The 57010-nt window shown below is 67.2% G+C and carries 51 protein-coding genes and 2 tRNA genes (1 of these 53 cut by a window edge); 20 read left to right on the top strand and 33 right to left on the bottom strand.

Going from position 1 to position 57010, the window contains the following annotated elements:
- The 4 genes from AC5P9F_RS03740 to rhlB form a co-directional block, all read right to left on the bottom strand.
- A protein-coding gene (locus AC5P9F_RS03740; RefSeq protein WP_043034539.1) for a response regulator crosses the window boundary here: on the bottom strand, positions 1-340 show its start. Its footprint begins 503 nt before the window's first position; only the first 340 of its 843 coding nucleotides appear in the window; the start codon lies at positions 338-340; its stop codon lies off the left edge, out of view.
- Positions 341-347: 7 nt separating this feature from the next.
- Positions 348-1295, bottom strand: coding sequence for a permease-like cell division protein FtsX (gene ftsX, locus AC5P9F_RS03735; RefSeq protein ID WP_005414664.1), 948 nt, complete (start codon positions 1293-1295; stop codon positions 348-350).
- A gap of 3 nt (positions 1296-1298) precedes the next feature.
- Positions 1299-1985, bottom strand: coding sequence for a cell division ATP-binding protein FtsE (gene ftsE, locus AC5P9F_RS03730; protein ID WP_005411273.1), 687 nt, complete (start codon positions 1983-1985; stop codon positions 1299-1301).
- A 177-nt stretch (positions 1986-2162) separates the two neighbouring features.
- Positions 2163-3890 (bottom strand): ATP-dependent RNA helicase RhlB, encoded by a 1728-nt coding sequence (rhlB, locus tag AC5P9F_RS03725; RefSeq protein WP_111174146.1) that lies wholly within the window; start codon positions 3888-3890, stop codon positions 2163-2165.
- 511 nt (positions 3891-4401) lie between these two features.
- Here rhlB and trxA point away from each other — a divergent pair.
- From trxA to AC5P9F_RS03710, 3 genes are all read left to right on the top strand, one after another.
- Positions 4402-4731 (top strand): thioredoxin, encoded by a 330-nt coding sequence (trxA, locus tag AC5P9F_RS03720; protein ID WP_005411275.1) that lies wholly within the window; start codon positions 4402-4404, stop codon positions 4729-4731.
- A gap of 228 nt (positions 4732-4959) precedes the next feature.
- Positions 4960-6708, top strand: a complete 1749-nt coding sequence (rho, locus tag AC5P9F_RS03715; protein WP_049395351.1) for a transcription termination factor Rho — start codon at positions 4960-4962, stop codon at positions 6706-6708.
- 209 nt (positions 6709-6917) lie between these two features.
- A complete protein-coding gene (locus tag AC5P9F_RS03710) occupies positions 6918-8492 on the top strand; it encodes a sensor domain-containing diguanylate cyclase (RefSeq protein WP_005411277.1) in 1575 nt (524 codons plus the stop codon).
- Positions 8493-8526: 34 nt separating this feature from the next.
- Here the strand turns inward: AC5P9F_RS03710 and AC5P9F_RS03705 are convergent, their stop codons facing one another.
- The 11 genes from AC5P9F_RS03705 to AC5P9F_RS03655 form a co-directional block, all read right to left on the bottom strand.
- On the bottom strand, positions 8527-9414 hold the full coding sequence (locus AC5P9F_RS03705; RefSeq protein WP_043034296.1) for an energy transducer TonB: 888 nt from the start codon (positions 9412-9414) through the stop codon (positions 8527-8529).
- A gap of 61 nt (positions 9415-9475) precedes the next feature.
- The gene (gene aceK / locus AC5P9F_RS03700) at positions 9476-11206 is read right to left on the bottom strand and encodes a bifunctional isocitrate dehydrogenase kinase/phosphatase (protein ID WP_164225654.1); all 1731 of its coding nucleotides are present in this window, start codon (positions 11204-11206) and stop codon (positions 9476-9478) included.
- A 146-nt stretch (positions 11207-11352) separates the two neighbouring features.
- Entirely contained in the window at positions 11353-11712 is a 360-nt protein-coding gene (locus tag AC5P9F_RS03695) for a hypothetical protein (protein WP_005411280.1), read from the bottom strand.
- A 53-nt stretch (positions 11713-11765) separates the two neighbouring features.
- Positions 11766-12182 (bottom strand): roadblock/LC7 domain-containing protein, encoded by a 417-nt coding sequence (locus AC5P9F_RS03690; protein ID WP_005411281.1) that lies wholly within the window; start codon positions 12180-12182, stop codon positions 11766-11768.
- Positions 12175-12723: a GTP-binding protein gene (locus tag AC5P9F_RS03685; RefSeq protein ID WP_049418054.1), complete on the bottom strand. Its 549-nt coding sequence runs from the start codon at positions 12721-12723 to the stop codon at positions 12175-12177. The genes AC5P9F_RS03690 and AC5P9F_RS03685 overlap by 8 nt, the downstream gene beginning before the upstream one ends.
- Positions 12716-13678, bottom strand: coding sequence for a hypothetical protein (locus tag AC5P9F_RS03680; RefSeq protein WP_005411283.1), 963 nt, complete (start codon positions 13676-13678; stop codon positions 12716-12718). The genes AC5P9F_RS03685 and AC5P9F_RS03680 overlap by 8 nt, the downstream gene beginning before the upstream one ends.
- Before the next feature lie 314 nt (positions 13679-13992).
- Positions 13993-16215 carry an NADP-dependent isocitrate dehydrogenase gene (locus tag AC5P9F_RS03675; RefSeq protein WP_005414674.1) on the bottom strand — a complete coding sequence of 741 codons (2223 nt, stop codon included), beginning with the start codon at positions 16213-16215 and terminating at the stop codon, positions 13993-13995.
- Positions 16216-16557: 342 nt separating this feature from the next.
- Positions 16558-17070, bottom strand: a complete 513-nt coding sequence (locus tag AC5P9F_RS03670) for a hypothetical protein (RefSeq protein ID WP_005411286.1) — start codon at positions 17068-17070, stop codon at positions 16558-16560.
- 45 nt (positions 17071-17115) lie between these two features.
- The gene (locus AC5P9F_RS03665) at positions 17116-17409 is read right to left on the bottom strand and encodes a LysM peptidoglycan-binding domain-containing protein (protein WP_005411287.1); all 294 of its coding nucleotides are present in this window, start codon (positions 17407-17409) and stop codon (positions 17116-17118) included.
- Between the two features lie 285 nt (positions 17410-17694).
- Positions 17695-18513 (bottom strand): NADPH-dependent 7-cyano-7-deazaguanine reductase QueF, encoded by an 819-nt coding sequence (gene queF / locus AC5P9F_RS03660; protein ID WP_012481425.1) that lies wholly within the window; start codon positions 18511-18513, stop codon positions 17695-17697.
- A 552-nt stretch (positions 18514-19065) separates the two neighbouring features.
- Complete coding sequence (locus AC5P9F_RS03655) at positions 19066-20385, bottom strand: M20 family metallopeptidase (RefSeq protein WP_012481426.1); 1320 nt, start codon at positions 20383-20385, stop codon at positions 19066-19068.
- 188 nt (positions 20386-20573) lie between these two features.
- Between AC5P9F_RS03655 and AC5P9F_RS03650 the strand changes: the two genes are divergently transcribed.
- From AC5P9F_RS03650 to AC5P9F_RS03610, 9 genes are all read left to right on the top strand, one after another.
- The gene (locus tag AC5P9F_RS03650) at positions 20574-21818 is read left to right on the top strand and encodes an efflux RND transporter periplasmic adaptor subunit (RefSeq protein WP_005414679.1); all 1245 of its coding nucleotides are present in this window, start codon (positions 20574-20576) and stop codon (positions 21816-21818) included.
- A 74-nt stretch (positions 21819-21892) separates the two neighbouring features.
- Positions 21893-25126, top strand: a complete 3234-nt coding sequence (locus AC5P9F_RS03645) for an efflux RND transporter permease subunit (RefSeq protein WP_154329630.1) — start codon at positions 21893-21895, stop codon at positions 25124-25126.
- A gap of 31 nt (positions 25127-25157) precedes the next feature.
- Positions 25158-28280, top strand: coding sequence for an efflux RND transporter permease subunit (locus tag AC5P9F_RS03640; protein WP_005411292.1), 3123 nt, complete (start codon positions 25158-25160; stop codon positions 28278-28280).
- Between the two features lie 168 nt (positions 28281-28448).
- Positions 28449-30626 (top strand): YccS family putative transporter, encoded by a 2178-nt coding sequence (gene yccS, locus AC5P9F_RS03635; RefSeq protein ID WP_111173671.1) that lies wholly within the window; start codon positions 28449-28451, stop codon positions 30624-30626.
- A 156-nt stretch (positions 30627-30782) separates the two neighbouring features.
- Positions 30783-31577, top strand: a complete 795-nt coding sequence (locus AC5P9F_RS03630) for an SDR family NAD(P)-dependent oxidoreductase (protein WP_012481431.1) — start codon at positions 30783-30785, stop codon at positions 31575-31577.
- 98 nt (positions 31578-31675) lie between these two features.
- Complete coding sequence (locus AC5P9F_RS03625) at positions 31676-33565, top strand: MFS transporter (RefSeq protein ID WP_099472743.1); 1890 nt, start codon at positions 31676-31678, stop codon at positions 33563-33565.
- A gap of 182 nt (positions 33566-33747) precedes the next feature.
- The gene (locus AC5P9F_RS03620) at positions 33748-34035 is read left to right on the top strand and encodes a CD225/dispanin family protein (RefSeq protein ID WP_005411297.1); all 288 of its coding nucleotides are present in this window, start codon (positions 33748-33750) and stop codon (positions 34033-34035) included.
- Between the two features lie 34 nt (positions 34036-34069).
- The gene (locus AC5P9F_RS03615) at positions 34070-34348 is read left to right on the top strand and encodes a CD225/dispanin family protein (protein WP_005411298.1); all 279 of its coding nucleotides are present in this window, start codon (positions 34070-34072) and stop codon (positions 34346-34348) included.
- 43 nt (positions 34349-34391) lie between these two features.
- Positions 34392-34817 (top strand): DUF2752 domain-containing protein, encoded by a 426-nt coding sequence (locus AC5P9F_RS03610; protein WP_005411299.1) that lies wholly within the window; start codon positions 34392-34394, stop codon positions 34815-34817.
- Positions 34818-35388: 571 nt separating this feature from the next.
- Here AC5P9F_RS03610 and ampE read toward each other — a convergent pair.
- The 5 genes from ampE to AC5P9F_RS03585 all read right to left on the bottom strand — a co-directional run bounded on the left by ampE (position 35389) and on the right by AC5P9F_RS03585 (position 39072).
- Positions 35389-36276 carry a regulatory signaling modulator protein AmpE gene (ampE, locus tag AC5P9F_RS03605; protein ID WP_005414686.1) on the bottom strand — a complete coding sequence of 296 codons (888 nt, stop codon included), beginning with the start codon at positions 36274-36276 and terminating at the stop codon, positions 35389-35391.
- 134 nt (positions 36277-36410) lie between these two features.
- Positions 36411-37316 carry an NAD(+) diphosphatase gene (gene nudC, locus AC5P9F_RS03600; RefSeq protein ID WP_005414687.1) on the bottom strand — a complete coding sequence of 302 codons (906 nt, stop codon included), beginning with the start codon at positions 37314-37316 and terminating at the stop codon, positions 36411-36413.
- Positions 37317-37435: 119 nt separating this feature from the next.
- Positions 37436-37828, bottom strand: a complete 393-nt coding sequence (erpA, locus tag AC5P9F_RS03595) for an iron-sulfur cluster insertion protein ErpA (RefSeq protein ID WP_005411302.1) — start codon at positions 37826-37828, stop codon at positions 37436-37438.
- Positions 37829-37859: 31 nt separating this feature from the next.
- Positions 37860-38324: a bactofilin family protein gene (locus AC5P9F_RS03590; RefSeq protein ID WP_005411303.1), complete on the bottom strand. Its 465-nt coding sequence runs from the start codon at positions 38322-38324 to the stop codon at positions 37860-37862.
- Positions 38325-38328: 4 nt separating this feature from the next.
- Positions 38329-39072, bottom strand: coding sequence for a DUF6776 family protein (locus AC5P9F_RS03585; protein WP_005411304.1), 744 nt, complete (start codon positions 39070-39072; stop codon positions 38329-38331).
- 179 nt (positions 39073-39251) lie between these two features.
- On the opposite strand from AC5P9F_RS03585, the gene AC5P9F_RS03580 reads away from it, so the two are divergent.
- Genes AC5P9F_RS03580 through AC5P9F_RS03570 form a run of 3 tightly spaced genes read left to right on the top strand, consistent with a single transcriptional unit; the run spans position 39252 to position 44036 of the window.
- Positions 39252-39869 carry a DUF4126 domain-containing protein gene (locus AC5P9F_RS03580; protein ID WP_495231888.1) on the top strand — a complete coding sequence of 206 codons (618 nt, stop codon included), beginning with the start codon at positions 39252-39254 and terminating at the stop codon, positions 39867-39869.
- A gap of 44 nt (positions 39870-39913) precedes the next feature.
- Positions 39914-41800, top strand: coding sequence for an EAL domain-containing protein (locus tag AC5P9F_RS03575; RefSeq protein WP_005411306.1), 1887 nt, complete (start codon positions 39914-39916; stop codon positions 41798-41800).
- A 1-nt stretch (position 41801) separates the two neighbouring features.
- Positions 41802-44036: an ATP-binding protein gene (locus tag AC5P9F_RS03570; RefSeq protein WP_111173715.1), complete on the top strand. Its 2235-nt coding sequence runs from the start codon at positions 41802-41804 to the stop codon at positions 44034-44036.
- Between the two features lies 1 nt (position 44037).
- Here the strand turns inward: AC5P9F_RS03570 and bfr are convergent, their stop codons facing one another.
- From bfr to AC5P9F_RS03555, 3 genes are all read right to left on the bottom strand, one after another.
- Positions 44038-44508, bottom strand: a complete 471-nt coding sequence (bfr, locus tag AC5P9F_RS03565; protein WP_005414691.1) for a bacterioferritin — start codon at positions 44506-44508, stop codon at positions 44038-44040.
- Positions 44509-44650: 142 nt separating this feature from the next.
- On the bottom strand, positions 44651-44860 hold the full coding sequence (locus AC5P9F_RS03560; RefSeq protein WP_005411309.1) for a (2Fe-2S)-binding protein: 210 nt from the start codon (positions 44858-44860) through the stop codon (positions 44651-44653).
- Positions 44861-44968: 108 nt separating this feature from the next.
- Complete coding sequence (locus AC5P9F_RS03555; RefSeq protein ID WP_005411310.1) at positions 44969-45589, bottom strand: RNA pyrophosphohydrolase; 621 nt, start codon at positions 45587-45589, stop codon at positions 44969-44971.
- 121 nt (positions 45590-45710) lie between these two features.
- Between AC5P9F_RS03555 and AC5P9F_RS03550 the strand changes: the two genes are divergently transcribed.
- Together AC5P9F_RS03550 and AC5P9F_RS03545 are read left to right on the top strand one after the other, a co-directional pair.
- Positions 45711-45787, top strand: a tRNA-Met gene (locus AC5P9F_RS03550).
- 55 nt (positions 45788-45842) lie between these two features.
- A tRNA-Gln gene (locus AC5P9F_RS03545) sits at positions 45843-45917 on the top strand.
- A gap of 323 nt (positions 45918-46240) precedes the next feature.
- Here the strand turns inward: AC5P9F_RS03545 and rpsI are convergent.
- Positions 46241-46633 (bottom strand): 30S ribosomal protein S9, encoded by a 393-nt coding sequence (gene rpsI / locus AC5P9F_RS03540; RefSeq protein ID WP_005411311.1) that lies wholly within the window; start codon positions 46631-46633, stop codon positions 46241-46243.
- 2 nt (positions 46634-46635) lie between these two features.
- Positions 46636-47064: a 50S ribosomal protein L13 gene (gene rplM, locus AC5P9F_RS03535; RefSeq protein ID WP_005414692.1), complete on the bottom strand. Its 429-nt coding sequence runs from the start codon at positions 47062-47064 to the stop codon at positions 46636-46638.
- Positions 47065-47262: 198 nt separating this feature from the next.
- Between rplM and coq7 the strand changes: the two genes are divergently transcribed.
- The gene (gene coq7, locus AC5P9F_RS03530; RefSeq protein WP_043034287.1) at positions 47263-47907 is read left to right on the top strand and encodes a 2-polyprenyl-3-methyl-6-methoxy-1,4-benzoquinone monooxygenase; all 645 of its coding nucleotides are present in this window, start codon (positions 47263-47265) and stop codon (positions 47905-47907) included.
- 86 nt (positions 47908-47993) lie between these two features.
- On the opposite strand, the gene AC5P9F_RS03525 is transcribed toward coq7, so the two are convergent.
- Positions 47994-48314 carry a DMT family transporter gene (locus AC5P9F_RS03525; protein WP_005411314.1) on the bottom strand — a complete coding sequence of 107 codons (321 nt, stop codon included), beginning with the start codon at positions 48312-48314 and terminating at the stop codon, positions 47994-47996.
- 170 nt (positions 48315-48484) lie between these two features.
- Entirely contained in the window at positions 48485-49279 is a 795-nt protein-coding gene (speD, locus tag AC5P9F_RS03520; protein WP_005411315.1) for an adenosylmethionine decarboxylase, read from the bottom strand.
- Between the two features lie 149 nt (positions 49280-49428).
- On the opposite strand from speD, the gene crp reads away from it, so the two are divergent.
- A complete protein-coding gene (gene crp / locus AC5P9F_RS03515) occupies positions 49429-50118 on the top strand; it encodes a cAMP-activated global transcriptional regulator CRP (protein WP_012481435.1) in 690 nt (229 codons plus the stop codon).
- A 62-nt stretch (positions 50119-50180) separates the two neighbouring features.
- Positions 50181-50942: a sulfite exporter TauE/SafE family protein gene (locus tag AC5P9F_RS03510; RefSeq protein ID WP_005411317.1), complete on the top strand. Its 762-nt coding sequence runs from the start codon at positions 50181-50183 to the stop codon at positions 50940-50942.
- 116 nt (positions 50943-51058) lie between these two features.
- Here the strand turns inward: AC5P9F_RS03510 and AC5P9F_RS03505 are convergent, their stop codons facing one another.
- From AC5P9F_RS03505 to trpE, 6 genes are all read right to left on the bottom strand, one after another.
- Positions 51059-51775 (bottom strand): haloacid dehalogenase-like hydrolase, encoded by a 717-nt coding sequence (locus AC5P9F_RS03505; protein WP_005411318.1) that lies wholly within the window; start codon positions 51773-51775, stop codon positions 51059-51061.
- Positions 51772-52566, bottom strand: coding sequence for an indole-3-glycerol phosphate synthase TrpC (gene trpC / locus AC5P9F_RS03500; protein ID WP_005414695.1), 795 nt, complete (start codon positions 52564-52566; stop codon positions 51772-51774). Before trpC ends, AC5P9F_RS03505 begins: the two co-directional genes overlap by 4 nt.
- Before the next feature lie 75 nt (positions 52567-52641).
- On the bottom strand, positions 52642-53673 hold the full coding sequence (gene trpD / locus AC5P9F_RS03495) for an anthranilate phosphoribosyltransferase (RefSeq protein WP_005414696.1): 1032 nt from the start codon (positions 53671-53673) through the stop codon (positions 52642-52644).
- 16 nt (positions 53674-53689) lie between these two features.
- On the bottom strand, positions 53690-54277 hold the full coding sequence (locus tag AC5P9F_RS03490; protein WP_099524627.1) for an anthranilate synthase component II: 588 nt from the start codon (positions 54275-54277) through the stop codon (positions 53690-53692).
- A gap of 2 nt (positions 54278-54279) precedes the next feature.
- A complete protein-coding gene (locus AC5P9F_RS03485) occupies positions 54280-55059 on the bottom strand; it encodes an SIMPL domain-containing protein (protein ID WP_099524630.1) in 780 nt (259 codons plus the stop codon).
- A gap of 66 nt (positions 55060-55125) precedes the next feature.
- Positions 55126-56601 carry an anthranilate synthase component I gene (gene trpE / locus AC5P9F_RS03480; protein ID WP_049418006.1) on the bottom strand — a complete coding sequence of 492 codons (1476 nt, stop codon included), beginning with the start codon at positions 56599-56601 and terminating at the stop codon, positions 55126-55128.
- Between the last annotated feature and the right edge of the window lie 409 nt (positions 56602-57010).

Here is a 57010-nt window from a genome sequence, read left to right as displayed (position 1 = left end):
CGGTGACGTACTCGGTGAAGCGACGCTGCTCCAGATGCTGCTGGGCATCGCCGGACACCACGATCACCGGCACGTAGGCCTGGCCGGCCGCTTCGCGGATCATCCGCGCCAGCGCCAGGCCGTCGCCATCACGCAGGGTCAGCGAGGTGGTCACCAGGTCCACCGGGCCCTGCGCCAGCGCCTGCTGCGCATCCTCGATGCTGTCGCAGCCAATCACCTCCACGCCCGGCAGGTCGCGCTGCAGGACGTCGGCGATCAGCTTGCGGACCAGCTTCGAGCCATCGACCACCATCACCCGCGTCGCGGGCCCTTCAAGGTGCTTCAGCGCTTGCGGTTGCATGCCGGTCTCAGGTGTCGGTCGGTCGGGTCTGGCGCAGGAAGTGGCCGGTGACCAGCCACGCACCCAGCCAGCCCAGCAGCAGCGTGCCGAGCAGGACCAGGCCACCGTGCAGCAGGTCCAGGCCGTGCAGCACGAACGGGCTGCCGTAGCTGCGCGAGAGTTCGGCCAGCGGCACGCGCAGCGCGGCACCGGCGGCGCCGATCAGGGCCAGCGCAACCGCGCCGGCGCCCAGGCCATACCACGCACCCAGGTACAGGAACGGGCGGCGGATGAAGCCATCACTGGCGCCGAGCAGCTGCAGCACGCCGATCTCTTCGCGGCGGGCCTGGATGTCCAGGCGCACGGTGTTGCCGACCACCAGCGCGGCACCGACGCCGAGCAGGACCGACAGCACCTGCACCAGCCGCGCGCCGAACGCCAGCCAGGCATCCAGGCGCTGGCGCCACAGTGCATCGTGCTGCACCAGGTCGGCCTCGGGCAGGCTCTCCAGCGCGCGCGCCAGGCGCGCGTCGTCCTTGCCCTGGCCGGGGGTGATCACCAGCAGCGAGGGCAGCGGGTTGTCATTGAGTGCGTCGATCGCCTCGCCGAGGCCGGCGTCGCGCAGTTCCTGCAGGCCCTGCTCGGGCGTGCGCACGTTCACTTCGGCCACGTCATCGCGGTCGCGCAGCTGGCCGGCCAGGCGCAGCGCGCCGGGGCCATCGACGTTGCCCTTCAGGAACACATTGATGTCGCGCGACTGCTGCACGCTGCCGGCGAACTGCTTGAGGTTGTCCAGCGCGATCGACAGGCCCAGCGGCAGGGCCAGCGCCAGCGCCATGACCATCACCGTCAGCAGGGTCGCCCACGGTTTGCGGCAGGCACGGCCGAGGCTGAACACCACGCTGTGCGCGTGGTGCTGGAACCAGACGCCCACGCGCGAGGGGGCGGCGGCTTCGCTGTTTTCGTTCTTCGCCATGCGTTACTCCGCCAGATCCTGCGGCGAGATGTCATCCACCAGCCGGCCGTGGTCGAGGATCAGCACGCGCTTGCGCATGCGGCGCAGCAGCGGCAGGTCGTGACTGACCACCAGCACGCTGGTGCCGCGCGCGGGCAGCTCGGCGAACAGGGCCATGATCTCCGCCGCCAGGGTCGGGTCGAGGTTGCCGGTCGGCTCATCGGCCACCAGCAGCTTGGGCTCACCGACGATGGCGCGGGCGATGCCAACGCGCTGCTGCTCACCGGCCGACAGCTGCGAGGGCAGCGCCTTCTCGCGGTGGCCCAGGCCCATCCGTTCCAGCACCGAGCGCACGCGCTTGCTGATGTCGCCACGGCGGGTGCCGCGCAGGATCAGCGGCAGCGCCACGTTCTCGGCGATCGAGCGGTCCATCAGCAGGCGGTGGTCCTGGTAGACCGCACCCACCGCGCGACGGTGGCGGGGCACATCGCCGCCACGCACCTTCAGCAGGTTGCGCTCGTCGAACACCACCGCGCCACGGCTGGGCCGCTCGTCCAGGTGGATCAACTTGAGCAGGGTGCTTTTGCCCGCACCGGAATGGCCGGTGACGAACAGCATCTCGCCCGGCGCGACCTCGAAGCTGACATCGGTCAGTGCCTCGTGGCCACCGGCGTACTGTTTGCTGACATTGTCGAAGCGCAGGACACTCATGCCCCGATTATGCAGGACCGGCGCGACGTCGTGGAGACGGTCACACGAGCGGTAGTGCCGGCCGCTGGCCGGCAACCCACACAACTGCCAGCCAGGGTGGGTGCCGACCGTTGGTCGGCACGCCCTTGAAGCCACCCGACCAACGGTCGGGTGCTACCCGCTGATCGGCAGCGCCGATCAGTTACCCGACAGCATCCGGCGGATCTTGCGGCCGATGCGGGTCAGGAACGAATCGCCGGTATCAGCAGCCGTGCGCACCGGCTTGGCCACCACCTGCACCGGCGTGACCGGGCTGGCGCCATTGCCGGCGGCGTTCTGCACGCCCTCGGCACCTTCGACCGGACGACCGTGGCGACGGCGGCGGCGCTTGCGCGGCTTGTGCTCGCCGTCCGCAGCACCTTCCGGTGCGCCTTCGGCGCCCGGCGGGCGCGGCGGACGCGGGGCCTGGGCAGCGGCGCCTTCGGCACCGGCGGCCGGCGCGGCAGCGCCCTGCTCGCCTTCCGCGCGTGGCTTGCGCGGGCCACGCGAACGGCGTTCGCCGCTGCGCTCACCGTCACGGCCACCACGGCCACCACCACCACCGCCGGAACGGCCGCCACTGCGGCCACCGCCCCGACGCTCTTCCTCGGCGGCACGGGCTTCGCGCGCTTCGCGGAAGATCTGGCCGACGCTTTCGTTGTCCTCGCCTTCCTCGCCTGCAGCCGGTGCCGGGCGTTCCGGGCGCGGCAGCGGGGTCAGCAGCTCCTTGGTGACCGGCTCGGACGGAATCTTCTGCTCGATGTAGGCCTCGATGTCCGGCAGGCCCATGGCGTAGCGCTCGCAGGCGAAGCTGATCGCGTCGCCCTCTTCACCCAGGCGCGCGGTGCGGCCGATGCGATGCACGTAGTCTTCGGCGTCGAACGGCAGGTCGTAGTTGTAGACGTACTTGATGCCGTCGATGTGCAGGCCGCGCGCAGCCACGTCGGTGGCCACCAGGATTTCCAGCTGGCCCTTCTGGAAGCGGTTGAGCAGGCTCTCGCGCTTCTTCTGCGGCACATCACCGGACAGCACGCCGACACGGTAGCCGGCCTTTTCCAGCGAACGCGCCACGCGCTCGACGAACACCTTGGTGTTGACGAAGACCATGGTGCGCGCGCCTTCGCTGCGCGACAGCAGGCCCAGCAGCAGCGGGATCTTCTCGTCGTCGGCCGGGAAGTAGATGCGCTGGCGCACGCGCGCGGCGGTGATGGTCTCGGCTTCGACCACCAGCTTCTGCGGCTCGTTCATGTGCTCGTAGGCCAGCTCCAGCACGCGGTGGCTGAGGGTGGCACTGAACAGCAGGGTCTGGCGGGTGGTGCGCTCCGGCATGCGGCGCAGCAGGAAGCGGATGTCCTTGATGAAGCCCAGGTCGAACATGCGGTCGGCTTCGTCCAGCACGCAGATCTCGCAGGCGTGCAGCGACACCACCTTGTGCTGCTTGACGTAGTCGATCAGGCGGCCCGGGGTGGCGATGATCACGTCCACGCCCTGCTGCAGCAGCTCGCGCTGCTTGTCGTAATCCACGCCGCCGTAGACCAGGGCGAAGCGCAGGCCCAGGTCGGAACCGAACTTCACCGCATCCTTGTGGATCTGGATGGCCAGCTCGCGGGTCGGGGCGAGGATCAGCGCACGCGGATCTTCCGGCTTGCGATCGGCCAGCGCCGGACGCGTCAGCAGGCGGTTCACGACAGCGACCAGGAAGGCCAGGGTCTTGCCGGTGCCGGTCTGGGCCTGGCCGGCGACATCACCGCCGGGCAGCGCGACCGGCAGGGTCAGCGCCTGGATCGGGGTGCAGCGGGTGAATCCGGCTCCTTCAAGGCCGGCCTGCAGGGCCGGGTGCAGCTCGAAGGAGGAAAAGGTCAAATCGGTCAGCGGTTTGTCGCTCATGAGTCCGTCTTGGTATGGCCGCCGGCCCGTGGGGCGGCTGGCACTTCATCGTCTAGGGGCACCGTCGCAAACTGCGGCCCCTGCGGCGGGTTGGCAGGCTGGGACCACCCGGTCCGCGCGCCGCACAATGGCCCAGTTTAACGCACTCGGGCCGGCAAACCGGAATGCCCCGTCTCACCGGATGGAGAGACGGCGCGCCTTCATCCAGCCACACGGGACTTGAACGACCCCGCCGGTCCCGCTGGTGTCGCCCGCTGCCACCCCCATCTTCGGGAAGACAGTGAAATCCGACACATACCGGGCTTCGAAGCGATCACGATACGCTGGGTTCCAGCCGGCGCCTGTCCCCGCCCTGCGATAGGGGTACACTGCCGGCCGTGAGCGTCCAGGCATCCCGCCGAACGCACCGCGGCAGTGCGCCGCGAGGCAACGACGAGGGTCGCGCCACCGGGCATGGCCCAGTTCACCCACCTCCGGCATGGCCGGGTGCAATCCAAGACGAGAAACCAAGATGAGCGACAAGGTTGTACATGTCGGCGACGCCGACTTTGATAGCGCAGTGCTGAATTCCAAGGAACCGGTGCTGGTCGATTTCTGGGCCGAATGGTGTGGCCCGTGCAAGATGATCGCCCCGGCGCTGGACGAACTGGCCGATGCCTACCAGGGCCGCGCCAAGATCGCCAAGGTCAACGTCGACCACAATCGTGCGCTGGCCGCCAAGTACCACGTGCGTTCGATCCCGTACCTGGTCGTGTTCAAGGACGGCGAGAAGGTCGGCGAGCAGATCGGTGCGGTGGGCAAGGCCCAGCTGGCCGGCCTGCTGGACAAGGCCCTGGCCTGATCCTGCTGTTTTCCGGCAGCCGCCACCCGCGGCTGCCGGCGGACGCCCTGCGTCCATGATGAATGCTGTTCCCGGCAGCCCTTGCACGGCGCCGCAGGCCGATGATAGTGTCGGCACATCCGGCCGCGTTCGCGTGCCGCACCCTCTGGACGCAGTTTCTTCCAGACCCATTCCCAACGTTCGCCGCCCCAGCCGGGCGCTCGCACCTTCAAGCGAGGAATAACGCTCTTGTCCGATAACACTTCCGAAACCGGCAGCGCCGATGCGCCCGCCGAAAAGCGCGTGCGCAAGCCCCGCGTGAGCAAGGCCGCCGCCCCGGCAGCCGCCGAAACCAGCGCCGCTCCGGCGCAGCCGACCCTGCCGCTGGCCGCCGCGCCCGAGGCACCGGCCCCCGCCCCCGCACCGAGCGCGCCCGCCGCCGAGGCCCCTGCCAGCAGTGGCGGTGGCGAAGGTGGTGAGGGTCGCGAATCCGGCCAGCCGCGGCAGCAGAACCACCAGGGCGGTGGCCAGAACCAGGGCCAGAACCCGTACAACCAGAACGGCCAGCAGGGCCAGGGAGGCCAGGGCAACCGCCGTGACCGCTTCCGCAACCGCCGCGACCGTGACCGTGACCGCAACAACAACCGCTTCCGCGACGACGGCATGCCCAACGACGGCGGCGAGCAGCAGCCCTTCGTGCCGCGTCCGCACGCCAACGTACCGGAAGGCTTCCCGGTCTATTCGCTGAGCGACCTCAAGCGCATGCCGGCACAGAAGCTGTTGGAAATCGCCGAGCAGCTGCAGATCTCCGAAGGCGTGGCACGCGCCCGCAAGCAGGATGTGATCTTCGCCCTGCTGAAGGTACTGACCCGCCACGGTGACGGCGTCGCCGCCGACGGCGTGCTGGAAATCCTGCCGGACGGCTTCGGCTTCCTGCGCGCGGCCGAAGCCAGCTACCTGGCCGGCCCGGACGACACCTATATCTCGCCCAGCCAGATCCGCCGCTTCAACCTGCGCACCGGCGACCATATCTCCGGCCGCATCCGCTTCCCGAAGGACGGCGAGCGCTACTTCGCGCTGAACATCGTCGACACCATCAACGGCGAGCCGATCGAAGCGTCGAAGAACAAGGTGCTGTTCGAGAACCTGACCGCCCTGTTCCCGCGCCGCCGCTTCACCCTGGAGCGCGGCAACGGTTCGTCGGAAGACATCACCGGCCGCATCCTCGACCTGATGGCGCCGCAGGGCAAGGGCCAGCGCTCGCTCATCGTGTCGCAGCCGAAGGCCGGCAAGACCATGATGATGCAGCAGGTCGCCACCGCCATCACCACCAACCACCCGGACGTGCACCTGATCGTGCTGCTGATCGACGAGCGCCCGGAAGAAGTGACCGAAATGCAGCGCACCGTGCGCGGCGAGGTCATCAGCTCGACCTTCGACGAACCGGCCGCGCGCCACGTGCAGGTGGCCGAAATGGTCATCGAGCGCGCCAAGCGCCTGGTCGAGCACAAGAAGGACGTGGTGATCCTGCTCGACTCGATCACCCGCCTGGCCCGCGCCTACAACAACGTGGTGCCGAGCTCGGGCAAGGTGCTGACCGGTGGCGTGGACGCCAACGCCCTGCACCGCCCGAAGCGCTTCTTCGGTGCCGCGCGCAACGTGGAAGAAGGCGGCAGCCTGACCATCATCGCCACCGCGCTGGTCGACACCGGCTCGAAGATGGACGAGGTGATCTACGAAGAGTTCAAGGGCACCGGCAACAGCGAAGTGCACCTGAGCCGTCGTATCGCTGAAAAGCGCGTGTTCCCGGCCATCGACATCAACCGTTCGGGTACCCGCCGCGAAGACCTGCTGATCGAACCGGAACTGCTGCAGAAGATCTGGATCCTGCGCAAGCTGCTGCATCCGATGGATGAAATGGCGGCGATGGAGTTCCTGCTGGACAAGATGAAGAACACCAAGTCCAACGACGAGTTCTTCGGTTCGATGAAGCGCTGAGCCACGGCATTGCATCGAAAAGAACCTGCCGCTCGCTGCGGCAGGTTTTTTTTCACCTGCAGGGCGACCCACTTCACTTCACCGCCGCCCGGTTTTGGCGATAATCCGCCCGATGCCCTGCCCGGCCCCGAGGGCCTGGCCACCGATTCCCGCTGTCGCCCCTTCCGGAGAACCGGTCGGGTCCAGCCTCCTGCCGGATCCGTCGACGCATGCGAACGCTGTCTCCCCGCCTCAACCTGGGCAAGCTGATCCTCGCCCTGGCCCTGCTCAGCGCCATCATCGCGCTGGCCAACACCCTGCTGGCCAGCTACCGGGTGCAGCGCGACCAGCTGGTCGGCAACACCCTGGAGGCCAACCGCGTCTACGCCACCAAACTGGCCGAAACGACCCAGAACTTCCTGCTGGCTGCCCAGCAGGAACTGGCCTACGCCGCCACGCGGCTCGGCCAGGGCAACCTCGACCCGGCACAGGCCCAGGACGAAGCCAGCCGCCTGCAGCTGCAGACCAACAGCTTCAACTCTTCGCTGGTGGTGGATGCCGACGGCCTGGTGATCGCCACCTCGCCGCAGACCCTGCAGCTGCAGGGCGAAGTGCTGCACAGCGTCGGCAACAATGCCGCGCTGGCCGCGCGCCAGCCGATGATCAGCGACCCGTACCAGTCGGCCACCGGCAAGCTGCTGGTCTCGCTGTCGCACCCGATCTTCGATCGCCAGGGCCACTACCGTGGTTACGTCAGCGGCACCCTGTACCTGCGCCAGCGCAGCGCACTGCACACGCTGCTGGGCAAGCACTACTACCGTGATGGTTCCTACCTGTACGTGGTCGATCGCCATGGCCGCCTGCTGTACCACGCCGATGGCAAGCGGGTGGGCGACTACGTGGTCGGCAACCCCGCAGTAAAGGCCGTGGTGCGCGGCGAGCGTGGCGCGCAGCAGGTGCGCAACAACCTGGGCGTGTCGATGCTGGCCGGCTATGCGCCGGTGGCGGCCACCGGCTGGGGCATCATCGCCCAGCGCCCGACCGAGGCCACGCTGCAGCCGCTGTCGCGGTTGATGACTGCGGTAATCTGGAACGCAATCCCGCTGGGCCTGCTGTCGCTGCTGATCACCTGGTGGTTCGCCCGTCGCATCTCGATGCCGCTGTGGCAGCTCGCACGCAACGTGCAGGGCGGCGAAGACACCGGCAATGCGATCAGCCACGTCAGCGGCATCCGCGCGTGGTACTTCGAGGTCGCCCAGCTCAAGCAGGCGGTACTGCACAGCTTCAATGCACTGCAGGACCGCATCGGCACGCTCAACCGCGCCAGCCGCACCGATCCGCTGACCAGTCTTCTCAACCGCCGCGGCCTGCAGCAGGCGCTGGATGCCCTGCAGGTACAGGGCATCCCGTTCGCGATCCTGGCGCTGGACATCGATCGCTTCAAATCGATCAATGACAACCACGGCCATGACGTCGGCGACGCTGCCATCGTCCACATCGCCAACCAGATGCGCCGCTACTCGCGCGACAGCGACATCCTCTGCCGCGCCGGCGGCGAGGAGTTCCTGCTGCTGTTGCCGGGCATCAGCGCCGAGTCAGCGCGACAGGCTGGCGAGCGTCTGCGCCAGCACATTGCCGACCATCCGTTTGAACCGGTCGGCACCATCACCGTCTCGCTGGGCGTGGCCCACTTCCCCAGCTTCCATGTCGATGCCGAGCAGGCGCTGCGGCTGGCCGACAAGGCGCTGTACCTGGCCAAGGAACAGGGCCGCAACCGAGTGGTGGTCTACCCCTACGCCGATTGACGCGAAGCCGGGCTGGCCGGCTCCGCAGTGATCGTCAGCCCTGCTCCAGCGGCGTCAGCAGGCGCAGGCCGCGCTTGGCGCCGTCGACCATGTAGATGCCGCCCTCGGGCAGCAGGTCGCTGCCGTTTTCCGCCGCGTCACCGGTCACCCACGGTGCGCGCTGCTTCGGTCCTGGAATGAAGGCGCGCCAGCGGCCATAGCGCTCGGCAGCGGCATTGCGATCATCCGAGAACGCATAGTTGACCGGCACGCGTACCGACCAGAATTCCCGTGTGACGTCCTTCCCGCTGCTTGGAGGAATGAAGGTCCACTTGCGGGCGGTATTGATGCTGGCCTTGGCCAGCACATCGCGCAGCTTGGCCATGGTCCGCTCCGGCCCCGCCACGGTCATGTTGACCTGCTCGGCGATGACGTCGGCCACCGTGCCATCACGGGCGACCTTGATGATCAGGATCACATCGCCCTGACCACCGATCCTCATTGCCTCGTCCGGATAGCGCGGCGGCGCCAGGCGCTCTGCGGTCACCGAATCGGTGGCCTTTGGATCGTACTCGCTGAAATCCACGCTGGTCATGCTGACTTCGTAGTCGCCCTTGCCCGTGGACTTGCCACGCAGACGCACCCGAAACGGTGCCTGTGCGGCGACGGCCTTGCCATCGACCCGCGTCGGCTCGAAACGCCAAGGGCGAATGGTGCGTTCAACAAACGCGGCAACACCCGGGCTGATGTTTGCCTTCTGATCGAGCACCAGAGCGCTGACTGCGCCTTCTGCCGTGACCTCGATCTTTCCGGTCAGTGTCATGCTCAATTCGGTGGTGGCACGCACCGCGCGCGTGGTCTGCGCGTTGGCATCGCCGGCTAACAGCGGAGCGCCGGCACCGACGGCCAACGCGAGAGCGAGGAACAATGGGGAACGCATCATTGCCGGATCCTTGGTGATGAAGGGCGAGAGTACCTCAGTCCCAACACCCATGACAGCTGGCTCACGCCAACCGGTGCGCGCCAGCATAGGGCGGCGTGTCCGGATAGTCACCTCGGGCGAAGCGTTCCTGCAGGCCCTGCCACCAGCCCGGGTCGAACAGGTGCCGGTAGTGCTCGCGCACCGCTGCCAGCTCTGCAGCGGGCAGGCCCATGAACGGGCCGAAGCGCTCGGGAAACACGTCGCGCGGACCGACATGGAACCATGGCTCGTCGGACATCGCTTCCTCCGGCGTACGCGGCTGCGGCCAGGCGCGGAAGACGCAGTCGCTGACCAGACACAGCTCGTCGTAGTCGTAGAACACGGCCCGGCCGTGCCGTGATACGCCGAAATTCTTCGGCAGCATGTCACCGGGGAAGATGTTGTTGCGCGCCATGTCGGTGATCGCCTGCGCATAGTCGAGCACCGCCGCCCGCACCGCCTCCGCGCCCTGCTCGCGCAGGTACAGATTCAAGGGACGAAAACGACGCTGCACATAGCACAGTGCGACTTCGACCTCATCGCCATCGATGCGTACGCTCTGCGCGCACTGCTGCAGCAGTTCATCCAGCAAGGCCGGCGCGAAGCGCTGGCGCGGGAAGCGCAGATGACGATAGGGCTGCGCATCGAGCAGGCGGCCGACACGATCGAGGTTGAACACCAGCGCGTACTTCTCTTCCACCTGCTGTCGCGACATCGCCTTGGGCCACGCGAAACGGTCGCGGATCAGCTTGAACACCAGCGGGTAACTGGGCAGGGTGAACACCGCCATGACCATGCCCGGCGTGCCCTCTGCATGCACCAGCCGCTCCTGCGGGTGCTCGTTGAAATGACGGAAGAAGGTGCGGTAGCGCTCGGTCTTGCCCTGCTTGGCGCGGCCCAGCACGGTGTAGATCTCATCGATGGGCTTGCCCGGCAGCAGACTGCGCAGGAACACCACCGCATCACCTACCGTGGCCAGGTTGGCCTGGAAGTAACTGCGCGACACGCCGAACAGGTGGGCCACGTCCCGGCGCCGGGTCAGCACCGCATCGGCGCGCAGGCCACGCTCGTCGTTCACCAGGGCAATCACGCACGGCGAGAACCGGTGCTCGCCGAACACGCGGCCAACCAGGTAAGCGCGGCGCTCGCGGTAGAACACCGTGTCGAGCAGCTCGATGCTGCGTACCGGCGTATCGCCCCAGTGGGCCAGGTCATCCTGCAGGCGCACCGCGATGGCCGCGGCGCAGCGCAGCTGGTGCGCATAGGGGATATCGAAGCGATAGTCGGCCAGCACCCGCTGCAGCGCCTCCACCGGCCGCGTCGGCGAAACCGCGTAGGTATGCCGCGCCACCGGGTGGGTGATGGCATCGGAGGGTTCGACATCGAAGGCGATGAACTCCAGCGCCGGGTCCACGCCCCGGATGGCAAACAGGCGCCGCGACAACGTGTTGTAGAAGGTCTTGTACAGCTCGGCGTCGATCAGGCCCTGCAGCAGCGCGCTGTAGCGGGCGTGCACCCGCAACCACAGCGCGCGCTCGCCGATCGCGTCACCGGCGAGGCGGCGCAGCGCATCCATCTGCTCGGCGATGCACAGGTCGTACAGGGCGATGCGCTCGACCGCATCCTGTCGCGCACCGGCCCAGTCGCGCTGCTCGAAGCGCTGCCGCGCCCGCGCGGTGATCGCCGCAAAGCGGGCGTGGTACTGCTCGAAACCGTCGCGGATGGCTACCGCGATGCGCGGTGCCAGCTCGGCAGCGATGTCAGGCCTGGACATGCATGGCTCACCCGGGAGGACCGGCTTCACCATACGCTGGCGTGTGCGATGCCGTCGAGCGCGAAGGTAGTGCCGGCCGCTGGCCGGCAGCACCTGGACCGTCGAGGGATCGATGCAGATGCCGGCCAGCAGCCGGCACTACTGGCTCAGATCGCCAGTTCGGCTTCCACGTCCTGCACCTTGCGCCGTGCCAATGCCAGGTTGGACCTGGTACGGTCCAGCACGATGTAGAAGAACAGGCCCTTCTTCTTCGCCACCGGGCGCATGATGTGGTACGCCTTGCCCAGCGAGATCAGGATGTCCTCGATGCTGTCGTTGAGGTTCAGCGATGCGGCGGTCTTCATCTTGGCACGGATCACTTCGGTGTTGCCGGCGGCGGCCACTTCCATGTCCATGCCGGCACCGGCTTCGCCCAGCAGCATGCCGCTTTCATAGTCGACCAGCGCCACTGCCTGCGCGCCGTCGATGCCCATCAGTGCGTTCAACGATTCATTCAGTCCAGCCACGTCGCACCCCTTGTCGATGTTGGTTCGAGCCCCTCGTTCCCCTGCGGCCGGGCTCACGATCCGCCGAGTTCGGCCAGGATCGCCTGGCCACATTCCCTGCTCTGCCACAGCACCTGGCCGATCACGCTTCGCTGGTCGCAGGCCGCCATCAGCAGCAACGGCACGCGCCCCTCGGCCTGGATCGCCAGCATCAGCACCTTGCCGCCCGCGGCTTCCAGCATCAGCGTCTGCAGATCCCCAAGCACCAGTTCGCGCCCCACTGCTGCAGCCAGCGCCAGCATCGCGCTGGTCATCGCTGCCAGGCGTTCACCGCGCCCTTCGGCACCGGCACTGACCAGGGCGAAGCCATCCACACTGGCCAGCACCACCGTGCGTATGCCTTCCACCCGCTGCTGCAGGTCTCGCAGCAAGGGCTGCAGGCGCTCACGCTGGCCGGCGTCGGGCAGTAGCGCCACCTGTCCGTCAGCCATGCGCGGCCACCAGTGCGTGCGCTTCCATCTCGCCCATCAATACATCCATCAGCAGCAATCCCTGTTCGCGGTCGCGGGTATCCACGGCCAGTAGCGGCAGCGGCTGGTCATCAAGGCAGGCAAGGGCGGCCCAGTCATCCAGCGCGGCGTGCGGTGCCTGGTCGAGATGGGTGACGGCCACCACCAGCGCCAATGACGATGCGAACGGCCGCAACACCTGCAGATAATCCTCCAGTTCGGCAACCACGCCCGCGCGCCGCGCATCCAGCAGCAGCACGGCGCCGCGGGCGCCCTGCAGCAGGATCGGCCAGAGGAAATCGAAACGCTGCTGTCCCGGCGTGCCATACAGGCGCAGCCGCTCGCCATTGGGCAGGTCGATATCTGCATAGTCCAGGGCGACGGTGGTGGAGGCCTTGTCGGCACCGAGGCGGTCGCTGTTGGCCACGTCGGTGTCGACCACCGCGCCGGCCGCGATGCTGCGCACCAGGGTCGACTTGCCACTGCCCATGCCACCCAGCACCACCACCTTGTGCTCACGCATTGCGTTCGCTCCCACGCAGGTGACGCCACAGGCGGGCGAGCAGGCCGTTGTCAGCGCCGGCAGCGCGTTCCGGCAGCGGTACCGCCGGTGCTGCCTGCAGCTGCGCGTAACCGCACAGGTAAGCGGCATGGATGAAATCGCGCACGGCCGCAGGCGGCAGATCAAGCAACATCGCGCACTCGTCCACCGTGCACGCGCGCTTGAGCAGCAGCGAGCACAGGCGGAAGCCATCATGGTCATGGCCCAGCACACGGAAATCGGGCCAGCGCAGCAGCTTTACCGAAGCACCGCGCAGGCGTTCGTCCAGTGCCTGCCAATGGCGGCTGCGTTGCGCCCATTGCCACAGCAGCGGCCGCAGTGGCTGGCGTGGCCGCTCGCCGGCCAGGCCATGCAGGCGTGCGGGTGTCAGCGCATCCAGCTGCAGGCGTTCGAAGGCATCGGCCAAACGCTCCACCAGGGCCGTAGCCGGTTCCTGCAGCAGCACGGCCTGGTCATGCTCCAGGTCCATCAGCAGCAGAGGCTCGCCCGCATCACTCAACAGGGCCTGGCCCTGTCGCAGCGGCAGCCGCTCGCGCAGCAGACGGGTGATGGCATGCGCACCATCAGCCAGGCGGATCGGTGCGGGTGCGTGCATGGCCAAGGGCTCCACTGCCAACTGCATGCGACGCAGCGCGCGACCGATGGCACTGTCATCAAGCACGTCCTGGTGCCCGTCGCCATCACGCAGCTGGCCGCCGATGTCTTCGATCCAGCACTGCAGTCGCGGACGCTGCTGGCGCATGCGCTGGGCCGCGTTGCGCAGCGCCGGCGTATCGCGGATGACCAGCAGGTCGCAATCGTCCAGGTCCTGGCTGCGGCGGATCTGGCCGTCCGGCAGGGCCGATGCCACGCGCAGCCGCTGCAGCAGGGCCTGCTCGCCCTGGATGTCGGTTCCCACTACCAGCACGCGTGCCATCCGTGTTCCCCGTGCGGCCACCTCCCCGGTGGCCTCGCGTCGCCAAGGCTAGGGCATCGCCAGCGGCAGCCGTCGTGATCGACTGCTCAGATCGAGGGCGGTTGCAGACGGTGCCCGATCAGTTCTGCGACGGCCATCGCGGGCAAGTTTCATGCCTCGTTGACGACATTCCGACAGCCGACGGGAATCACGGTTCCGGACGCGGGTCGAATGGGGTCAGATCCCTTTTGCATGGCAAAAGGGTTCTGACCCGGAGCCCAAAAGAAACCCGCGCCGAAGCGCGGGTTCCGGTGTCACGACCGAACGGCGATGGATCAGCCGCGCAGCTGCTCCAGCGCGGCGTTGAAGGTCGCGCTCGGGCGCATCGCCTTGCTCGCCTTGGCGACGTCCGGGCGGTAGTAGCCGCCGATGTCCACGGCCTTGCCCTGCACCGCGATCAGCTCTTCAACGATCTTCTGCTCGTTGTCGGTCAGTGCCTTGGCCAGCGGTGCGAAGCGTGCCTTCAGTGCCGCATCTTCGTCCTGTGCGGCCAGCGCCTGCGCCCAGTACAGCGCGATGTAGAAGTGGCTGCCACGGTTGTCGATGCCACCCAGCTTGCGCGACGGCGACTTGTCGTTGTCCAGGAACTGGCCGTTGGCTTCGTCCAGCGCCTTGGCCAGCACGCGGGCGGCGGCGTTGTCGTAGCGGTTGCCCAGGTGTTCCAGCGACGCGGCCAGGGCCAGGAACTCACCCAGCGAATCCCAGCGCAGGTAGTCCTCTTCGACGAACTGCTGCACGTGCTTCGGGGCCGAACCACCGGCGCCGGTCTCGAACAGGCCGCCACCGGCCATCAGCGGCACGATCGACAGCATCTTGGCGCTGGTGCCCAGCTCCATGATCGGGAACAGGTCGGTCAGGTAGTCGCGCAGCACGTTGCCGGTCACCGAGATGGTGTCCTCGCCCTTGCGGATGCGGTCCAGCGAGAACGCGGTGGCTTCCACCGGCGGCAGGATGCGGATGTCCAGGCCGGTGGTGTCGTGGTTCTTCAGGTACTGCTCGACCTTGGCGATGACCTGCGCGTCGTGGGCGCGGGCGGCATCCAGCCAGAACACGGCCGGGGTGCTGCTCAGGCGGGCGCGTTCGACGGCCAGCTTGACCCAGTCCTGGATCGGCGCGTCCTTGGTCTGGCACATGCGCCAGATGTCACCGGCTTCCACGGCGTGTTCGAACACCACGTTGCCGGCATCGTCGGTGACCTTGACCACGCCGTCGGCAGCAATCTGGAAGGTCTTGTCGTGCGAACCGTACTCTTCGGCCTTCTGCGCCATCAGGCCGACGTTCGGCACCGAGCCCATGGTGGCCGGGTCGAAGGCGCCGTGCGCCTTGCAGTCGTCGATGACGGCCTGGTACACGCCGGCGTAGCAGCGGTCCGGAATGACCGCCTTGGTGTCCTGCAGCTTGCCTTCGGCGTTCCACATCTTGCCCGAGTCGCGGATCATCGCCGGCATCGAGGCGTCGACGATCACGTCGCTCGGCACGTGCAGGTTGGTGATGCCCTTGTCCGAATTGACCATGGCCACGCCCGGACGCTGCGCGTACTCGGCGGCCAGGTCCGCTTCGATCGCGGCGCGGGTGGCTTCCGGCAGCGACGGCAGGCGCGCGGCCAGGTCACCGATGCCGTTGTTGGCATCGAAACCGGCCTGCTTGAGCACGTCGGCGTGCTTGGCCAGCACGTCCTTGTAGAACTCGTTGACCGCCACGCCGAACATGATCGGGTCGGAGACCTTCATCATGGTCGCCTTCAGGTGCAGCGAGAACAGCACGCCCTGGGCCTTGGCATCGGCGATCTGCTCACCGATGAACGCGGCCAGCGCCTTGCGGCTCATGACGGCGGCATCGACGATCTCGCCGGCCTTGACCGTGGTCTTTTCCTTCAGCACGACGGCGCTGCCGTCCTTGCCGTGGAAGGTGATCTTCAGCGCACCGGCGTTGGCCAGGGTGGCCGACTTCTCGCTGCCGTAGAAATCGCCGGCGGCCATGTGCGCGACGTGCGACTTCGAATCCGACGCCCAGGCGCCCATGCGGTGTGGGTGCTTGCGCGCGTAGTTCTTCACCGACAGCGGTGCACGACGGTCGGAGTTGCCTTCGCGCAGAACCGGGTTCACCGCACTGCCCTTGACCTTGTCGTAGCGCGCCTTGTAGTCGCGCTGCTGGTCGTCGGCCGGGGTTTCCGGGTAATCCGGCAGCGGATAGCCCTGGTCCTGCAGTTCCTTGATGGCCGCCTTCAACTGCGGCACCGAGGCGGAGATGTTCGGCAGCTTGATGATGTTGGCGTCCGGGGTGGTCGCCAGCTGGCCCAGCTCGGCCAGGTCGTCGCTGACCTTCTGCGCGTCGGACAGCAGTTCCGGGAACTGCGACAGGATGCGGCCGGACAGCGAGATGTCACGGGTTTCCACCACGATGCCGGCAGTGGCGGTGTAGGCGTCGACGATCGGCAGCAGCGACTGGGTCGCCAGGAACGGTGCTTCGTCGGTCAGCGTGTAGAGGATCTTGGACATGGGGGACTTGGACTCTGTAGCAATGCTCAGGGGAAGGCCGGCGCCAGCGCCGGGCCACGTGCAACCGTGTCGCTTTCCCCCGTCGCCGTCAGGGTGGGCGCGCGGCGGGGAAACCCCTGCATTGTCGCGTTTTCAGCCGCGCGGGGCAAAGCCGCGCCATACGCGGCGGTACTGCACGGCGGCAACGCTGTGATCCATCCACGCGCGGCGTGGATCTGCGCGAACGCCGCCGTCAGTGAATCCACGCCATGCATGGATGAAGCCAGCCACCGGCCAATAAAAAAGGACGCAGCCTTGCGGCTGCGTCCATCGTGAGTCCTGCCGGGAGAGAGTCGGCAGGACTTACTTGACCTCGAACTCCTGCGGCGTTCCAGCCGCCTTGCCATCGACCGTGACCTCGGCGCGGTACTTGCCGGCCGGCCAGCCCTTTGCATTCTTGAACGTGACGTTGGTGGTCTCCGCGCCGCTGGCATTCAGGGTCGCGGTCTGTTCGCCGGCCACCTGGCCGTCCTGGAAGGTCAGCTTGGCACCGACATTGACGTTGTTGGCGGCGCCATCGGTCTTGACCGAGACGATGACATCATCCTTCGGCGAGAACAGTGCAGCCGGGGCGACCGATTTGTCGGCGGCAGCGGTCTTGCCCACGGTGACGGTGGAAACGCTGACCGCGGCAGCTTCCGCCATCGGCGGCGGTGCACCGGTCATCGGTGCCGGCGCTGCCGGCTCGGCCGGAGCCGTGGCGGCCGGAGCGGCGTTGGTGTCGGTCGACTCTTCCTTCTTCTTGCAACCGACCAAGGCAACGCTGCCCAACAGGGCGGCGATCAGGGCGGTCTGGAGCGGGGTGGTCTTGATCATTCGGGGTTCCTCCCAGGGATTGTCGGACGGCGTTTGATCGCCGGCTTACTTCGGCGGCAGTTTCAGGGTCTGGCCCGGGAAGATCTTGTCCGGGTCGTCAAGCACATCGCGATTGGCTTCGAAGATCTTCTTCCAGGCGTTGGCGTCGCCCAGATGCTGCTTGGCGATCTTCGACAGCGAGTCACCCTTCTGCACGGTATAGGTGCCGCCGCTGACGATCTCGGCGGTGCTGTCCACCGAAGCGCTCACGCCGGAGAAGTCCGCCTTCGGCACCTGCTCGGCGGTACTGTCGACGCTGGCGCTGACGCCGGAGAAATCGGCTTTCTTCTCGGTACTCATCCACAACTCCCGTCTGCATGACTACGTGGCTCGCACGGTGCCATGGCGGTTGTTAAATGGGGATGGTGCAGATGTGAAGCCGCCCCGGGGGGCGGCTGAACAATCGGGAGAGACGGTGCCCGGTAGTGCCGGCCGCTGGCAGGCTGTGCCAGGGGGATCCGGCCTTGGCCGATTGCCGGCCAGCGGCCGGCACTACCCGTAACCGCCTGCGAATCATGGTAGTGCCGGCCGCTGGCCGGCGCTCGCCGGGCATGGCCCGGCACAACGGGCAACCGCCTGCGGCGGTTACTGGCGCAGTTCGCGGTAGGTCGCGGCCGGGGCGGCAATGCCGGGACTGGCACGCCACGGATTGATGTCCAGGCCGCCACGGCGGGTATAGCGCGCCTCCACTTCCAGCCATTGCGGCTGGCAGCGCGCAGACACCTCGCTGAAGATCCGCTCAACGCACTGCTCGTGGAACTCGGCGTGCTCGCGGTAGCTCACCAGATAGCGCAGCAGGCCGGCACGATCGATCTTCGGCCCGCGGTAACGCAGGCTGACCGTCGCCCAGTCCGGCTGGCCGGTGACCGGGCAGTTGGACTTCAGCAGTGCCGAGACCAGGGTCTCCTCCACCACCTCACCGGCATTGGCCGAGAGAAAGTCCGCCTGCGGCGGGCCGTAGCAGTCGATCTCCAGCTCCAGCCCGTCGATGGATTCACCGAGCGGCGTCTCGCGCAGGCCCGGCAGCCCGAACTCGACCTGGACCGGCGCACCGGCACAATCTGACAGATCCGCCACGATGCGCGCGCGCAGTGCCTCGGCGCTGTCGATGCGGGTGCTGTTGAGGGAGTTGAGGTACAGCTTGAACGACTTCGATTCGATCAGCCGCGGCGAGGTGCACGGCACCTGCACGGTGGCCACGGCCACCTGCGGCTTGCCACGCGGGTCGAGCCAGCTCAGCTCGAAGGCGTGCCAGCGGTCATGGCCGACGAACGGCAGCGCGGCGTCATCGAGGCCGATTTCGGCGCGGGCGCCGCTGCGGGGGATGGGAAACAGCAGGCCGGGATCGTACTGCGACGGGTAACTGACCTCGCGACCGAGGCTGGAATCCTGTGGGGTGTTCATGGGGGTCATTGTATCGCGCGGACGGCGGGCCTTCGGCCGGGCTGGCCAACGGCGGAGCCCCTCCGTGGTGGTTTTGTTGGTTGGTCGTGGAAGGCGGTCTATCGGCTTGGCCGGGTGGGTAGGCGGGTCGGGGGACGCCGTAAACCCGTCCTTGGGGGCTTGGCCGCGGCATCCATGCCGCGGACACCCCCGCCCCGCCTACCCACCCGGCCCCTGACAGTTCCTTGCGCGCCACCACCACCACGGGAAAGATCAGGAAAATCAAAATCAGAAGCCGATCCTTCAGACATTCATGACGTCCGCCGTGCCGACCAACGGTCGGCACCCACCAACAGCAGCGGGCACCAACAGCCGCGGGAAACTGTCGAAGGCGGGGTGGGTCCGGTTGAGGGGGTGTCCGCGGCATGGATGCCGCGGCCAAGCCCCCATGGACGGGTTTACGGCGTCCCCCTCAACCGGACCCACCCCGCCATCCCACGGAATGCCCACTTTTGACGTTGACGTTGCCGTTGATCCAAGCGGGTGCAGGGCTGCAAGCCCTGCCGGAAACCCTCACCCCGCCGGAGTGCCTGCACCGTGCAGGTAATCCAGGCTCACCTGCAGCAGCGCGCGCAGTCCCACATCCAGCGCCTTCTCATCCAGCAGGAACTTCGGGGAGTGGTTGGCCGGCGCCGTCGCCGGGTCGATGCCCACGCTGGTGGAACCAACGAAGAAGAACATCCCCGGCACTTCCTTCGCGTACAGCGAGAAATCCTCCGCACCCATCTGCAGCGGTGGCTCGTACACGTTGTCCTTGCCCACCACTGCCTGCAGGCTCGGCAGCATCTTCGCGGTCAGCGCCGGGTCGTTCACCGTGGCCGGATTGCCCTCCGACTCGTAGATGTCCGTCACCGCCTTGGCACCGTGCGCGGCGGCGGTGTGCTCGGCCACGTTGCGCAGGTCGGCGAAGATCTGCTGCCGCATGCCTTCGTCGAAGGTACGGATGGTGCCGACCATTTCCACTTCATCCGGAATGATGTTGTAGCGGATGCCACCGTTGATCGCGCCGAACGTCAGCACCGCCGGCTGCTTGGACAGGTTCGCGCGGCGGCTGACGATGGTCTGCGCGGTGCCGACCAGGTCAGCGGTGGCCACGATCGGATCAACACCGTTCCACGGCGCCGAGCCATGCGTCTGCCGACCGATCACTTTGATCCCGAAACGATCCGAAGCCGCCATCAGCGGGCCACCGCGCACGGCGATCTGCCCAGCCTGCACGCTGGAGAACACATGCAGGCCAAACACGGCTTCCGGCTTGAAGTCGGCGAACAGGCCTTCCTTCAGCATCAGGGCAGCACCCCCCTCTTCCGGCGGCGGTGCACCCTCTTCGGCCGGCTGGAAGATCAGCATCACCTGGCCCGGCAGATCCTTCTTCATCGACACCAGTGCCTCGGCCACGCCGAGCAGGGTGGCGGTGTGCGCGTCATGGCCGCAGGCATGCATCACGCCCACGGTCTGCCCGCGGTACTGGTCGGTGGCTTTCGAGGCGAACGGCAGGCCGGTCTGTTCGGTCACCGGCAGCGCGTCCATGTCCGCGCGCAGGGCGATCTTCGGCCCGGGCTTGCCGCCTTCGATGATCGCCACCACGCCGTGGTGGGCGATGCCGGTCTTCGGCTTCAGGCCCATCGCACGCAGGCGCTTGGCGACCTCGGCCGAGGTGCGCGCCTCGCGGTTGGACAGTTCCGGGTGCTGATGGAAGTCGCGGCGCCATTCAACCACCTTGGCCTGCAGGCGCTGGGCAGCGGCGGTCACTTCGGGGCGTTGCCCGTCCTGGGCGTGGGCAACGGCCGGCAGGGCCAGCAGCAGGGCGGACAGCAGCAGCGAACGGCGCATCGCAATCTCCACAGCAAGAGGGGTCCAGCTGAATGTAGGGCAACACCGCCGCCACGGGAACCTCCGCGGCCGGATCCGGTCTTAGCGCCCGTCCCATCCGTCATGCAGGAAACGTGATGTGGCACAGGTATGCTTTGCGCATTGCCAACCGGGGCCGCGCCCCGTCCAGCCCTCTTGGAGTCCTCGTAATGTCACGTGTTTGGAAGATCGTGCTGCTGGTCGTGGCGGTTCTGGTGCTGGCCGTGGTCGGCCTGCGCGTCATCGGCGGGGGCAAGGACAAGGCTGGAAAGCCGGCAGCGGGAGCGCGCCAGGGTGGCGAAGACCCGGATGCCGGCCCGGTGCCGGTGACCGTGGTCGAGGCCACGCACCAGGACGTACCGGTGTATGCCAGCGCACTGGGTACCGTGACGGCAATGAACACCGTCACCGTCAGCCCGCAGGTCGGTGGCCAGCTGATGAGCCTGAACTTCCGCGAAGGCCAGGAAGTGAAGAAGGGCGACGTGCTGGCAGTGATCGATCCACGCACCGCCCAGGCCAGCTATGACCAGGCCGCGGCAGCCAAGCGCCAGAACGAGGCGCTGCTGGCCACCGCGCGCTCCAACTACCAGCGCTCCAATGCGCCGGAGTACCGCCAGTTCGTCGCCAAGACCGATCTGGATACACAGCGAAACCAAGTGGCACAGTACGAAAGCGCAGTCGCGGCGAACGAGGCCAGCATGCGCTCGGCACAGGTGCAGCTGCAGTACACCAGGGTCACCGCACCGATCACCGGCATCGCCGGCATCCGCGCGGTCGACGCGGGCAACGTGGTCAACGCCGGCACCGCGCTGGTCACCCTGACCCAGATCCACCCGATCCACGTCCTGTTCAACCTGCCCGAACGCCAGCTCGGCGACGTGCGCCAGGCGCAGGCCACCGGCGCGGTGCCGGTGGCGGCACTGGACCGCGCCGACTCGCACGTGCTGTCCGGCGACGGCAAGCTGGACGTGGTCGACAACCTGATCAGTGCCGACAGCGGCACCTTCAAGGCGCGCGCGCTGTTCGACAACACCGACAACGGCCTGTGGCCGGGCCAGTTCGTCAACGTGCGCATGCAGCTGCGCACGATTGCCGGCGGCGTGGTCATTCCGACCCAGGCCGTGCTGCGTGGGCCGGATGGCGAGTACGTCTACGTCGTGCAGGGCGACAACACGGTGAAGATGCAGACCGTGCGCAGCGGCGTGGAAGTGGGCGACAGCCAGGTGCAGATCGCCGAAGGCCTGAAGGGCGGCGAGCGGGTGGTCAGTGAAGGCCAGTTCCGCCTGAAGCCGGGCAGCAAGGTCACCGCGCTGAAGCCGGGCGAAACCCCGGCCGCACCGACCGAGGCCGAGCTGAAGGCGGCCGAGCAGAAGAACGGTGGCGGCGGTGGCCGTCGCGGTGGCGGTCCGCGCTGAGCGCAGGCCACGGTTCTCCCTCGCGCCGGCGGACCCGCCGGCGCCGACATTGAAGTGCCAGCAAGGATCAGTCCGTGGGCTTTTCGACGATCTTCATCCGCCGCCCGATCGCTACCTCGCTGTTGATGGCGGGCCTGTTGCTGCTGGGCATCCTCGGTTACCGCAAGCTGCCGGTGTCGGCGCTGCCGGAAATCGATGCGCCCAGCCTGGTGGTCACCACCCAGTACCCCGGCGCCAACGCCACCACCATGGCCTCGCTGGTCACCACGCCGCTGGAGCGCCAGTTCGGCCAGATCTCCGGGCTGGAGCTGATGACCTCCGACTCGTCGGCTGGCTTGTCCACGATCATCCTGCAGTTCTCGATGGACCGCGACATCGACATCGCCGCGCAGGACGTGCAGGCGGCGATCCGCCAGGCCACCCTGCCCTCGTCGCTGCCCTACCAGCCGGTCTACAACCGGGTGAACCCGGCCGACGCGGCCATCGTCACCCTGAAACTGACCTCTGACACGCGCCCGCTGCGCGACGTCAACAATTACGCCGACTCGATCCTGGCCCAGCGCCTGTCGCAGGTGCAGGGCGTCGGCCTGGTCTCGATTGCCGGCAACGTGCGCCCGGCCGTGCGCATCCAGGTCAATCCGGCGCAGCTGTCGAACATGGGCCTGACCCTGGAACAGCTGCGCAGCGCGCTCACCCAGGCCAACGTCAATGCGCCCAAGGGCTCGTTGAACGGCAAGACCCAGTCCTACAGCATCGGCACCAACGACCAGCTGGCCAGCGCCGCCGAGTACCGCGACACCATCATCAGCTACAAGAACGGCCGCCCGGTGCGGCTGTCCGACGTGGCCGAGGTGGTCGACGGCGTGGAGAACGACCAGCTGGCGGCCTGGGCCGATGGCAAGCCGGCGGTGCTGCTGGAAGTGCGTCGCCAGCCGGGCGCCAACATCGTGCAGACCGTCGAGCGCATCCGCGCGATCCTGCCCCAGCTGCAGGGCGTGCTGCCGGCCGACGTGCACCTGGAGATCTTCAACGACCGCACCGAGACCATCCGCGCCTCGGTGCATGAAGTGCAGTTCACCCTGATCCTCACCATCGGCCTGGTGGTGGCGGTGATCTTCGTGTTCCTGCGCCGGCTGTGGGCCACCATCATCCCCTCGGTGGCGGTGCCGCTGTCGCTGGCCGGCACCTTCGCTGTGATGGCCTTTGCCGGCATGTCGCTGGACAACCTGTCGCTGATGGCGCTGGTGGTGGCTACCGGCTTCGTGGTCGACGATGCGATCGTGATGATCGAGAACATCGTGCGTTACATCGAGCAGGGCAAGAGTGGCAAGGAAGCGGCCGAGATCGGCGCACGCCAGATCGGCTTCACCGTGCTGTCGCTGACGGTCTCGCTGGTGGCGGTGTTCCTGCCGCTGCTGCTGATGCCTGGCGTCACCGGCCGCCTGTTCCACGAGTTCGCCTGGGTGCTGAGCATCGCCGTGGTGCTGTCGATGCTGATCTCGCTGACGCTGACCCCGATGATGTGCGCCTACCTGCTCAAGCCCGATGCCCTGCCCGAGGGCGAGGATGCGCATGAGCGCGCAGCGGCGGCCGGCAAACAGAACCTGTGGACGCGCACCGTCGGCCTGTACGAGCACAGCCTGGACTGGGTGCTGGGCCACCAGCGCCTGACCCTGGCCGTGGCCGGTGGCGCGCTGGTACTGACCGTGCTGCTGTACGTGTTGATTCCCAAGGGGCTGCTGCCCGAGCAGGACACCGGCCTGATCACCGGCGTGGTGCAGGCCGACCAGAACATCGCTTTCCCGCAGATGGAACAGCGCACCAGGCAGGTTGCCGAAGCGCTGCGCCAGGATCCGGACGTGACCGGCGTGTCGGCGTTCATCGGTGCCGGCAGCATGAACCCCACGCTCAACCAGGGCCAGCTGTCGATCGTGCTGAAGGAGCGCAGCCAGCGTGATGGCCTGGATGAGATCCTGCCGCGCCTGCAGAAGGCGGTAGCCGGTATTCCGGGCGTGGCCCTGTACCTGAAACCGGTGCAGGACGTGACCCTCGATACCCGCGTGGCCGCCACCGAATACCAGTACTCGCTGTCGGACGTGGACAGCGCCGAAGTGGCCACGCAGGCCACGCGCCTGACCGAAGCGCTGCGCAAGCGCCCGGAACTGGCCGACGTGGACAACAACCTGTCCAACCAGGGCCGCGCGCTTGAACTGAACATCGACCGCGACAAGGCCAGTGTGCTGGGCGTGCCGATGCAGACCATCGACGACACGCTCTACGATGCGTTCGGCCAGCGCCAGATCTCGACCATCTTCACCGAACTCAACCAGTATCGGGTTGTGCTGGAAGTGGCGCCGGAGTTCCGTACCAGCACCGCGCTGATGGAACAGCTGGCCGTGGCTTCCAACGGCGCCGGCGCGCTGACCGGCACCAATGCCACCAGCTTCGGCCAGGTCACCTCGTCCAACTCGTCCACCGCCACCGGCATCGGCGCGCAGAACACCGGCATCACCGTCGGCGCCGGCAACATCATCCCGCTGTCGGCGCTGGCCGAAGGCAAGGTCAGCAGCGCACCGCTGGTGGTCAGCCACCAGCAGCAGCTGCCGGCGGTGACCGTGTCGTTCAACGTGGCGCCGGGCTACTCGCTGTCCGAAGCGGTGCGTGCGATCCAGGAAACCAAGGACAGCCTGGACATGCCCACCCACCTGCATGCCGAGTTCATCGGCAAGGCCGCCGAGTTCACCGGCAGCCAGACCGACGTGGTGTGGCTGCTGCTGGCCTCGCTGGTGGTGATCTACATCGTGCTGGGCGTGCTCTACGAGAGCTACATCCACCCGATCACGATCATCTCCACGCTGCCGCCGGCCGGTGTCGGCGCGCTGCTGGCGCTGATGCTGTGCGGGCTGAGCCTGTCGGTGGACGGCATCGTCGGCATCGTGCTGCTGATCGGCATCGTCAAGAAGAACGGTATCATGATGGTGGACTTCGCGATCGAGGCGCGTCGCGCCGGTGCCAACGCGCATGAAGCGATCCGCCGCGCCTGCCTGCTGCGCTTCCGTCCGATCATGATGACCACCGCCGCGGCAATGCTCGGCGCACTGCCGCTGGCGCTGGGCACCGGCATCGGCTCGGAGCTGCGCCGCCCGCTGGGCATCGCCATCGTCGGCGGCCTGCTGCTGTCGCAGCTGGTCACGCTGTACACAACGCCGGTGATCTACCTGTACATGGAACGCTTCTCCGAATGGCTGGCGCGCCGCCGCGAGCAGCGCGCACTGCGCAACGGTTCGCTGCAGGAGCCGCAGGCATGATCCACGCCCCGCTGCTGCGGTGGGCCGCACGATGAACCTGTCCGGCCCCTTCATCCGCCGCCCGATCGGCACCGCGCTGCTGGCCATCGGCCTGTTCATGGTCGGCCTGATCTGCTACCTGCGCCTGGGCGTATCGGCACTGCCGAACATCGAGATCCCGGTGATCTTCGTGCACGCCAGCCAGTCCGGCGCGGATGCGGCGACCATGGCCTCGACAGTCACCGCGCCGCTGGAGCGCCACCTCGGCCAGCTGCCGGGCATCGACCGCATGCGCTCGTCGAGCTCGGAAGGCAGCTCGCTGGTGTTCATGATCTTCCAGAGCGGCCACAACATCGATTCGGCCGCGCTGGACGTGCAGACCGCGATCAACTCGGCGCAGGCCGACCTGCCTTCGGGCATGGGCTCGCCGATGTACCAGAAGGCGAATCCGAACGACGACCCGGTCATCGCCATCGCGCTGACCTCGCAGACGCAGTCGGCCGACGAGCTGTACAACGTCGCCGACTCGCTGCTGGCCCAGCGCATCCGCCAGATCAGCGGCGTTGCTTCGGTCGACATCGCTGGCGCTTCGACGCCGGCGGTGCGTGTGGACGTCAACCTGCGCCTGATGAACGCGCTCGGCCTGACCGCCGATGACCTGCGCAACGCCGTGCGCGCGGCCAACGTGACCTCGCCCACCGGTTTCCTCAGCGACGGCAACACCACTACCGCGATCATCGCCAACGACTCGGTGGCGCGTGCCGCCGACTTCGCCGACCTGGTGGTCAAGACCCAGGGCGATGGCCGGGTGATCCGCCTGAAGGACATCGCCAACGTCTACGACGGCCAGCAGGATGCCTACCAGGCCGCGTGGTTCGACCACAAACCGGCGGTGGTGATGTACGTGTTCACCCGTGCCGGGGCCAACATCGTGGAGACCGTGGACCGGGTCAAGGCGCAGATCCCGACCCTGCGCGATTACCTGCAGCCCGGCACCACGATGACGCCGTACTTCGACCGTACGCCGACCATCCGCTCGTCGCTGCATGAAGTGCAGATCACCCTGCTGATCAGCCTGGCGATGGTGGTGCTGACCATGGCGCTGTTCCTGCGCCGGCTGGCACCCACGCTGATCGCTGCGGTGACCGTGCCGCTGTCGCTGGCCGGTGCCGCGCTGGTGATGTACGTGATGGGCTTCACCCTGAACAACCTGAGCCTGCTGGCGCTGGTGATCGCCATCGGCTTCGTGGTCGACGATGCGATCGTGGTGATCGAGAACATCATGCGCCACCTCGACGAAGGCATGCCGCGGATGCAGGCGGCGCTCACCGGCGCGCGCGAGATCGGCTTTACCATCGTCTCGATCACCGCCTCGCTGGTGGCGGTGTTCATCCCGCTCCTGTTCGCCAGCGGCATGATGGGTGCGTTCTTCCGCGAATTCACCGTCACCCTGGTGGCGGCCATCGTGGTCTCGATGATCGTCTCGCTGACGCTGACTCCGGCGTTGTGCAGCCGGTTCCTCAGCGCACACGACCACAGCGCGCCGCCGTCGCGCTTCGGCCGCTGGCTGGATGCCGGCCATGAGCGCATGCTTCGCATCTACACGGTCTTCCTCGACTTCTCGCTGCGCCACGCGCTGCTGCTGTCGCTGACCCCGCTGATCCTGATCGGCGCCACCGTCTTCCTGTTCGGCGCGGTGAAAAAGGGCGCGTTCCCGCCGCAGGACACCGGCCTGATCTGGGGCCGCGCCAATTCCAGCGCCACGGTGTCCTTCGAGGACATGGTCGCCCGCCAGCGCCGCATCACCGACATGCTGATGGCCGACCCCGCGGTGAAGACCGTGGGCGTGCGCCTGGGCAGCGGCCGCCAGGGCTCCAGCGCACAGTTCAACATCGAGCTGAAGTCGCGCAGCGATGGCCGTCGCGAGACCACCGCGCACGCACTCGCACGGCTGAGTGCCAAGGCCGACCGCTACCCCGACCTGCAGCTGCGCCTGCGCGCGATCCAGGATCTGCCCAGCAACGATGGCGGCGGTTCCAGCCAGGGCGCGCAGTACCGCATCTCGCTGCAGGGCAACGACCTGGCATCGCTGCAGGAATGGCTGCCCAAGCTGCAGGCGGAGCTGAAGAAGAACCCCAAGCTGCGCGATGTCGGTACCGACGTGGACAACGCCGGCCTGCGCCAGAACATCCAGATCGACCGCGCCAAGGCCGCACGCCTGGGCATCACCGTGGGTGCCATCGACGGTGCGCTGTACGGTGCGTTCGGCCAGCGCCAGATCTCCACCATCTATTCGGACATCAACCAGTACAGCGTGGTGGTCAACGCCCTGCCCTCGCAGACCGCCACCCCCGCCGCGCTGGACGAGGTGTACGTACGTGCGCGCAATGGCGACATGGTGCCGATCACCGCGGTGGCCACGCAGATGCCCGGCCTGGCCCCGTCGCAGATCACCCACGAGAACCAGTACACGACGATGGACCTCAGCTACAACCTGGCTCCGAACGTGAGCATGGGTGAGGCCAAGGCGATCATCGACGCGACCGTGGCCGGCATGCGCATGCCTGGTGACATCCGCCTGGCCGATGATGCGGGCTTCGGCTTCAACTCCGACCCCAGCGACATGCTGATCCTGGTGTTCGCCGCGATCCTGACCGTGTACCTGGTGCTGGGCATGCTCTACGAGAGCCTGATCCATCCGGTCACCATCCTGTCCACGCTGCCGGCGGCGGGCGTGGGTGCACTGCTCGCGTTGTTCGGCACCAACACCGAGTTGTCGGTGATCTCGATGATCGCGCTGGTGCTGTTGATCGGCATCGTCAAGAAGAACGCGATCATGATGATCGACTTCGCGCTGGTGGCGCAGCGCGAGCATGGCCTGGCACCGCGCGATGCCGCGCGCGAGGCCAGCATCGTGCGCTTCCGCCCGATCATGATGACCACGATGGTGGCGATCCTGGCGGCGGTGCCGCTGGCGATCGGCCTGGGCGAAGGCTCCGAACTGCGCCGCCCGCTGGGCATCGCGATGATCGGCGGCCTGCTGTTCTCGCAGAGCCTGACCCTGCTCAGCACGCCGGCGCTGTACGTGATCTTCTCGTGCCTGGCCGAACGCTGGCGGGCACGTCGCGCACGCAAGCGCGAAGCGAAGCTGCTCAAGCGCGCGCAGCGTGCGTAGAACGGCCCATCCACGCATGGCGTGGATCTATGGGTAGAGCCGGCCGCTGGCCGGCTTTCTCGGTACGGAAAATCTGCCGGCCAGCGGCCGGCACTACCGCGGTGGTCCGCCCTCCATATTTCACGCGCACCCCGCAATAATGGTGGGAGATCCTTCCGCCGAGCCTGCATGCCCGCCCGCCAATCCCGCCTCAGCCGCCTGTGGGCCCACGAGAAGGCCAGTTACGGCCTGCGCGTGTTCATCGCCCTGACCGCAGCGCTTGCCGTGTGCTGGCAGCTGGATGCGCTGACCGCCCTGCCCGGCGTATTCCTGGGCATCATCGCCAGCGCCATCGCCGAGACCGACGACAACTGGTGGGGCCGGACCAAGGCGGTGGCGCTGTCGCTGCTGTGTTTCTGCATCGCTGCGGCGTCGGTGATCTGGCTGTTCCCCTGGCCGTGGATCTTCATCGGCGCGCTGGCACTGTCCACCTTCTGCCTGACCCTGCTGGGCGCGCTCGGCGAGCGCTACGCATCCATCGCCCAGGCCACGGTAACGCTGGCGATCTACACGATGATCGGGCTGGAGCAGCACGGTGCCAGCGACCTGCACACCGCGCTGCAAGCGGTCAGCCACCTGCTGGCGGGCGCCGTCTGGTACGGACTGCTGTCGATCCTGTGGACCGCACTGTTCGCCAACCGACCGGTGCGCGAGCGCGTGGCGCGGCTTTACATCGAGCTGGGCCGCTACCTGCAGCTGAAGGCCGCCCTGTTCGAACCGGTACGTGAGGCCGACCTGCAACGCCGCCAGCTCGACCTGGCCGAGCAGAACCGGCGCGTGGTCGGCGCATTGAACGAGGCCAAGACCGCGATTCTCGCCCGCTTCGGCCGTTCCGGGCGGCCGGGCGTGAACTCCGGCCTGTACCTGCGCCTCTATTACATGGCACAGGATTTCCACGAGCGCGCCAGTTCCTCGCACTACCCATACGGCGCCCTGGTCGATGCGTTCTTCCACAGCGACGTGCTGTACCGCTGCCAGCGCCTGCTCGATCTTCAGGGCCAGGCCTGCGCGCGCCTGGGCGAGGCGATCCGCCTGCGCCGCCCGTTCGTGTATGGCGAAACCAACCAGCAGGCCGGGCGCGACCTGGCCGATGCGCTGGCCTACCTGCGCGACCAGCAGCGCCCGCAGTGGCAGCGCCTGCTGGGTTCGCTGGACCTGCTGGTGCACAACCTGCGCAGCATCGAACGCCGCCTGCTGGACGCCGAACGCTCCGAGGCCAGTCTCGACAATGTCGATACGCGCCTGCGCGACAGCAACCCGCATACCCTGCGCGAGATGGGCGTGCGCGTGCGCCAGCAGCTCACGCCCGGCTCGGTCCTGTTCCGCCACGGCCTGCGCATGGCATTGGCGCTGATCGCCGGTTTCGCCGCGATCCGTCTGTTCAATGCGCAGAACGGCTCGTGGGTGCTGCTGACCATCGTGTTCGTGTGCCGGCCCAACTTCGGTGCGACCCGGCAGCGCCTGGCGCAGCGCATCGTCGGCACCGTGGCGGGCCTCGTGCTCACCTGGGCGCTGCTGCAGTTATTCCCGCAACTGCACGTGCAACTGCTGATCGCGCTGCTGTCGGCGCTGCTGTTCTTCTTCACCCGCACCGACCGCTACCTGGTGGCATCGGCGGCGATCACGGTGATGGCCCTGACCTGCTTCAACCTGATCGGCGATGGCTTCGTGCTGATCGTGCCGCGCATGGTCGACACGCTGCTGGGCTGCGCGATCGCCGCTGCCGCCGCGTTCCTGATCCTGCCCGACTGGCAGGGCCGCCAGCTGCACCTTGTGCTGGCGCGGGTGCTGGATACCGCCGCGCGCTACCTGGATTCGGTGCTGGACCAGTACCGCAGCGGCATGCGCGATGACCTGGCCTATCGCATCGCCCGCCGCGACATGCACAACGCCGACGCCGCGCTGTCCACCGCGCTGTCGAACATGCTGCGCGAACCCGGTCATGTGCGTCGCAACCTGGATGCCGGCTTCCACTTCCTGGCGCTCTCCAACACGCTGCTTGGGCACTTGTCGGCGCTGGGTGCACACCGCGACCAGGTGGACAGCTACGCCGGCGATCCGCTGGCCTTGGCCGCCGGTGAGCGCGTGCGAAAAGCGCTGCAGCAACTGGCTTCGGCCCTGACCGCACGGAGACCGGTCAGCGAGGACGACAACGACGCCGACCGCGCGGTGGCGGCCGAGCTGGAGCAGATCGACGAGGCGATGCCGGCGAAGCTGCAGTTGATCCGCACCCAGATGGCGCTGGTGCTGCGGATGCTGCCGAAGGTGCGGGCGTCGGCCAATGAGGCGGTGCGCACGCTCGCCTGAAGGCCGGCGCCGGGCATGGCCTGGCGCGACCCGCAGTCCATCCACGCATGACATTGATCTACTGCACCGTGTGCAACCGTGTGTTGCGCCTGGCGCTGCATCCCGATCACGTTCCTGCGCGGATACTGGGTGATCTCCTGCTCCTGGACTCCCCCCATGAAGATCGAACTCGCCGGCCGCACCGCGCTCGTTACCGCTTCCACCGCCGGCATCGGCCTGGCGATCGCCCAGGGTCTTGCCGCGGCGGGTGCGCGGGTCATTCTCAACGGCCGCAGCACCGACAGTGTCGAACGCGCCCGCCAGCGCCTGCTCGCCGCCGTTCCGGGTGCCGAGGTGATCGGCGTCGCCGCCGACCTTTCCGATGCAGCCGGTGTCGATGTGCTGCTGGCCGGCCTGCCCAAGGTCGACATCCTGGTCAACAACGCCGGCATCTTCGGCCCCGAGGACTTCTTCGAGACCGAAGACGCCACCTGGGAGCGCTACTGGCAGACCAACGTGATGTCCGGCGTGCGCCTGTCGCGGGCACTGCTGCCGGCGATGGTCGACGCCGGCTGGGGCCGCGTGCTGTTCATCTCCTCCGAATCGGCACGCAACATTCCCGCCGACATGATCCATTACGGTGTCAGCAAGACCGCGCAGCTGTCGCTGTCGCGCGGCCTGGCCAAGCGCGTGGCCGGCAGTGGCGTCACCGTCAACGCGGTGCTGCCCGGCCCGACCCTGTCCGACGGTTTCGCGGCGATGTTCGAAGATGAACGCCAGCGCAGCGGCAAGCCGCTGGAGCAGATCGGCCGCGAGTTCGTGATGGCACACCGGCCGTCTTCGGTGATCCAGCGCACCGCCACGGTCGAGGAAGTAGCCAACATGGTGGTGTACCTGGCCTCGCCGCAGGCTTCGGCCACCTCCGGTGCAGCACTGCGCGTGGATGGCGGCGTGGTCGACGATATCGTCTGAGACCATCGACAGGTGTGCGGACCAACGGTCCGCACCCACAGGTCCGCACCCACAGCGGATAGGCAGGAATGCTAGGCTGCGCCGGTCAAGGAGGTTCCATGTCCGGTCACAACCAGTTCGCCCTGCTGCGCCAGCGCCGTTTCCTGCCGTTCTTCGTGGTCCAGGCGCTCGGTGCGTTCAACGACAACGTGTACCGGCAGGCGATCATCGGCATGTTGCTGTTCATGGCCGTGCCGGAGGAAGAACTGGGGCTGTACGCCACGCTGGCACCGGCCATCTTCATCCTGCCGTACTTCCTGTTCTCGGCACTGGCCGGGCAGATCGCCGACAAGCTGGAAAAATCGCGACTGATCGTGATCACCACCACCATGGAGATCGTGATCATGTCGCTGGCGGCCACCGGCTTCCTCACCCAGAGCCTGCCGGTGCTGCTGGTCGCCTTGTTCTGCACCGGCATGCAGTCAACCCTGTTCGGCCCGGTGAAGTACTCGGTGCTGCCCTCGGTGCTCAAGCCCGAAGAGCTGACCGGCGGCAACGGCCTGGTCGAGATGGGCACCTCGATGTCGATCCTGTCCGGCATGATCGTCGGCGGCCTGGTGTTCACCGTGGCCGGCAGCCATGGCACGGTGGTGGCCGCGTGCGCGATCATCGCGCTGGCGATCTGCGGCAACATCGCCGCCCGCCTGATTCCCAAGGTCGATGCCGGCGACCCGGACCTGAAGATCAACTGGAACCCGCTGCCGGAATCGCTGGCGGTGCTGCGCATGGCGCGCCAGCAGAAGGCGGTGCGCAATTCAATCCTGGGCGTGTCCTGGTTCTGGTTCGTCGGCACCGTGCTGACCTCGCAGCTGCCGGCCTATGCGGTGACCAACCTCGGCGGCGAACCGACCCTGTATATCTTTGCGCTGGCCCTGTTCTCGGTCGGCACCGGCGTCGGCTCGCTGCTGTGCGAAAAGCTGTCGGCACGCACGGTGGAAATCGGCCTGGTGCCGTTGGGCGCGTTCGGCATGACCGCCTTCCTGCTTGACCTGTACTTCGCGCGCAGCGGCGAGGCGACGGTGCACGGGTTGACCATCGGCACCTTCCTGCAGCAGCCCGGCAGCATCCGCATCGTCATCGACCTGATCGGCATCGGCCTGTTCACCGGTATCTTCGTGGTGCCATTGTTCGCGCTGATCCAGAGCCGCACGCCGAAGGCGCAGATGTCGCGCGTGTTCGCGGCGCTGAACATCCAGAATTCCGGCTTCATCGTCGGCGCAGCCCTGTTGTCACTGGCCGCGCACAAGCTGCTGCACTGGACCATCCCGCAGCAGTTCCTGGCGCTGGCCATCGCCAACGCGCTGGTGGCGATCTACATCTTCACCATCGTCCCCGAATTCCTGATGCGCTTCCTCAGCTGGCTGATGGTGCGCACCCTGTACCGGCTGCGCCCGCACGGCATCGAAGCCAACGTGCCCGACGAAGGTGCCGCGCTGCTGGTCTGCAACCATGTCAGCTACATGGACGCACTGATCCTGTCGGCGACGATTCCGCGTCCGGTGCGCTTCGTCATGTACTACAGGATCTTCAACATCCCGGTGATGCGCTGGATCTTCCGTACCGCCAAGGCGATCCCGATCGCCGGTGCGCGCGAAGACCCGGCGCTGATGCAGCGCGCGTTCGATGACATCGACGCCGCGTTGGCCGAAGGCGAGCTGGTCTGCATCTTCCCGGAAGGCGCACTGACCAAGGATGGTGCGATGGCCCCGTTCAAGTCCGGCGTCGAGAAGATCCTCGAACGGCGGCCGGTGCCGGTGGTGCCGATGGCCCTGCGCGGCATGTGGTCGAGCATGTGGAGCCGGCGCGACAGCCGCCTCGGCCGCATGCGGGTGCCGCGCCGTTTCCGAGCCACCGTCGAGGTAGTGGCGGCACCGTCCATGGACGGCCACACCACCAACGCCCAGGCGCTGGAAGCCCAGGTGCGGGCCCTGCGCGGCGATCACGCCTGACAGAATCGGGCTGACAGGCAGGCCCGGCAACCTCCCCCGCATACGCCACCGTCCAGTAGCGAACACGACATGCCGTGCGTGTAAACGCATACATGCAACGCCGGTTGCGGTAGATTACGCACCCACAGGGGGGAGGTTCGGCCGATTCACCAAGGCCGGCCACCAAGGAATGGAGTCTCGCTTTGAATCAACCACCACCGCTCAGCCGTCCGGTCTACATCCCCAACCATCTGGTCTGGGCGATCCTGACGACGCTGTTCTGCTGCCTGCCGTTGGGCGTGGTGTCGATCGTCTATGCCTCCCAGGTCGATGGCCGCCGCGCGGCTGGCGATCTGCCGGGGGCCTACAGCGCGTCGCGCAAGGCGGGCTGGTGGGCAGTGGCTTCGGCCGTGGCCCTGCCGGTCCTGTTGCTGTTGTGGCTCGGGCTGTTCGGCGGCTTGGCCGTACTGGGCGCTCTTTCCGACCAATGATTCACCACCACCACCCATCAAGGAGCTTGAACCCATGAATACCGCTACTCCGCAGGTCCCGAACAACCTGGTCTGGGCCATCCTGACCACCCTGTTCTGCTGCCTGCCGGCCGGCATCGTGTCGATCGTCTACGCCGCACAGGTCAACGGCAAGCTGGCCGCTGGCGACATCGCCGGCGCCCAGGACTCCGCCGCCAAGGCCAAGAAGTGGGCCATCTGGTCGGCCATTGCCTGGGCCGTGCTGGTCGTGCTGTACGTGCTGTTCTTCGTCGTGCTCGGCGGCATGGGCGCGATGAGCAACAGCGGCTACTGATACGCCTGGACGGATCCGGCGCCTGCGCCGGATCCGTTGTTGCATGTCCGCGCTTCCCGCTCGTTCCCGACTCGCCCGCTGGGCACCGCTGCTGGCTTCCGCCGGCCTGGCCGTGGGTGCCACGGTGGTGCTGCGCAACGTCAATCCGTATGTCGCCGGCAATCCACTGCCGAGCTGCCCGCTGTACGCCCTGACCGGCCTGTACTGCCCGGGCTGTGGCAGCACGCGCTGCCTGTATTCCCTGGTCCACTTCGACCTGCCCGGCGCGATGGCGATGAACCCGCTGCTGGTCATCAGCCTGCCGTTCCTGTTGCTGATGCTGCTGAACATCGCCGGCATCCGCCCACGCGTGCTCGACCCGCTGATGCGGGTGCTGGCCAATCCTGTGTTCTGGCTCTGGGTGCTGCCCGGGTATGCGCTGCTGCGCAACCTGCCGTGGGCACCGTTCACTGCACTGGCACCGATCTAGGTTTCCAGCCAACGACGCAGCCCCTCGTGGTGGGCGGCGTTTGAAGGCAGAAGCCTTGGGGTTGGCCGGGCGGGATGGGTTTGCGGGGGACGCCGTGAATCCGTCCGTGGAGGCTTGGCCGCGGCATCCATGCCGCGGACACCCCCGCAAACCCATCCCGCCCGGCCACGGACAGTTTCCGTGCGCGTCCACCACGGAAAAGAAAGAAAAGATCAAAAGCAGAAGCGGATCGCTTCGCTACGCTCGCTCGGAGCCAAGCATGGCTCGGCTCTGGAGAACGTCCGTGCGCGGAAAACTGTCGAAGGCGGGGTGGGTTGGATGGCGGGGGTGTGAGCCGCATGGGCCCGAGGCATGCCTCGGGCGGGTTGGGCAGGACGCCCAACCCGGGTCTTGCCGTGTGCGCAGGACAGCGCACACGAGCAAGCGGCGACCAAGCCTCCATGGACGGATTCACGGCGTCCCCCGCCATACGACCCACCCCGCCAACCCGCAGCAATCCAGCTGTTGCTGTTGCTGTTGCTGTTGCTCTGTTGCCTCTGCAGGTGCAGGGCTGCAAGCCCTGCCAAAACACCTACGTCACCCAGCCTGCAATCACCAGCAGGGCGAGGATCGCCAGCCACAGCAGCAGCATCCGCCACACCAGGCTCATCGCATCACGCAGGTCCGGCAACCGCTGCCACACCGGCAACAGCCCCGCCTCGGTGTAGTCGTGCGCATCCTCGCGCAGTTCGGCGTTGACGCTGGCCCGCGCCACCGCACCCAGGAACCCGGTGTTGCCGGTCAGGCGCTCGCCATGGGCCTGGCGCCACGCCTTCCACGCCGTATCGAAGTTGCCCACCAGCGCCATCGAGAACGCCATCAGCTGTGCCACCGGCCACTCGATCCAGCCCAGCAGCCGCTGCGCCAGCGCCAGCGGCTCGACCGGCACGCGGGCACGCATCGGGCTTTCCGCCATCAGCGCCAGCAACCGGTAACCGAGCGCGCCAGCCGGGCCCAGCAACAGGAACCAGAACAGCACCGCGAACCAGCGCCGCAGTGCGTTGAGCACCGTCGCCTCGACCAGTGACGGAATGTCCTCGCGCAGGCTGCCGCCGGCCGACTGCAGGTTGCGCACTGCAGCCTGCCGCGTCGCCGCATCATCGGCATCGATGATGGCCTCGATATCGCGGTCCAGGTCACGCGGGCCCCAGCACCAGGCCAGCACCGCCACGCCCAGCAGCAGCGACGGCAGGCCGAACAGCACCCCGCGCAACAGCCACGCCAGCAGCGCCATCAGCAACAGCGGCGGCAGCAGGGCCAAGGCAACGCCGGCCGGTCCCTGCCAGGCCTTGCCACCACGCGCATCCAGCCAGCCCAGCCAACGCCGGAAACCGTCGAAACGGCGCAGCGAGGCAGCAGCGGCCGGAGCAACATGGCCCAGGGCCAGTGCCACCAGCACGGCGGCCAGAGTGGTGAACATGGCAGGTCTCCCTACGAAACAGAACGCTCGGCGCCGCTACCTTACCTGTCGCAGCGGCGCCCTCAGCGGTGAACCGGACTGTAACCCGTGCCGTGTTCAGGTGGCGGCAATGCAATCACCCCAGCCGGCCCGCCTCAGCCCTTCTGCTGCCGGTACCAGTGCTCGATCAGGCCGCGCGAAATCGAGATCGGCGGCGACAGGCGGATGCCCTGGCCATCGTCCTCCACATCGCGCGCCAGTGCCGCGCCGACCTCGTCGGCACTGAACCAGCGCGCGTCTTCCAGCTCGCCGTCCACGGTCGGCAGATCGTCCTGCGCCTGCGCCCGGAAGCCGACCATCAGTGCGCCCGGGAACGGCCACGGCTGCGAGCCCAGATACTGGCAAGCGGTCACCCGCACTTTGCTCTCTTCGTGGACTTCGCGTACCACGGTCTGCTCGAAGGTCTCGCCCGGTTCGACGAAGCCGGCCAGCACCGAGTAGCGACGTGGCGCCCAGTTCGACTGGCGGCCGAGCAGCAGGCGGCCCTGGTTTTCAACCGCCACGATCACAGCGGGGTCGACACGCGGATAGTGCTCGGTGGAACACTGCGCGCAACGCCCCACGAAGCCGCCACGGGCAAACGCCACGGCACCACCGCATACTCCGCAGAAACGGGTGCGCGAGTGCCAGTAGGACATGCCACGTGCGTAGCTGAAAGCGGTCGCATCAGCCACCGACCACAGCAGGGCGGCCTGGCGCAGGTCGAGGCGACGTGGTGCGGTGACGGTGACGCTGGCGGCTTCAACCGAGAACCACGCTTGTTCCCCGCGCAGGCCGAGGAAGATCGCGGAGCCGGGACCGCCGCCGATGTCGGCGCCGGTCAGCGCCAGCGGCTGGTCGTCATCGCCGGTGAAGGCGCTGCCGTCCTGATCGAGCACCAGAATGTGCGCGCCCGGCCACAGGCGCGCCAGTGCATCGGCATCTTCGCGCAGGGCATCGGCGCGCTCCAGCGGTTCGCCCACGAAGGCGAAACCGGAAAGCGGCGAAGGAGTATTGGGCATCCTGCAAGCGTGCCGCCAATCGATGCGGGTGGCAAGCCGCGGGCTTTGCCGAAGCCGTCTGTGGGTGTGGAGCTTGCTCCACACACCTTGTCGCGCGGGACGCAGGCCCCGCGCCCCGCCTACATGCTGAAACTGCTGCCGCAGCCGCAGGTGGTCTTTGCGTTCGGGTTGCGGATCACGAACTGTGCACCGGTCAGGCTCTCGGTGTAGTCCACCTCGGCGCCCATCAGGTACTGCAGGCTCAACGGGTCGACCAGCAGGGTCACCCCGCTGGTCTGTACCGCCAGATCGTCCTCGGCACGGTTCTCGTCGAACTCGAACCCGTACTGGAAGCCCGAACAGCCACCACCTTCGATGTACACGCGCAGGGCCAGGTCGGGGTTGCCCTCTTCCTGGATCAGGGATTTGACCTTGGCGGCCGCCGACTCGGTGAAGTTCAGCGGGCGCTCCAGCGACTGGTAATCGGGCGCGGCGGCCGGGGTGGCGCCGGGCAGGGAGACTAGCGTGCTCATGGTGTCAGCATGGGGGTGCCGACGATGGCTTTCAAGCCATCGCCTCGGCCAGCTTGCGGCGCGCAGCGGTGTCACCCTTGCCGCCAGTGGCCTCATCAGCTTCCGGGGCCGGCAGGGCGGCCATCGGGGCGCTGGCGTGGATCAGGCGACCGTTCAGCTGGGCGCCCGCATTCATCTCCACCACCTGGTAATGGACGTTGCCGTTGACCCGCGCGCTCGGGGTCAGTTCGACTTTCTCGCTGGCGTGCACGTCGCCGTCCAGGCGGCCACTGATGACCACCACCTGGGCACGGATCTCGCCCTCGATCACGCCATGCTCGGCGACCGTCAGGGTCGCGCCACTGGCGCCTTCGGCGGCGATCACCTTGCCATGGATGCGGCCTTCCACGTACAGGCCACCACTGAATTCCACATCACCGCGGATCACCACCTGGTTGCCGATCAGGGCATCCACCACCAGCTGGCCTTCACGGTTGGATTTGCTGCTTCCGAACATCTGCCTACTCCCCTTTGCTGGCCGGCGCACCGGCCTGTTTCCAGTCGAATACCTGGGTGGTACCCCCCGTACCACTCCCCAATGTCACCCGCACGCGTTGCGGGGTGAAGTCAGCCGGCAGCATCACGCTGCCGGTGAGCTGCTGGAAGTACCGGAACGAGTAATCCTGTCCCGGTACCTTGCTGCGCTGGTGCAGATCATCCCAGCTGATCGTGGCCAGCTTGCCGTTCTTGACGCCTTCCACGGTGAAGCGCATCTGCCCCTGGCTGATGGCGCCGCGGTTGAGGTTCTGGGTCAGCACCGCGGTGTACTGCCAGGTGCCGGCCGCTTCCGGGCTGAACTCGATCGAATGGGTGTTCAGGCCCTTGCGCTGGCTGGTCGAACCCACCAGGCGCTCATAGAAGGCAACGTCGGCACGCAGGCCGGCGATTTCCTCATCGCGCTCGGCCAGCGAAGACTGCACCTCGGTGTTGGCGGCGCGGCTGATGCGGTCGGAGGCTTCCAGCGTGGCCTGCTTCTGGCGCAGTTCGGTCAGCTGCGCCTGCAGCGTCTCGGCACGCTTCTCGGCGGCCTGCAGGCGCTGGCCCTGCGCATCGCGCGGGGTGGCCATCCAGCAGCCGCCGAGCACCGCCAGCACCAGGCTGAGCAGCCAGATGCCGCCGATCACCAGCAGGCGGCGGCGGTCGGCCGGCGGTTGCGGCGCGCCGGGCAGGCGGACCTGCACGCGCATGGGAGGACGGTTGGTCATGGGTGGATTCCGGGGCATCGCGAGGGCGACACCGGTACGGCCCCTGTGGCAAACGACGGGCTAGTGTATGACAGGACGGGTGGGTTTCCTGCGCAGTGGCGAGCCACGGTCTGTGGCGTTCAGGCATGCCATCGTCGATAGTGTGGTCCCCTGCACAGTTCCGTCGCCGGAGCATCGCCATGACCGAAGCCGACCTGTTCGTGATCGGCATCCTGCTGGCCTGGCTGGCCGGCATCCGCGTCTACCTCACCGTGTTCGGTGTCGGCCTGGCCGGCCTGCTCGGTTGGGTCGACCTGCCACCGGCCCTGCAGGCCACTGAATCGTGGTGGGTGCTGGGCACCTCGGCGGCGCTGGCGGTGACCGAATTCTTCGCCGACAAGATTCCCGGCGTCGACTCGGCGTGGGATCTGGTGCAGACCCTGGCACGTGTACCCGCAGGTGCCTTCCTTGCCGCAGCCACGCTGTCGCCGGATGGGCAGCTGGGCACCGGCGCACTTGCTGCCGGTGCAGGTGTCGCGCTGGCCAGCCACGGCCTGAAGGCAGGCACCCGCGCCCTGCTCAATACCTCGCCCGAGCCTGCCAGCAACTGGGTGGCCTCCGCCGCCGAGGACACCGTGGTGGTCGGTGGCCTGGCCCTGGCCCTGGCACACCCGTGGATCGCGCTGATCGTGGTGCTGGCCTGCAGCCTGGCGGGCGCACTGCTGGTGTGGCTGGTCTGGCGCACCCTGTGGAGAGGCGTGCGCTGGCTGGCACGCAGTGCGTCGCCCGACAGCCCACGCCAGCCCGGCACCGGTTGATCGCCGGGCTTGTCGCATAATGGACGCGAACACCAGGAGCACCGATGGCCGCAAACGAATCCCCCGCGGGCGCCCGCCCGGGACGCGCTGAAACCCCTCCGGCCGATCATTGGCAACGCTGGACCGCTGAACCGGCGAGCGCCGTCGCCGCAGCGCCGGCAGCGGTTCCGCCGCTGGCCGCCTCCGACGCACCCGCATCGATCGGCAGCGCACCGCCGCCGCTGCCCGGCCCATCCCTGCTGGCCGAGGCCGGCGGCAATGACCCGGCACCGCTGCACTCCGATTCGCCCTACCGCGTGCTGATCGTCGAGGATGATCGCGCCCAGGCACTGTTCGCACAGAGCGTGCTGCATGGCGCCGGCATGCAGGCGATCGTGCACAGCGATGCCGACGGTGCGCTGCAGGCGATCAAGGAACATCGCCCCGACCTGATCCTGATGGACCTGCACCTGCCCGGTCTGGACGGCATGCGCCTGACCGCGCTGATCCGCCAGCAGCCCGGCCTGCAGCTGCTGCCCATCGTGTTCCTCAGCGGCGACCCGGACCCGGAACGCCAGTTCGAGGTGCTCGACAGTGGCGCCGACGACTACCTGAGCAAGCCGATCCGACCGCGCCACCTGATCGCCGCCGTGGCCAACCGCATCCGCCGCGCGCGGGCGCAGGCCGCAACCCTGCCCGGCGTATCCGGCACCCCGGCCACCAGCAATCCGGAAACCGGGCTGCCGACGCGGCATCACGTGCTGCAGCAGCTCAACGCCGCGCTCGCCCACCGTGACCAGGGCGGCGTGCTGTTCGTCGAGATATCCAGCGCACTGGGCCTGCGCGAGCGCTATGGCTATGCCGCCTTCGAGCGCCTGATGGTGCAGGCCGGGCAACGCCTGGCAGAAGCCGGCCACCCGCACCTGCTGGCGCGCCTGAACGACAACAGCTTCCTGCTGCTTGCGCGCAATGTCAGCGAGGACAGCCTGGAAGGCATTGCCGCTGCGCTGCGCGAGCAGTTGTCGGCGCGGGCCTTCGTGATCCGCGATGACGAATCGGTGCATCTGCGGGGCGTGGTCGGCTATGCACCGCTGTCGCCGGGCTTCGACGATGCCAACAGCGCGCTGGAGGCAGTCGAGCGCACCACCCTGCAGGCACGGCTGCTCAGCGCCGGCGTGGCCGGCCACGTGCACCGCGACGTGACCAGCGAGCAGGAACACCTGGCACTGCTGGAAGGCCAGCTTGAGCTGGCCTACCAGCCGATCGTCGCCGTCGCCGGCGGCAACACCGCGCAGTACCAGCTGCTGCTGCGCCTTCGCCAGGCCGACGGTACGCTGCTGGCGGCAGGCCAGGTGATTCCGGCCGCAGAGGCTGCCGGGCGCATCGCCGATCTCGACCAGCAGGTGATGGACCATGCACTGGGCCTTCTCGACCTTTACCGGCACGCGACGCAACCACTGAACCTGTTCGTTTCGCAGTCGCTGCGCACCCTGCAACGCGATGCGTTCGCGGATTGGCTGCTGGAATCGCTGCAGCAGCGCGACCTGCCCGGCAGCGCGCTGGTGATCGACGTCCGCCTGCCCGACGCGCTGATCCATACCGTGCCGCTACAGCAGTTCTGCCAGCGCATGGCCGGCGCCGGCGTGCGCTTCTGCCTGAGCCAGTTCGAACCCGGGGGCGAAGCCGATGCGCTGCTGACCCAGCTGCCGTTGTCGTTCGTGCGCATGGCCGCGCGCTTCTCCAGCAGTCATTCCAATCCGGCCACGCGCGAAGAGCTGCGCCGGGCAATCGAGCGGGCGCACGCCGCCGGGCAGCAGATCATCGGCCAGCAGATCGAAGATCCGCAGGCCGCCGCCGCGATGTGGGTGGGCGGTGTCGACTACATCCAGGGCAACATGGTGCAGTCGGCCGGCAGCGATCTGAACTTCGACTTCCACAACGCGGTGCTCTGACGTGCCGATGTGGGTCGCGCTGCTGGTTGCCCTTGCTGCGGCCTCCATCAGCGCGCTGCTGTTGGGCCTGCGGCTGCGCGCGCGCAACCGGGCACTGGCCCAGCTGCAACGCGAGCGCAGCCTGCTGGCCGCCGAACGTGACCAGCTGCGCCGCACCACCGAACGACAGGGGCAGCTGGAACAGCAGCTGCTGCAGGCCAAGCAGGCCGCCGAGGCGGCGGTGCTGGCCAAGGGTGAGTTCCTGGCCACGATGAGCCACGAGATCCGTACGCCGCTCAACGGCATCCTGCCGATGCTGGAGCTGATCGCACGCGGCCCGCTGGGCGAGGACCAGCGGCAGATGCTGGCCACCGCCTCGGCCAGCTCGCAGCAGCTGCTGCGCATCGTCGACGACATCCTCGACTACTCGCGGCTGGAAGCACAGGCGCTGGAACTGGAGATCACCAGCTTCAACCTGCGCGACCTGCTCGATGGCGTGGTGCAGCTGATGCAGCGCGCCGCCGACGCCAAGGGCCTGTCGCTGGGGCTGCAGCTGGACCCGTCGGTGCGCCTGCCGGTGCGTGGCGACCCGGTACGCCTGCGCCAGGTGTTGAGCAACCTGCTGGCCAACGCGATCAAGTTCACCGCGCGCGGCCAGGTACAGCTGCGCGTGCAGCGCCTGGGCGAAGGTCCCGCACAGCACCAGCTGCGCTTCGAGATCATCGACACCGGCATCGGCATCGACGAGGCACTGCAGGCGCGCCTGTTCCAGTCCTTCAGCCAGGCCGATGCCTCAACGACCCGCATCTACGGTGGCACCGGCCTGGGCCTGGCGATCTGCAAGCGCATCATCGACCTGATGCACGGGCGCATCGGCGTGCAGTCCACGCCCGGCCAGGGCGCCACGTTCTGGTTCGAGATCCCGTTGTTGAAGGTGCCCGGCGACCTGCCGGCCATGGCGCGCACGCCACACGCGCTGCTGCTGTTCAGTAGCGATGCCATCCTGCAGGCACGCATCGAGCGCATCGCGGCCCATCATGGACTGCTGGTGCACGCCCTGGCGCAGTTCGATGCCCTGGTCGAGCGCCTGCGCGCGGTGCCGAGGCCGGGGCAACCGGCACCGGCGTGGCTGCTGGTCGATGCACGTGCGCGCCGCATCGGTGAAGCGACGCTGCAACAGGCGTTGGCCGAACGTGGCGAAGACGACGGGCTGCAGGTGCTGTGGCTGCAGGACGATGCCCTTCCTCCACGCCCACGCCAGCGGCAGCTACCCTCGCATTTCGACGACGCTGGGCTGCATGCACTGCTGGCTGCACCGGTTGCGCATGCGCGCCCTGCCGCGCTGCTGGCCAACGCCGGACAGGGCCAGCCCACGCCCACGCTGCCGCCGCTGCACCTGCGCGTGCTGCTGGTGGAGGACAACACGGTCAACCGCATGGTGGCCGAGCAGCTGCTGCGCGTGTTCCAGTGCGAAGTGCGCAACGCCGCCGATGGCGAGCAGGCGTTGCTTGCCCTGCGCGAAGGCGACGTGGATGTGGTGCTGATGGATTGCCAGATGCCGGTGCTGGACGGCTATGCCGCCACCCGCCGCTGGCGCGCCGAGGAAGTGGAGAACGGACGCCCGCGCCTGCCGATCATCGCGATGACCGCCAATGCCATGGCCGGTGACCGCGAGCGCTGCCTGCAGGCCGGCATGGACGACTATCTGTCCAAGCCGATTGCACGCGCCACCCTGCATGCGCTGCTGCAGCGCTGGGGCGGCGGCAAAGCCGCATCACCTGCACGGCCTTCGATAGAGCCGAGCCATGCCCGGCTGACGGCCGATAGCCGTCGCGCTCCATCAGCCGAGCATGGCTCGGCTCTACAGGACGATGACAGCCGAGTCGGCTCCAAGCCGCAGCCGGTGCTGGACCGCGACGTGCTGGACGAACTGCATGCAGTGATCGGGGAGAGCGCCATCCAGATCGTCTCGGTGTTCCTGGAGGATGCGCCGGCAATGGTGCAGCAGCTGCAGCAGGCCGCGCAGAACGGCGACGAGCCTCGCCTGCAGGCCGTCGCGCACAGCCTCAAGTCATCCAGCGCGAACGTGGGCGCACTGTCGCTGTCGTCAGTCGCGCAGCGCATCGAGCACGAAGCCCGCAGCGGCAGCCTGCAGCGCCCCGCAGTAGCGGTGGCGCTGCTGGTTGCGGAATTCGCCCGAGCACGCGTGGCACTGACGGGCTACCTGGCACAGCATCGTGCCGGCCAGGCCGGCTGACTCACTCTTCCAGCTTGCTCAGCAGGTACTTCGGTTCGCCGATGCGCTCGATCAGGTCGAGCTGGGTTTCCAGCCAGTCGATGTGCTCTTCTTCCGAATCGAGGATCTTCACGAACAGCTGGCGGCTGACGTAGTCGCCGACCGAATCGGCATACGCCACGGCCTCGCGCAGGGTGACCACGCCATCGCGTTCCAGCGACAGGTCGCACTGCAGGATCTCGGTCGGGTTCTCACCAATGCGCAGCTTGCCCAGCGCCTGGAAGTTCGGCAGGCCTTCGAGGAACAGGATGCGGTCGGCGAGCATGTCGGCATGCTTCATCTCGTCGATCGATTCCTTGTACTCGTGTTCGGCCAGTTCCTTGATCCCCCAGTTCTTCAGCATCTTGGCATGCAGGAAGTACTGGTTGATCGCGGTCAGCTCGTTGTAGAGGACCTTGTTGAGGAATTCGATGACCTTGGTGTCGCCCTTCATGGGGATGCTCCTGCACGCTGAAAACGCAGGAACTTTAACGCCTTGCCTGCAGCCGTGAAGGAACGCGAATCGTGCGCATTGGCCTGTGCGGCCGCACGTGAGGAATGCGAAAGCGCGCCGTCAACGCGCCGCCAAGAGACGATCAGGCGACCTGGGCCAGACCCAATACCGGCAGCGGCAGATCGTGGGTGGCACGCGCCTTGGCCAGCAGATCGCCGGCCATGTCCAGGCAGGAACCGCAGGTAGCGCCACAGCCGGTACGCATGGTCAGTTCGGCCACCGTACTGACGCCATGGCTGGCGGCTTCGCGGATCTGGTGGTCGGTGACTCCGTTGCAGATGCAGACGTACACAGGCGTGAACCGGGCTGGCAGGCCAGAAGCGGCCTGTTGGCTATTCCAATGGAAACGAGAATGGTTGTCAATCAGAGACCTGAACCATTCTCGATACCGTTCAGCCCGTCAGCTGGCCGGGCCATCGCCCGTGGCCTTCTTCGGCCAGTAGCCGCGGGTCCGAGGGCGCTTGCGTGGGCGGTCGTGCCCGGCGGTATGGCCAGGCATCCAGGCTTCGGCGGCGCTCTTGGGCATGGCGGTAACCCCCTGCCCGGCCACCCCGCGGGCCAGCGGCGCCAGATGTCGCAACGCACGCGCATAGACGCCACGCTTGAACATCACCACATGCTCCACCGGGTACCAGAAGTCCACCCAGCGCCAGTGGTCGAACTCGGGCGAGTCGGTGTGGTCCAGCTTCACGTGGGATTCGTCGCCGGTCAGGCGCAGCAGGAACCAGACCTGCTTCTGGCCGATGCAGACCTGCCGCTCATTACGGCGGATGGCCCGCGCCGGCAGCTTGTAGCGCAGCCAGCCGGGCGTCGCCCCGAGCACTTCCACATGCTCGGGCAGCAGGCCGGTCTCTTCCTGCAGTTCACGATACATGGCCTCGACAGGCGTCTCGTCGGTGTTCATGCCACCCTGCGGGAACTGCCAGCCGTCCCGGCGCACGCGTCGTGCCCAGAACACCTGGCCGTCCTGCCGCATCAGCACGATGCCGACGTTCGGTCGATAGCCGTCCGGATCGATCACGATGCGGACTCCTAAGAAAATCTACTGGCCGGGACTATCCCATGCCCTCTGTCGGCCCACAAGCACGACACAAAAGTGTTGACAGGGGCGGTACACATCCGCAGAATAGCGGGCTCACCAAGGCTATGTAGCTCAGCCGGTTAGAGCACAGCACTCATAATGCTGGGGTCGGTGGTTCGAGTCCACCCATAGCCACCACACTGAAAATCAAGTTGTTTTTCAGCGTGAAAAGTGAGAAAATAGTTGCACGTTTTGCCCCGTCGCCAAGCGGTAAGGCACCTGACTCTGACTCAGGCATTCGGTGGTTCGAATCCATCCGGGGCAGCCAAATTAAAAACAAAAGGCCAGATCGAAAGATCTGGCCTTTTGCTTTTAATCTGGTCGCGCATTCCACCTTGTCCCCGCGCCTGTCGGCACACCCCCTTGAACAACAAGGGGACTCTTCCCCAGAGAGAACCCCGGGGGTCGGATCCTTTTCCGCAGGGAAAGGCCCTGACCCCACCCTCCCGGCACGCGAAACCACGGGTAGTGCCGGCCGCTGGCCGGCAACCAGGAAATCCATGACCCCGGAACGACAAAAGCCCGGCCGAAGCCGGGCTTTTGCTTTTCCATCCAGCGGGCTCCCGAAGGAGCCCAACCAGGCGCGGTAAATCAGCGCTTGGAGAACTGGGTGGCGCGACGGGCCTTGTGCAGACCGACCTTCTTACGCTCGACTTCACGGGCGTCACGGGTCATGAAGCCAGCCTTGCGCAGCTCGGACTTCAGGGTTTCGTCATACTCGACCAGAGCACGGGCGATGCCCAGACGGATCGCACCGGCCTGGCCGGTGGTGCCGCCGCCAGCGGCGGTGACCAGGATGTCGAAGCTTTCGGTGTTCTTGGTCAGCTCGAGCGGCTGGCGCACGATCATGCGCGCGGTCTCACGACCGAAGAACTCGTCCAGCGGACGGCCATTGACGGTGATGTTGCCCGAACCCTTGCGCAGGAACACGCGAGCGGTGGAGGACTTGCGGCGGCCAGTGCCGTAGTTTTGAGTGATAGCCATGATTAGATATCCAGAACCTGCGGCTGCTGTGCGGCGTGCGGATGCTCAGTGCCAGCGTAGACCTTGAGCTTGCGGTACATCTGGCGACCCAGCGGGCCCTTCGGCAGCATGCCCTTCACGGCGATCTCGATCACGCGCTCCGGGTGGCGCTCCAGCGCCTGTGCCAGGGATTCGGTCTTCAGGTTGCCGATGTAACCGGTGAAACGGTGATACATCTTGTCCTGCAGCTTCTTGCCGGTGACGGCAATCTTTTCTGCATTGATGACGACCAGGTAGTCGCCGGTATCAACGTGCGGGGTGTAGACCGGCTTGTGCTTGCCACGCAGACGGCGGGCCAGCTCGGTGGCGAGACGGCCCAGGGTCTTGCCCTCGGCGTCGACGAGGTACCAGTCGCGCTGGACGGTCTCGTTCTTGGCAGTGAAAGTGCTCATGAAGAACTCTAGGTTAGGTCGGGCTCATTGCGGCGAAAGGCTCGCCGGAACTCTGCCACGCGTTGTGAAAAGGTGAAGCGTAAGAGGCGGGATTGTACTCATCCTGCCGCGGGGGCGCAACCCGTCCCCTGGGCCGGGTTGGCAGGGGCGCGGGGCCGGGCGAGAATCGGGGGGTCTTCCGCCCCACCGCGTACTGCCATGACCGTGCTCCGCCAGACCACTCCGCTGGACCACCTGCTGACCGAGGCGCAGCGCGCCCTGGACACAGTGTTCGGCAATCCGCCGGCGGCCCGCCCCTACCCCGCCACGGACACCGGCGAGCCCGGCATGGACAGCGCCGAGCGGCGCCATGCCGCAGGCCTGATGCGGATCAACCACGTCGGCGAGGTCTGCGCGCAGGGCCTGTACTTCGGCCAGGCCGCCGTGGCGCGCGACCCGGCCACGCGGGAACACCTGCTGGAAGCGGCGCAGGAAGAAACCGACCACCTGGCCTGGTGCGCCACCCGGCTGGCCGAACTGGACAGCCGTCCGAGCCTGTTCAACCCGCTCTGGTACGCCGGCAGCTACACCATCGGCACCCTGGCCGGGCTGCGCGGCGACGGCTGGAACCTGGGCTTCGTGGTCGAGACCGAGCGCCAGGTGGAGGCCCACCTGGACGAGCACCTGGTCGACCTGCCGGCCGGCGACCTGCGCAGCCGCGCGGTCATCGCGGTGATGAAGGACGACGAGGCCCGCCATGCGGACCACGCCGAGCAGGCCGGCGCTCGCCGCCTGCCGTTCCCGATCCCGGGCGTGATGGCACTGGCCTCCAGGGTGATGAAGACCATCGCCTACCGCATTTGAAGGGTCGCCCGCACCAACGGTGCGGGCCTACCAGGAGATGCGGGGGGGGGGCGACGGTGGGGCCCGACCGTTGGTCGGGCCATCAATCAGTTCGGCGAGACCAGCTTCAGGCCGATCACACCAGCCACGATCAGGCCCACGCAGGCCAGGCGGGCCGGCGATGCGCTGTCGTTGAACAGGTAGATGCCCAGCACCGCCACGCCCATGGCACCGATACCGGTCCAGATCGCGTAGGCCGTGCCGACCGGGATGCTCTTCATCGCCTGGCTCATCAGGTACAGGCTGATCAGCGCGGATACCACCGTGGCAGCGGTGGGCAGGGGTTTGCTGAAGCCTTCGGAGTACTTCATTCCGAGGGCGAAACCGATCTCGAACAGGCCGGCCAGCAGCAGGTAGATCCAGGGCATGGGTGGGGGCTCCTTACCTTTTTTGAAAAAAAACGAAACGGCCCGGTGTTTTCACACCGGGCCGTGGGTCGGTACATCACCGTGGAACTGTAACGCGTGCGGGGGCACTGGTTCCACGGGGCGGGTCGTCCCGCCTGGGTGGCGATGCCTGCGGGCATCGCACATGGTGCTTACTCGGACAGGTTGCGGCCGTGGAACAGCTCTTCGATCTCGCGCTTGAGCAGCGCTTCGATCTTCATGCGTTCCTTGAACGACAGGTTCTTGGCCTTTTCCTCGAACAGGTACTGGTCCAGGTCGAAGTCCTTCAGGTGCATCTTCGTGTGGAAGATGTTTTCCTGGTAGACGTTGACGTCGAACATCTCGTAACGCGACTTGATGTTCTTGGCCAGGAAGTTCTGGATCGAGTTGATCTTGTGGTCGATGAAGTGCTTCTTGCCCTTCACATCGCGGGTGAAGCCACGGACGCGGTAGTCCATGATCACGATGTCCGACTCAAGGCTCTCGATCAGGTAGTTCAGGGCCTTCAGCGGGGAAATGACGCCACAGGTGGCCACGTCGATGTCCGCGCGGAACGTCGCGATACCTTCCTGCGGATGGGTTTCCGGGTAGGTGTGGACAGTGATGTGGCTCTTGTCCATGTGCGCGACCACGGCGTCGGAGATCAGCTCCTTGCCGGCCAGCTTCTTGTCGATCACCGGCTCTTCGGAGATCAGGATGGTCACCGAGGCACCCTGCGGGTCGTAGTCCTGGCGGGCCACGTTCAGGATGTTGGCGCCGATGATCTCGGCGACATCGGTCAAGATTTGAGTCAGCCTGTCGGCGTTGTACTCTTCATCGATGTATTCAATGTAACGCTGACGCTCCTCTTCGGTGCGCGCGTAACACACGTCATAGATGTTGAAGCTCAGCGCCTTGGTGAGGTTGTTGAAACCCTGCAGCCTCAGGCGAGGCAACGGCTTGACCACGGCGGTCGATTCCTGTGTAAGAAGGGAAAGGGGGAATTATGGGGCAAACTGCCCCCGGGGGGAACGTGAAGACGCAAGAGTTCTGGCACACTGTTTGCCCTTAACAATTGCGCTGGTTAAGCTCCGCTATCGACCCCGTGAATCCGTTCATGCGCAGAGGGAGCGCCCCTATCGTGTCAACCGTGCGCCTAGCTAGCAGTCCACTGGCCTTGGATATCGCCACCATCGATCGTTTCCTGGCGCACAGCCACCGGCGGCGATATCCCACCCGTACCGACGTCTTCCGACCCGGTGACCCGGCGGGAACCCTGTATTACGTTGTCAGCGGCTCGGTTTCAATCATGGCCGAGGAAGATGACGATCGAGAGCTTGTGCTGGGCTACTTCGGTGCCGGCGAGTTCGTTGGCGAAATGGGCCTGTTCGTCGAATCGGACCGCCGCGAGGTGATCCTGCGGACCCGTACCGCCTGCGAACTGGCCGAAATCAGCTACGAGCGCCTGCACCAGCTGTTCCTCGGCCCGCTGTCGGCCGACGCCCCGCGCCTGCTGTATGCGCTGGGCCAGCAGATCTCCAAGCGCCTGCTCGATACCAGCCGCAAGGCCAGTCGCCTGGCATTCCTGGATGTTACCGATCGGATCGTGCGCACACTGCACGATCTGGCGCAGGAACCAGAAGCGATGAGCCATCCGCAGGGCAGCCAGCTGCGCGTGTCACGCCAGGAACTGGCGCGCCTGGTCGGCTGCTCGCGCGAAATGGCCGGCCGCGTGCTGAAGAAGCTGCAGACCGACGGCCTGCTGCATGCCCGCGGCAAGACCGTGGTGCTGTACGGCACCCGTTGACCGTTGAGCACCCGGTGGGTGCGGACCTTGGTCCGCACTCCTTCGCGCGCTAGGCTCGGTGCATGGAACTGAGCAGCGAATTCTGGTGGTTCATCCTCATCGGCCTTGGCGCGCAGCTGGTTGACGGCGCACTGGGCATGGCCTTCGGCCTGGTGTCCTCGTCGGTGATGCTGAGCATGGGCCTGCCACCGGCGCAGGTCAGCGCCAGCATCCACACCGCTGAAGTGTTCACCACCGGCGCCTCGGGCGTGTCGCACCTCGCCGCCGGGAATGTCGATAAACGCCTGTTCCTGCGGCTGGCCCTGCCCGGTGCGGTGGGCGGCGCCCTGGGCGCGTACGTGCTCACCCAGATCCCCGGCGACATCATCCGCCCCCTCATCTACCTGTACCTGCTGGTGCTGGCGATCATCATCCTGGCGCGCGCCGCGGGGCGCTGGATGCCCAAGGGCGAGATCCGCCGGGTACCGGTGCTGGGCTTCTTCGCGGGCCTGCTCGACGCCAGCGGCGGTGGCGGCTGGGGACCGATCGCCACGTCCACCCTGCTCGCCCGTGGCGGCCAGGCGCGCACCACCATCGGTACGGTCAACGCGGCGGAGTTCGTGGTCACGTTGACCGTGTCAGCGACCTTCCTGTTGTCGATGGGCGTGCAGCACCTGCAGATCGTCGCCGGCCTGCTGATCGGCGGCATGATGGCCGCGCCGGTGGCGGCGATCCTGGTCAAGCGGGTGAAGGAGCGCTGGGTGCTGGTGGCCGTTGGCGTGCTGGTGCTGGGGATCAGCCTGTTCCAGATCGGCCATGCGGTGTACGGGTACCTGGGGCATTGAGCGTTTGCCGGCCAGCGGCCGGCACTACCGGGACGGAGGAGGGTAGTGCCGGCCGCTGGCCGGCAGATCCGTCATCGTGCGATGGGGTCAGGCCCCGGACGGGATCCGGCCCCGGGCTACGCCTTGTCGCCGCCGCGGTCCACGCAGCCCCAGTTGAGGATGCGGGTGCCGGCCGGCAGCACGCGGCGGAAGAAGTCCACCCTGGATCGCTTCGGGTTCACCACCACCGGCGCCTTGGCGGCCAGCAGCAACGGCAGGTCGGCGGTGCTGTCGGAGTAGGCGATGTCGATATTGCCGTAGCCGCGCTCGCGCAGCATGCGCATCTTTTCTTCGTTGTGGCAGTGGCGGGTCGGGCCGACGCCGCCCAGTCGCGGGCCGACCTCGGTGCCGATCACCGGCACGTCCTGGTGGGCAACGAACGCCAGGATGGCGCGGGCCAGTTCCGGCGGCGCGCCGGTGGCGACCACTACACGGTCGCCCTTGGCGCGGTGCGCGGCGAACACCTCCAGCGCCTGCGGCAGCAGCTTGGCGCGCATCTGCGCCTCGTTGCGCAGCACGTAGGCATCGATCACCTTGTTGAAATCGCGCGCACGGTGCAGGCCGAAGCTGCCGATCCACACGTAGACCGAAATACCCGTCCGGCGGGTCGGCAGCATCGCCACCAACGGCCCGGCGATCGGCGTGACCAGCAGCGCGGCCAGCATGCGCAGCGGGTTGCGCTTGATCAGCGAGGCGAACAGATGGGTGCCCGAATCGCCGTCGTAGAGGGTGTGGTCGAAATCGAAGACCACCAGCGGCGCATCGTCGCGCGGCGTCGGATAGTGCGTTGTCATGCCGCGAAGAATAGCTGACGCAGGCCCTCGCCCGGCTCTTCCACGCGCATGAAGGCCTCGCCGACCAGGAATGCATGGATGCCGGCATCGCGCATCAGCGCGACGTCCTGCGGGCCGAGGATGCCACTCTCGGTGACCAGCAGGCGGTCACGCGGCACCGCCTGCTGCATGTCCAGCGTGGTCTGCAGCGACACCTCGAAGGTGCGCAGGTTGCGGTTGTTGATGCCGATCATCGGCGCCGGCACCTGCAGCGCGCGCTCCAGTTCGTCGATGTCATGCACTTCCACCAGCACGTCCATGCCCAGCGACAGCGCCAGCTCGGACAACGTGGCCAGCTGGGTATCGTCCAGCGCGGCGACGATCAGCAGGATGCAGTCGGCGCCCAGCACGCGCGCCTCGTACACCTGGTAGGCGTCGATGACGAAATCCTTGCGCAGCACCGGCAGCGTGCAGGCTTCGCGGGCCTGCTGCAGATAGGCGTCGGCGCCCTGGAAGAAGTCCACGTCGGTCAGCACCGACAGGCAGCTGGCGCCACCGAACTCGTAGCTGACGGCGATGTCGGCCGGGCGGAAATCCGGGCGGATCACGCCCTTGGAGGGGCTGGCCTTCTTCACCTCGGCGATCACCGCCGGGTCGCCATTGGCCACCGCCGCCTGCAGCGCGCGCACGAAGCCACGCACCGGCGGGGCGCTGGCCACGGCGGCCTGCAGCTCCTCGAGCGGGCGCTGGGCGCGGCGCTGGGCCACTTCTTCGGCCTTGCGGGCCAGGATCGTCTGCAGGATGTCGCTCATCGTCTTCGGGTCGGTGCGGGGGGCGGTGAGGACGGCCATTATCGGCCATCGAGAGGGTCAGGCTGAACCGCGCGCTCAGGCAACCAGCGCGCGGGTGGTCTCCACATACTGCTGCAGGCGCTGGCGGGCGCTGCCGTTGGCGATGGCGGCACGGGCGCGGGCCAGGCCATCGCCGATGTCGCTGGCCACACCGGCCACGTACAGGGCGGCACCGGCATTCAGCGCGACGATGTCCAGCGCCGGGCCCGGCTCGTTGTCGAGCACGGCGCGCAGCATCTGGATGGACTGTTCCGGGCCGTCCACGCGCAGGTTGCGGCTGGCCGACATGGCGATGCCGAAGTCCTCCGGGTGGATCTCGTACTCGCGCACCTTGCCGTCGCGCAGTTCGCCGACCAGGGTGCCGGCGCCCAGCGAGATCTCGTCCATGTTGTCACGGCCCCAGACCACCATCGCGCGCTCGGTACCCAGTTCGCGCAGCACGCGCGCCTGGATGCCGACCAGATCGGGATGGAACACGCCCATCAGTACCGACGGCGCACTGGCCGGGTTGGTCAGCGGGCCGAGGATGTTGAAGATGGTGCGCACGCCCATCTCGCGGCGTACCGGCGCGACGACCTTCATCGACGGGTGATGGATCGGCGCGAACATGAAGCCGATGCCGGTCCGGTCGATGGCCGCGGCCACCTGATCAGGCTGCAGCTCGATCACCGCGCCCAGCGCTTCCAGCGCATCGGCACTGCCGGACTTGGACGACACGCTGCGGTTGCCATGCTTGGCCACGCGCGCGCCTGCAGCAGCAGCGACGAACATCGAGCAGGTGGAGATGTTGAAGGTGTGCGAGCCATCGCCACCGGTGCCAACGATGTCAACCAGGTTGGAGGTATCGGCCACCGGCACTGGCCGGGCGAATTCACGCATCACGGTGGCCGCCGCGGCGATTTCGTCCACGGTCTCCTTCTTCACGCGCAGCCCGGTGAGGATGGCGGCGGTCATCATCGGCGAGACATCGCCGCGCATGATCTGCCGCATCAGGTCGACCATTTCGTCGAAGAAGATTTCGCGGTGTTCGATGGTGCGATGCAGGGCTTCCTGGGGGGAGAAGCTCATGGGAATGCTCCTTGGATCAGGCCGCCGGGCGCTGCAGGAAATTGCGCAGCAGGGCGTGGCCGTGTTCGGTGAGGATGGACTCGGGGTGGAACTGCACGCCTTCCACCGGGAACTGGCGGTGGCGCAGACCCATGATCTCTTCGATCGAGCCGTCGTCGTTCTCGGTCCAGGCAGTCACTTCCAGGCAGTCCGGCAGACTGTTCTTGTCCACCACCAGCGAGTGGTAGCGGGTGGCCTGGTAGCGGTCCGGCAGGCCAGCGAACACGCCCTTGCCTTCATGGCGGATCGGCGAGGTCTTGCCGTGCATGATGTTGCCGGCACGGATGACCGTGCCGCCGTAGACCTGGCCGATGCCCTGGTGGCCCAGGCACACGCCGAGGATCGGCGTGGTCGGGCCCAGGCGCTCGATCAGTTCCAGCGACACGCCCGCTTCGTTGGGCGTGCACGGGCCGGGCGAGATGACGATGCGCTCCGGCTTCTGCGCGGCGATCTCGTCCACGCTCATCGCATCGTTGCGCACCACATTCACCTCGGCGCCCAGTGTCTGCAGGTACTGCACGAGGTTGTAGGTGAAGCTGTCGTAGTTGTCGATCATCCACAACATGGTCAGGTTCCGTCGCTTATCAGGAAAATGGCGTACACGTTTTCGGTGTAGGTGATGGGGCCGGCTTCCACCGACTCGCGCAGGCGCGAGCCCGTGGTCTCGATGCTGTTCATCGGTGCCTCGGGCGCGGGCGGCGAGGGCGGCGTCACCAGATCCCCACTGCTGGGCCAATTGCCCGCCTGCACGCCATAGGCGAAGTTCGGCGCCACATCGGAGATGCTGTACAGCCCGCGCAGCTGGGTGCCGTAGGCCTTGGCCAGGCCCTGCGCAGACTCGCGGGTCTGGGCCGCCGCCTCGCCCTTGAGTTCGCGGCGCAGCGCCACTTCGCCCGAGTAGGTCGGGGCCACGCTGCTGACCTGCAGGTTCTCGTTGGCCTTCAGCGCCCCCAGCACGTCCTGCATCTGCTGGACGCTGGCGAAGCTGGCGCGCAGTTGGCGTGACACGCGGGTGCCGATGAAAACCTGCCGGTTCTGCTCATAGCGCGTGGCAGGACCAATCCGCAGGTTGTCCGCGCGCACGCTGCCTTCCACCGCCTTGTGCTGCTTGAACAGTGCCAGCACGCGGGCAACGTTGTCCTGCACGCGGCGGCGCGCGGCGTCGGCGTCCATGTCGGTCTCTTCGATGTTCAACTGCAGGCCGAACCGGTCCGGCATCACCACGCGACGCGCCTCGCCCTTCACCAGCAGGTGCGGCTGCGAGGGAATGGTATTGGCCTGCGCCCACGCAGACGGGGCCATCGTGGCCAGCAGTGACGACCACAGCAATGCGCTCAGCAGCTTCATGCGGTACTCCTTGTCTTCAACGGGAACAGCGGAACGACCACGGCGCGGCGCCGTGGCGAGGCAGGCTTACAGGCCCTTGGCAGCCTGGGCAACGGCGCGGAACAGCGCGCGGCCCTTGTTCATCGTCTCGTCCCATTCCTTGTCCGGGTCCGAGTCGTAGACGATGCCGGCGCCGGCCTGCACGTACAGGCGGCCGTCCTTGATCACCGCGGTGCGGATCGCGATCGCGGTATCGGCATCGCCGTGCCAGCCGATGTAGCCGATGCTGCCTGCGTAGACATTGCGCTTGATCGGTTCCAGCTCGCGGATCACTTCCAGCGCGCGGATCTTCGGCGCGCCGCTGACGGTGCCTGCCGGGAAGGTGGCACGCAGCACGTCGGCGTAGCTCAGGCCCGGCTGCAGCTGCCCGGTCACTTCGCTGACGATGTGCATGACGTGGCTGTAGCGCTCGATCACGAACTGCTCGCCCACTTCCACGGTGCCCGCCCTGGACACACGACCGGCATCGTTGCGGCCGAGGTCGATCAGCATCAGGTGCTCGGCGCGTTCCTTCGGGTCGGCCAGCAGCTCGGCTTCCAGCGCCAGGTCCTGCTCGGGCGTGGCGCCACGCGGGCGGGTACCGGCGATCGGGCGCACGGTGACTTCGCCATCCTGCAGGCGCACCAGGATTTCCGGCGAGGAGCCGACCACCTGCAGGTCGCCGACATCCAGGAAATACATGTACGGCGACGGATTCAGTGCACGCAGCGCGCGGTACACATCCACCGGCCGCGCCTTGAACGGCACGCTCAGGCGCTGGCTCAGCACCACCTGGAAGATGTCACCGGCGCGGATGTATTCCTTGCTGCGCTGGACCGCATCGACGAACCCTTCGCGGGTGAACCCGGAAACGAAATCGGATTCGTCCAGCACATCGCTGTTGAGCGGTGCGGGATAACCGGCGCCCGGTGCACGCAGCTTGGCAGTCAGCGCATCCAGGCGCGCCTGGGCCTGCTCGAAGGCGCCCTCGACCCGGGGGTCGGCGTGCACGATCAGGTACAGGCGGCCCTTGAGGTTGTCGAACACGGCCAGCTCGTTGGAGTCCAGCAGCAGGATGTCCGGCGTGCCCAGCTCATCGCGGCCGGCCGGCGGGGCCAGGCGTGGTTCGATGTAGCCGATGCACTCGAAGCCGAACCAGCCGACCAGGCCACCGGTGAAGCCCGGCAGGCCTTCCAGCTTCGGCACCGAGTGGGCGCTGCGCAGCGCCTCGACTTCGGCGAACGGGTCGGCCACCTCGCGGGTGTCCACCACCTGGCCGTCTTCGCGCACGGTCAGCGTGTGGCCGTGGAAGGCGTACACGCGGCGCGCCGGCAGGCCGATGATCGAGTAACGACCAAAGCGCTCGCCGCCTTCGACGGACTCAAACAGGTAGGTATTGGGGCCGTCCGCGAGCTTCAGATAGACCGAAAGCGGCGTGTCCAGGTCGGACAGCACTTCGCGGACGACGGGAATATGGGTGTGGCCTTCAGCGGCCTGCTGCTGAAACTGAGCGTGCGAGTTCAAGACGACTTTCCTTCCGGGACACAGCGTTATGGGGGCGGACGACGGCAACGGGCCACCATCGCCACCAACGGCGTGCGGAAGAAAGGGTATGCGGGGTCGTCAGGCTGGACACCCCTTGACTGTATCGCAGCTTGGACGGCAGGGGAACCCTGGAAAACTGAACCACGGGACGGGCGGGGCCAGCCACGGGAACCGACGACGCGGACCGGTAGAGTCGACTGTTGGTCGACTTGCGCGCGTAGCGCGGGGTTTTACGCCGTCGGAACGAAGAGCAGTCGACTAACTGTGATCTCTCTGTACGTTGTTCATCCGGGACATCTTTGGAAAATGGTGGTTACCACACCTCTCCAGACCCCAAAGAGCCCGGATGAACCACCATAAAAATGCCCGTTTGACCGTCCATAGTCGA

The organism is Stenotrophomonas sp. YJH_SMC_4 (assembly GCF_059371575.1).
This window is presented reverse-complemented; position numbering and strand designations above follow the sequence as displayed.

What these genes read in the sequence shown, in the direction of transcription:
- ftsX (WP_005414664.1), bottom strand. Translation starts at nt 1,295, where the DNA reads ATGGCGAAGAACGAAAACAGCGAAGCCGCCGCCCCCTCGCGCGTGGGC.
- ftsE (WP_005411273.1), bottom strand. Translation starts at nt 1,985, where the DNA reads ATGAGTGTCCTGCGCTTCGACAATGTCAGCAAACAGTACGCCGGTGGC.
- rhlB (WP_111174146.1), bottom strand. Translation starts at nt 3,890, where the DNA reads ATGAGCGACAAACCGCTGACCGATTTGACCTTTTCCTCCTTCGAGCTG.
- trxA (WP_005411275.1), top strand. Translation starts at nt 4,402, where the DNA reads ATGAGCGACAAGGTTGTACATGTCGGCGACGCCGACTTTGATAGCGCA.
- AC5P9F_RS03710 (WP_005411277.1), top strand. Translation starts at nt 6,918, where the DNA reads ATGCGAACGCTGTCTCCCCGCCTCAACCTGGGCAAGCTGATCCTCGCC.
- AC5P9F_RS03705 (WP_043034296.1), bottom strand. Translation starts at nt 9,414, where the DNA reads ATGATGCGTTCCCCATTGTTCCTCGCTCTCGCGTTGGCCGTCGGTGCC.
- aceK (WP_164225654.1), bottom strand. Translation starts at nt 11,206, where the DNA reads ATGTCCAGGCCTGACATCGCTGCCGAGCTGGCACCGCGCATCGCGGTA.
- AC5P9F_RS03690 (WP_005411281.1), bottom strand. Translation starts at nt 12,182, where the DNA reads ATGGCTGACGGACAGGTGGCGCTACTGCCCGACGCCGGCCAGCGTGAG.
- AC5P9F_RS03685 (WP_049418054.1), bottom strand. Translation starts at nt 12,723, where the DNA reads ATGCGTGAGCACAAGGTGGTGGTGCTGGGTGGCATGGGCAGTGGCAAG.
- AC5P9F_RS03680 (WP_005411283.1), bottom strand. Translation starts at nt 13,678, where the DNA reads ATGGCACGCGTGCTGGTAGTGGGAACCGACATCCAGGGCGAGCAGGCC.
- AC5P9F_RS03675 (WP_005414674.1), bottom strand. Translation starts at nt 16,215, where the DNA reads ATGTCCAAGATCCTCTACACGCTGACCGACGAAGCACCGTTCCTGGCG.
- AC5P9F_RS03670 (WP_005411286.1), bottom strand. Translation starts at nt 17,070, where the DNA reads ATGATCAAGACCACCCCGCTCCAGACCGCCCTGATCGCCGCCCTGTTG.
- AC5P9F_RS03665 (WP_005411287.1), bottom strand. Translation starts at nt 17,409, where the DNA reads ATGAGTACCGAGAAGAAAGCCGATTTCTCCGGCGTCAGCGCCAGCGTC.
- queF (WP_012481425.1), bottom strand. Translation starts at nt 18,513, where the DNA reads ATGAACACCCCACAGGATTCCAGCCTCGGTCGCGAGGTCAGTTACCCG.
- AC5P9F_RS03655 (WP_012481426.1), bottom strand. Translation starts at nt 20,385, where the DNA reads ATGCGCCGTTCGCTGCTGCTGTCCGCCCTGCTGCTGGCCCTGCCGGCC.
- AC5P9F_RS03650 (WP_005414679.1), top strand. Translation starts at nt 20,574, where the DNA reads ATGTCACGTGTTTGGAAGATCGTGCTGCTGGTCGTGGCGGTTCTGGTG.
- AC5P9F_RS03640 (WP_005411292.1), top strand. Translation starts at nt 25,158, where the DNA reads ATGAACCTGTCCGGCCCCTTCATCCGCCGCCCGATCGGCACCGCGCTG.
- yccS (WP_111173671.1), top strand. Translation starts at nt 28,449, where the DNA reads ATGCCCGCCCGCCAATCCCGCCTCAGCCGCCTGTGGGCCCACGAGAAG.
- AC5P9F_RS03630 (WP_012481431.1), top strand. Translation starts at nt 30,783, where the DNA reads ATGAAGATCGAACTCGCCGGCCGCACCGCGCTCGTTACCGCTTCCACC.
- AC5P9F_RS03625 (WP_099472743.1), top strand. Translation starts at nt 31,676, where the DNA reads ATGTCCGGTCACAACCAGTTCGCCCTGCTGCGCCAGCGCCGTTTCCTG.
- AC5P9F_RS03615 (WP_005411298.1), top strand. Translation starts at nt 34,070, where the DNA reads ATGAATACCGCTACTCCGCAGGTCCCGAACAACCTGGTCTGGGCCATC.
- AC5P9F_RS03610 (WP_005411299.1), top strand. Translation starts at nt 34,392, where the DNA reads ATGTCCGCGCTTCCCGCTCGTTCCCGACTCGCCCGCTGGGCACCGCTG.
- ampE (WP_005414686.1), bottom strand. Translation starts at nt 36,276, where the DNA reads ATGTTCACCACTCTGGCCGCCGTGCTGGTGGCACTGGCCCTGGGCCAT.
- nudC (WP_005414687.1), bottom strand. Translation starts at nt 37,316, where the DNA reads ATGCCCAATACTCCTTCGCCGCTTTCCGGTTTCGCCTTCGTGGGCGAA.
- erpA (WP_005411302.1), bottom strand. Translation starts at nt 37,828, where the DNA reads ATGAGCACGCTAGTCTCCCTGCCCGGCGCCACCCCGGCCGCCGCGCCC.
- AC5P9F_RS03590 (WP_005411303.1), bottom strand. Translation starts at nt 38,324, where the DNA reads ATGTTCGGAAGCAGCAAATCCAACCGTGAAGGCCAGCTGGTGGTGGAT.
- AC5P9F_RS03585 (WP_005411304.1), bottom strand. Translation starts at nt 39,072, where the DNA reads ATGACCAACCGTCCTCCCATGCGCGTGCAGGTCCGCCTGCCCGGCGCG.
- AC5P9F_RS03580 (WP_495231888.1), top strand. Translation starts at nt 39,252, where the DNA reads ATGACCGAAGCCGACCTGTTCGTGATCGGCATCCTGCTGGCCTGGCTG.
- AC5P9F_RS03575 (WP_005411306.1), top strand. Translation starts at nt 39,914, where the DNA reads ATGGCCGCAAACGAATCCCCCGCGGGCGCCCGCCCGGGACGCGCTGAA.
- bfr (WP_005414691.1), bottom strand. Translation starts at nt 44,508, where the DNA reads ATGAAGGGCGACACCAAGGTCATCGAATTCCTCAACAAGGTCCTCTAC.
- rpsI (WP_005411311.1), bottom strand. Translation starts at nt 46,633, where the DNA reads ATGGCTATCACTCAAAACTACGGCACTGGCCGCCGCAAGTCCTCCACC.
- rplM (WP_005414692.1), bottom strand. Translation starts at nt 47,064, where the DNA reads ATGAGCACTTTCACTGCCAAGAACGAGACCGTCCAGCGCGACTGGTAC.
- coq7 (WP_043034287.1), top strand. Translation starts at nt 47,263, where the DNA reads ATGACCGTGCTCCGCCAGACCACTCCGCTGGACCACCTGCTGACCGAG.
- AC5P9F_RS03525 (WP_005411314.1), bottom strand. Translation starts at nt 48,314, where the DNA reads ATGCCCTGGATCTACCTGCTGCTGGCCGGCCTGTTCGAGATCGGTTTC.
- crp (WP_012481435.1), top strand. Translation starts at nt 49,429, where the DNA reads ATGCGCAGAGGGAGCGCCCCTATCGTGTCAACCGTGCGCCTAGCTAGC.
- AC5P9F_RS03510 (WP_005411317.1), top strand. Translation starts at nt 50,181, where the DNA reads ATGGAACTGAGCAGCGAATTCTGGTGGTTCATCCTCATCGGCCTTGGC.
- AC5P9F_RS03505 (WP_005411318.1), bottom strand. Translation starts at nt 51,775, where the DNA reads ATGACAACGCACTATCCGACGCCGCGCGACGATGCGCCGCTGGTGGTC.
- trpC (WP_005414695.1), bottom strand. Translation starts at nt 52,566, where the DNA reads ATGAGCGACATCCTGCAGACGATCCTGGCCCGCAAGGCCGAAGAAGTG.
- trpD (WP_005414696.1), bottom strand. Translation starts at nt 53,673, where the DNA reads ATGAGCTTCTCCCCCCAGGAAGCCCTGCATCGCACCATCGAACACCGC.
- AC5P9F_RS03490 (WP_099524627.1), bottom strand. Translation starts at nt 54,277, where the DNA reads ATGTTGTGGATGATCGACAACTACGACAGCTTCACCTACAACCTCGTG.
- AC5P9F_RS03485 (WP_099524630.1), bottom strand. Translation starts at nt 55,059, where the DNA reads ATGAAGCTGCTGAGCGCATTGCTGTGGTCGTCACTGCTGGCCACGATG.